51 protein-coding genes and 1 tRNA gene (2 of these 52 cut by a window edge) are annotated in these 57,671 nt (G+C 75.1%); 14 read left to right on the forward strand and 38 right to left on the reverse strand.

Going from position 1 to position 57,671, the window contains the following annotated elements; genetic code table 11:
- The 9 genes from JIG38_RS12085 to rpsD form a co-directional block, all read right to left on the reverse strand.
- A protein-coding gene (locus JIG38_RS12085) for a type IV pilus twitching motility protein PilT (RefSeq protein ID WP_307844860.1) crosses the window boundary here: on the reverse strand, window positions 1-1,136 show its 5' portion. It extends 550 nt beyond the left edge of the window; only the first 1,136 of its 1,686 coding nucleotides appear in the window; its start codon is at window positions 1,134-1,136; its stop codon lies beyond the left edge, outside the window.
- Window positions 1,137-1,267: 131 nt separating this feature from the next.
- Window positions 1,268-2,941: a GspE/PulE family protein gene (locus tag JIG38_RS12090; RefSeq protein ID WP_199424070.1), complete on the reverse strand. Its 1,674-nt coding sequence runs from the start codon at window positions 2,939-2,941 to the stop codon at window positions 1,268-1,270.
- A gap of 182 nt (window positions 2,942-3,123) precedes the next feature.
- On the reverse strand, window positions 3,124-3,984 hold the full coding sequence (locus JIG38_RS12095; protein ID WP_199424071.1) for a shikimate dehydrogenase: 861 nt from the start codon (window positions 3,982-3,984) through the stop codon (window positions 3,124-3,126).
- The gene (mltG, locus tag JIG38_RS12100) at window positions 3,981-5,147 is read right to left on the reverse strand and encodes an endolytic transglycosylase MltG (protein WP_307844861.1); all 1,167 of its coding nucleotides are present in this window, start codon (window positions 5,145-5,147) and stop codon (window positions 3,981-3,983) included. The genes JIG38_RS12095 and mltG overlap by 4 nt, the downstream gene beginning before the upstream one ends.
- 115 nt (window positions 5,148-5,262) lie before the next feature.
- On the reverse strand, window positions 5,263-5,826 hold the full coding sequence (gene ruvX / locus JIG38_RS12105) for a Holliday junction resolvase RuvX (protein WP_233404909.1): 564 nt from the start codon (window positions 5,824-5,826) through the stop codon (window positions 5,263-5,265).
- Window positions 5,816-8,485 carry an alanine--tRNA ligase gene (gene alaS / locus JIG38_RS12110; RefSeq protein ID WP_199424072.1) on the reverse strand — a complete coding sequence of 890 codons (2,670 nt, stop codon included), beginning with the start codon at window positions 8,483-8,485 and terminating at the stop codon, window positions 5,816-5,818. Before alaS ends, ruvX begins: the two co-directional genes overlap by 11 nt.
- 98 nt (window positions 8,486-8,583) lie before the next feature.
- Window positions 8,584-8,976, reverse strand: coding sequence for a hypothetical protein (locus tag JIG38_RS12115; RefSeq protein ID WP_199424073.1), 393 nt, complete (start codon window positions 8,974-8,976; stop codon window positions 8,584-8,586).
- Window positions 8,976-9,335 carry a DUF948 domain-containing protein gene (locus tag JIG38_RS12120; protein ID WP_199424074.1) on the reverse strand — a complete coding sequence of 120 codons (360 nt, stop codon included), beginning with the start codon at window positions 9,333-9,335 and terminating at the stop codon, window positions 8,976-8,978. The genes JIG38_RS12115 and JIG38_RS12120 overlap by 1 nt, the downstream gene beginning before the upstream one ends.
- 159 nt (window positions 9,336-9,494) lie before the next feature.
- The gene (gene rpsD, locus JIG38_RS12125) at window positions 9,495-10,121 is read right to left on the reverse strand and encodes a 30S ribosomal protein S4 (protein WP_199424075.1); all 627 of its coding nucleotides are present in this window, start codon (window positions 10,119-10,121) and stop codon (window positions 9,495-9,497) included.
- A gap of 296 nt (window positions 10,122-10,417) precedes the next feature.
- Between rpsD and JIG38_RS12130 the strand changes: the two genes are divergently transcribed.
- Window positions 10,418-11,320 carry an endonuclease domain-containing protein gene (locus JIG38_RS12130; protein ID WP_199424076.1) on the forward strand — a complete coding sequence of 301 codons (903 nt, stop codon included), beginning with the start codon at window positions 10,418-10,420 and terminating at the stop codon, window positions 11,318-11,320.
- Between the two features lie 70 nt (window positions 11,321-11,390).
- On the opposite strand, the gene JIG38_RS12135 is transcribed toward JIG38_RS12130, so the two are convergent.
- Entirely contained in the window at window positions 11,391-12,812 is a 1,422-nt protein-coding gene (locus tag JIG38_RS12135; RefSeq protein ID WP_199424077.1) for a replication-associated recombination protein A, read from the reverse strand.
- A gap of 115 nt (window positions 12,813-12,927) precedes the next feature.
- On the opposite strand from JIG38_RS12135, the gene JIG38_RS12140 reads away from it, so the two are divergent.
- Entirely contained in the window at window positions 12,928-15,162 is a 2,235-nt protein-coding gene (locus tag JIG38_RS12140) for an MMPL family transporter (RefSeq protein ID WP_307844864.1), read from the forward strand.
- A gap of 28 nt (window positions 15,163-15,190) precedes the next feature.
- On the opposite strand, the gene JIG38_RS12145 is transcribed toward JIG38_RS12140, so the two are convergent.
- On the reverse strand, window positions 15,191-15,967 hold the full coding sequence (locus tag JIG38_RS12145) for a GNAT family N-acetyltransferase (RefSeq protein WP_199424079.1): 777 nt from the start codon (window positions 15,965-15,967) through the stop codon (window positions 15,191-15,193).
- Between the two features lie 47 nt (window positions 15,968-16,014).
- A complete protein-coding gene (gene aspS, locus JIG38_RS12150; protein ID WP_199424080.1) occupies window positions 16,015-17,853 on the reverse strand; it encodes an aspartate--tRNA ligase in 1,839 nt (612 codons plus the stop codon).
- 111 nt (window positions 17,854-17,964) lie between these two features.
- On the opposite strand from aspS, the gene JIG38_RS12155 reads away from it, so the two are divergent.
- Window positions 17,965-18,426, forward strand: coding sequence for a PPOX class F420-dependent oxidoreductase (locus JIG38_RS12155; protein WP_199424081.1), 462 nt, complete (start codon window positions 17,965-17,967; stop codon window positions 18,424-18,426).
- Here the strand turns inward: JIG38_RS12155 and JIG38_RS12160 are convergent.
- Window positions 18,365-20,122 carry a GMC oxidoreductase gene (locus JIG38_RS12160; RefSeq protein WP_307844865.1) on the reverse strand — a complete coding sequence of 586 codons (1,758 nt, stop codon included), beginning with the start codon at window positions 20,120-20,122 and terminating at the stop codon, window positions 18,365-18,367. The genes JIG38_RS12155 and JIG38_RS12160 overlap by 62 nt on opposite strands.
- 85 nt (window positions 20,123-20,207) lie before the next feature.
- Here JIG38_RS12160 and JIG38_RS12165 point away from each other — a divergent pair, with 85 nt between their 5' ends.
- Entirely contained in the window at window positions 20,208-20,423 is a 216-nt protein-coding gene (locus JIG38_RS12165) for a hypothetical protein (protein WP_199424083.1), read from the forward strand.
- A gap of 27 nt (window positions 20,424-20,450) precedes the next feature.
- Here the strand turns inward: JIG38_RS12165 and JIG38_RS12170 are convergent, their stop codons facing one another.
- The 3 genes from JIG38_RS12170 to JIG38_RS12180 all read right to left on the reverse strand — a co-directional run bounded on the left by JIG38_RS12170 (window position 20,451) and on the right by JIG38_RS12180 (window position 23,748).
- A complete protein-coding gene (locus JIG38_RS12170) occupies window positions 20,451-21,545 on the reverse strand; it encodes an Rv2578c family radical SAM protein (RefSeq protein ID WP_199424084.1) in 1,095 nt (364 codons plus the stop codon).
- Between the two features lie 45 nt (window positions 21,546-21,590).
- Complete coding sequence (hisS, locus tag JIG38_RS12175; protein ID WP_199424085.1) at window positions 21,591-22,982, reverse strand: histidine--tRNA ligase; 1,392 nt, start codon at window positions 22,980-22,982, stop codon at window positions 21,591-21,593.
- Between the two features lie 79 nt (window positions 22,983-23,061).
- Complete coding sequence (locus JIG38_RS12180; RefSeq protein ID WP_199424086.1) at window positions 23,062-23,748, reverse strand: MBL fold metallo-hydrolase; 687 nt, start codon at window positions 23,746-23,748, stop codon at window positions 23,062-23,064.
- 137 nt (window positions 23,749-23,885) lie between these two features.
- On the opposite strand from JIG38_RS12180, the gene JIG38_RS12185 reads away from it, so the two are divergent.
- Both JIG38_RS12185 and JIG38_RS12190 read left to right on the forward strand, forming a co-directional pair.
- A complete protein-coding gene (locus JIG38_RS12185) occupies window positions 23,886-24,698 on the forward strand; it encodes a peptidylprolyl isomerase (protein ID WP_307844867.1) in 813 nt (270 codons plus the stop codon).
- Window positions 24,695-26,596 carry a DUF349 domain-containing protein gene (locus tag JIG38_RS12190; protein WP_307844869.1) on the forward strand — a complete coding sequence of 634 codons (1,902 nt, stop codon included), beginning with the start codon at window positions 24,695-24,697 and terminating at the stop codon, window positions 26,594-26,596. The genes JIG38_RS12185 and JIG38_RS12190 overlap by 4 nt, the downstream gene beginning before the upstream one ends.
- A gap of 36 nt (window positions 26,597-26,632) precedes the next feature.
- On the opposite strand, the gene JIG38_RS12195 is transcribed toward JIG38_RS12190, so the two are convergent.
- From JIG38_RS12195 to pdxT, 10 genes are all read right to left on the reverse strand, one after another.
- On the reverse strand, window positions 26,633-28,999 hold the full coding sequence (locus JIG38_RS12195) for a RelA/SpoT family protein (protein WP_199424087.1): 2,367 nt from the start codon (window positions 28,997-28,999) through the stop codon (window positions 26,633-26,635).
- An 81-nt stretch (window positions 29,000-29,080) separates the two neighbouring features.
- Complete coding sequence (locus JIG38_RS12200) at window positions 29,081-29,626, reverse strand: adenine phosphoribosyltransferase (protein ID WP_199424088.1); 546 nt, start codon at window positions 29,624-29,626, stop codon at window positions 29,081-29,083.
- Window positions 29,623-30,735 carry a protein translocase subunit SecF gene (gene secF, locus JIG38_RS12205; RefSeq protein ID WP_199424089.1) on the reverse strand — a complete coding sequence of 371 codons (1,113 nt, stop codon included), beginning with the start codon at window positions 30,733-30,735 and terminating at the stop codon, window positions 29,623-29,625. The genes JIG38_RS12200 and secF overlap by 4 nt, the downstream gene beginning before the upstream one ends.
- Window positions 30,735-32,522 (reverse strand): protein translocase subunit SecD, encoded by a 1,788-nt coding sequence (gene secD / locus JIG38_RS12210; protein WP_233404891.1) that lies wholly within the window; start codon window positions 32,520-32,522, stop codon window positions 30,735-30,737. The genes secF and secD overlap by 1 nt, the downstream gene beginning before the upstream one ends.
- A 58-nt stretch (window positions 32,523-32,580) precedes the next feature.
- A complete protein-coding gene (gene yajC, locus JIG38_RS12215) occupies window positions 32,581-33,027 on the reverse strand; it encodes a preprotein translocase subunit YajC (protein WP_199424090.1) in 447 nt (148 codons plus the stop codon).
- Between the two features lie 115 nt (window positions 33,028-33,142).
- Entirely contained in the window at window positions 33,143-34,183 is a 1,041-nt protein-coding gene (ruvB, locus tag JIG38_RS12220; protein WP_307844870.1) for a Holliday junction branch migration DNA helicase RuvB, read from the reverse strand.
- A complete protein-coding gene (ruvA, locus tag JIG38_RS12225; protein ID WP_199424092.1) occupies window positions 34,176-34,790 on the reverse strand; it encodes a Holliday junction branch migration protein RuvA in 615 nt (204 codons plus the stop codon). The genes ruvB and ruvA overlap by 8 nt, the downstream gene beginning before the upstream one ends.
- A 175-nt stretch (window positions 34,791-34,965) precedes the next feature.
- On the reverse strand, window positions 34,966-35,577 hold the full coding sequence (gene ruvC, locus JIG38_RS12230; RefSeq protein ID WP_199424093.1) for a crossover junction endodeoxyribonuclease RuvC: 612 nt from the start codon (window positions 35,575-35,577) through the stop codon (window positions 34,966-34,968).
- A 55-nt stretch (window positions 35,578-35,632) separates the two neighbouring features.
- Entirely contained in the window at window positions 35,633-36,391 is a 759-nt protein-coding gene (locus JIG38_RS12235; protein ID WP_199424094.1) for a YebC/PmpR family DNA-binding transcriptional regulator, read from the reverse strand.
- Between the two features lie 16 nt (window positions 36,392-36,407).
- Window positions 36,408-37,019, reverse strand: a complete 612-nt coding sequence (pdxT, locus tag JIG38_RS12240) for a pyridoxal 5'-phosphate synthase glutaminase subunit PdxT (protein WP_199424095.1) — start codon at window positions 37,017-37,019, stop codon at window positions 36,408-36,410.
- 34 nt (window positions 37,020-37,053) lie between these two features.
- Between pdxT and JIG38_RS12245 the strand changes: the two genes are divergently transcribed.
- The 7 genes from JIG38_RS12245 to JIG38_RS12275 all read left to right on the forward strand — a co-directional run bounded on the left by JIG38_RS12245 (window position 37,054) and on the right by JIG38_RS12275 (window position 46,510).
- Window positions 37,054-37,764 (forward strand): hypothetical protein, encoded by a 711-nt coding sequence (locus JIG38_RS12245; RefSeq protein ID WP_199424096.1) that lies wholly within the window; start codon window positions 37,054-37,056, stop codon window positions 37,762-37,764.
- Window positions 37,761-39,026, forward strand: coding sequence for a kynureninase (gene kynU / locus JIG38_RS12250; RefSeq protein WP_199424097.1), 1,266 nt, complete (start codon window positions 37,761-37,763; stop codon window positions 39,024-39,026). Before JIG38_RS12245 ends, kynU begins: the two co-directional genes overlap by 4 nt.
- A 64-nt stretch (window positions 39,027-39,090) precedes the next feature.
- Window positions 39,091-40,701, forward strand: coding sequence for a phenylacetate--CoA ligase family protein (locus JIG38_RS12255; protein WP_307844871.1), 1,611 nt, complete (start codon window positions 39,091-39,093; stop codon window positions 40,699-40,701).
- Window positions 40,701-41,495: a hypothetical protein gene (locus tag JIG38_RS12260; RefSeq protein WP_199424099.1), complete on the forward strand. Its 795-nt coding sequence runs from the start codon at window positions 40,701-40,703 to the stop codon at window positions 41,493-41,495. The genes JIG38_RS12255 and JIG38_RS12260 overlap by 1 nt, the downstream gene beginning before the upstream one ends.
- Window positions 41,492-42,634 (forward strand): GNAT family N-acetyltransferase, encoded by a 1,143-nt coding sequence (locus tag JIG38_RS12265; RefSeq protein ID WP_199424100.1) that lies wholly within the window; start codon window positions 41,492-41,494, stop codon window positions 42,632-42,634. The genes JIG38_RS12260 and JIG38_RS12265 overlap by 4 nt, the downstream gene beginning before the upstream one ends.
- Window positions 42,631-43,758 carry a hypothetical protein gene (locus JIG38_RS12270; RefSeq protein ID WP_199424101.1) on the forward strand — a complete coding sequence of 376 codons (1,128 nt, stop codon included), beginning with the start codon at window positions 42,631-42,633 and terminating at the stop codon, window positions 43,756-43,758. Before JIG38_RS12265 ends, JIG38_RS12270 begins: the two co-directional genes overlap by 4 nt.
- A gap of 124 nt (window positions 43,759-43,882) precedes the next feature.
- On the forward strand, window positions 43,883-46,510 hold the full coding sequence (locus JIG38_RS12275) for a carboxypeptidase-like regulatory domain-containing protein (RefSeq protein WP_199424102.1): 2,628 nt from the start codon (window positions 43,883-43,885) through the stop codon (window positions 46,508-46,510).
- A gap of 180 nt (window positions 46,511-46,690) precedes the next feature.
- Here the strand turns inward: JIG38_RS12275 and JIG38_RS12280 are convergent, their stop codons facing one another.
- The 10 genes from JIG38_RS12280 to JIG38_RS12325 all read right to left on the reverse strand — a co-directional run bounded on the left by JIG38_RS12280 (window position 46,691) and on the right by JIG38_RS12325 (window position 56,059).
- Window positions 46,691-47,254 carry an NUDIX hydrolase gene (locus JIG38_RS12280; RefSeq protein ID WP_307844873.1) on the reverse strand — a complete coding sequence of 188 codons (564 nt, stop codon included), beginning with the start codon at window positions 47,252-47,254 and terminating at the stop codon, window positions 46,691-46,693.
- Window positions 47,251-48,174, reverse strand: coding sequence for a pyridoxal 5'-phosphate synthase lyase subunit PdxS (gene pdxS, locus JIG38_RS12285; RefSeq protein WP_199424103.1), 924 nt, complete (start codon window positions 48,172-48,174; stop codon window positions 47,251-47,253). Before pdxS ends, JIG38_RS12280 begins: the two co-directional genes overlap by 4 nt.
- Window positions 48,175-48,347: 173 nt before the next feature.
- On the reverse strand, window positions 48,348-49,595 hold the full coding sequence (locus JIG38_RS12290) for a PrsW family intramembrane metalloprotease (protein WP_199424104.1): 1,248 nt from the start codon (window positions 49,593-49,595) through the stop codon (window positions 48,348-48,350).
- Window positions 49,592-50,227, reverse strand: a complete 636-nt coding sequence (locus tag JIG38_RS12295) for a hypothetical protein (RefSeq protein WP_199424105.1) — start codon at window positions 50,225-50,227, stop codon at window positions 49,592-49,594. The genes JIG38_RS12290 and JIG38_RS12295 overlap by 4 nt, the downstream gene beginning before the upstream one ends.
- Entirely contained in the window at window positions 50,224-51,405 is a 1,182-nt protein-coding gene (locus JIG38_RS12300) for a glycosyltransferase family 4 protein (protein WP_199424130.1), read from the reverse strand. The genes JIG38_RS12295 and JIG38_RS12300 overlap by 4 nt, the downstream gene beginning before the upstream one ends.
- A gap of 11 nt (window positions 51,406-51,416) precedes the next feature.
- Window positions 51,417-52,379, reverse strand: a complete 963-nt coding sequence (locus JIG38_RS12305) for a phosphatidylinositol mannoside acyltransferase (RefSeq protein WP_199424106.1) — start codon at window positions 52,377-52,379, stop codon at window positions 51,417-51,419.
- Complete coding sequence (gene pgsA / locus JIG38_RS12310) at window positions 52,376-53,032, reverse strand: phosphatidylinositol phosphate synthase (RefSeq protein ID WP_199424107.1); 657 nt, start codon at window positions 53,030-53,032, stop codon at window positions 52,376-52,378. Before pgsA ends, JIG38_RS12305 begins: the two co-directional genes overlap by 4 nt.
- 7 nt (window positions 53,033-53,039) lie before the next feature.
- A complete protein-coding gene (locus tag JIG38_RS12315) occupies window positions 53,040-53,621 on the reverse strand; it encodes an HIT family protein (protein WP_372419890.1) in 582 nt (193 codons plus the stop codon).
- 1 nt (window position 53,622) lies between these two features.
- Window positions 53,623-55,635, reverse strand: coding sequence for a threonine--tRNA ligase (gene thrS / locus JIG38_RS12320; protein ID WP_199424108.1), 2,013 nt, complete (start codon window positions 55,633-55,635; stop codon window positions 53,623-53,625).
- A 352-nt stretch (window positions 55,636-55,987) separates the two neighbouring features.
- Window positions 55,988-56,059: transfer RNA gene (locus JIG38_RS12325), tRNA-Val, on the reverse strand.
- Between the two features lie 144 nt (window positions 56,060-56,203).
- Here JIG38_RS12325 and JIG38_RS12330 point away from each other — a divergent pair.
- Window positions 56,204-56,632: an SsgA family sporulation/cell division regulator gene (locus JIG38_RS12330; RefSeq protein WP_199424109.1), complete on the forward strand. Its 429-nt coding sequence runs from the start codon at window positions 56,204-56,206 to the stop codon at window positions 56,630-56,632.
- Window positions 56,633-56,705: 73 nt separating this feature from the next.
- On the opposite strand, the gene JIG38_RS12335 is transcribed toward JIG38_RS12330, so the two are convergent.
- Together JIG38_RS12335 and JIG38_RS12340 are read right to left on the reverse strand one after the other, a co-directional pair.
- Entirely contained in the window at window positions 56,706-57,560 is an 855-nt protein-coding gene (locus tag JIG38_RS12335) for an aminotransferase class IV (RefSeq protein WP_199424110.1), read from the reverse strand.
- Window positions 57,557-57,671 carry the 3' end of a chorismate-binding protein gene (locus tag JIG38_RS12340; protein ID WP_307844875.1) on the reverse strand. It continues 1,007 nt past the right edge of the window, so only the last 115 of its 1,122 coding nucleotides appear in the window; its start codon lies beyond the right edge, outside the window — the gene reads right to left on this strand; its stop codon occupies window positions 57,557-57,559. Before JIG38_RS12340 ends, JIG38_RS12335 begins: the two co-directional genes overlap by 4 nt.

Here is a 57,671-nt window from a genome sequence, read left to right on the forward strand (position 1 = left end):
TCGCGCATCTCGCCGACGAGGATGATGTCCGGGTCCTGGCGCAGGACGTGCTTGAGCGCGTTCGCGAAGGAGTGCGTGTCGGCGCCGACCTCGCGCTGGTTGATGAGCGACTTCTTGTGCCGGTGGAGGAACTCGATCGGGTCCTCGACCGTCATGATGTGGTCGCTGCGGGTGCGGTTCGCCAGGTCGATGATCGACGCGAGCGTCGTCGACTTGCCCGAGCCCGTCGGGCCGGTCACCAGGACGAGCCCGCGCGGCAGGTTCGCGAAGTTCGCCACGACCGGGGGCACGCCGAGCGCCTCGAGGGGCTTGATCTCGTACGGGATGACACGGAAGGCCGCGCCGACCGAGTCGCGCTGCTGGTAGAGGTTGACGCGGAACCGCGCGACCCCCCGGACCGCGTACGCGAAGTCGAGCTCGAGGTTCTGCTCGAACGTCTCGCGCTGACGCTGGGTCAGGACGGCGTAGATGCTCCGCTGGATCGTCTCGCCGTCGAGCGGGGCGAAGCCGTCGAGCGGCTGGAGGTGCCCGTCCATGCGGACGGTCGGCTGGGCGCCTGACGTGACGTGGAGGTCCGAGGCACCCATCGCGATCATCGTCCGGAGCGCTGCCTCGAGGTCGAGGTCGTCGCTGCCCGGCCCCTGGGTCATGCCGAGCCGGCCCGACCGCTCGGCGGCGACCGAGGCACGGGGCGCGGGCGACGGCGCGGGCGCCTGCGCGGGGGCGGACGGTGCAGGCGGGGCGGACGTATACGCGCTCGCGGCAGCGGCAGGCTGCGCCGGCGAGGGAGCGCCCAGCGGGCGTGACGCCGCGTCGGGCGCGGGCGGGTAGCCGGTCTGGGGGTAGCCGGTCTGGGAGTAGCCCGCCGGCGGCGGCACCTGCCCGTACGGCGCGGTCTGGGGCTGCGGGTACGCCGGTCCGGCCGCGGGCCCTGCGACCGGGCGCGCTCCGGGCGCACCCGCGGGGCCGTAGCCCGCCGGGGGCGCCTGGTGGGCGGCGGCCTGCGGTGCGGGGGGCGTGCCGTGCACGTCGCGACGCGTCGCGCCGTACGGCAGGCCCGACGGGGCCGGGCCGCCGGTGGGCACGGCGGGACGCGGCCGCTGCTGCGGCGGCTGCTCGTGGTGGAACTCGTTCACGGTGACCCTTCCGTCGTGGGCGTCGCGCCCTCGCTCGTCTATCGACCGACGTGCTGGTGCCCTTGAGCGAAGAGGCACGACGGGTCTGCCCGGCACCACGGAGCGCGGAGCGCGGTGCGCGGCACCGTGCGTCACGCGACGACGCGGAGGATCTCCTCGATCGAGGTCTCGCCGAGCAGGACCTTCGTCCAGCCGTCGTCGCGGAGCGTGATCATGCCCTGCTCGCGCGCGGTCGCCCCGATGTCCGACGACGACGAGTGCGCGACGGCGTGGCGCTCGATGTCCTCGGTCACGCGCATGACCTCGTGCAGCGCCATCCGGCCCTTGTAGCCGGTGCGCGAGCACGACGAGCACCCCGCCGGACGGTAGAGCGTGGGCAGCTCCTCGCCGGGGCTCCAGGGGAAGCGGGCCGCGATGAGCTCCACCTCGCTCGGCTGGTACGCCTCCTTGCACTTCGCGCACAGCTTGCGCGCGAGGCGCTGGGCCACCACGCAGTCGAGCGCCGACCCGACGAGGAAGGGCTCGATGCCCATCTCGATGAGACGCGTCACCGCGCTCGGCGCGTCGTTGGTGTGCAGCGTGGAGAGCACGAGGTGACCGGTCAGCGCCGCCTCGATCGCGATCTGGGCCGTCTCGTGGTCGCGGATCTCGCCGAGCAGGACGACGTCGGGGTCCGACCGCAGGATCGAGCGGAGCGCGGCGGCGAAGCTCAGGCCGGCCTTGGGGTTGACCTGCACCTGGTTGATCCCGGGGAGGCGGTACTCGACCGGGTCCTCCACCGTGATGACGTTGATCTCCGGCCGGGAGACGGCGTTGAGCGTCGCGTACAGCGTCGTGGACTTCCCGGAGCCCGTGGGACCGGTGACGAGGATCATGCCGTACGGCTTGGTGTACGAGTCCTTGTAGGTCTCGTAGTTGTCCTCGAGGAACGACAGGTCCCGCAGGTCGAGGCTGGCGGTCGAGTTGTCGAGGATGCGCATGACGACCTTCTCGCCCCACACCGTCGGCAGCGTCGCCACGCGGAGGTCGATCTTGCGGCCGTTGTGCGTGACGGACATGCGCCCGTCCTGGGGCTTGCGGCGCTCGGCGATGTCGATGTCGCTCATGATCTTCAGACGCGAGATGACGCCACCCTGGATCTGCTTCGGGGACCGCTGCATCTCGTGGAGCACGCCGTCGATGCGGTAGCGCACGCGCATCTCGTGCTCGCCCGGCTCGATGTGGATGTCGGACGCCCGGTCCTGGATGGCCTGCGTGACGAGCAGGTTGACGAAGCGCACGATCGGGGCGTCGTCGTCGACGAAGTCCCCGATGCCCGAGAGGTCCTCCACGACCTCGGGCTGCTGGTCCTGGAACGCGTTCGCGAGGTCGTCGATCTCGTCGTCGGCGCGGCAGAAGCGGTCGATCGCGACCGTGAGGTCGTCGTGGGTGGCGACCACGGTCCGCACGGGCAGGCCGGACAGCGTCCGCGCGTCGTCGACCGCGAGCACGTTGCCCGGGTCGGCCATCGCGAGCACCATCGCGCCCTCGAGGAGCGCGATCGGCAGCACCGTGTAGCGGCGGCACAGCGACGCCGGGATGAGCGCGACGGCGTTGCGGTCGACGGGGTACTCGCCGAGCTCGACGAAGTCCATGCCCACCTGGGCTGCGAGGGCGCGGACCAGCTGCGCCTCGCTGAGCATCCCGATCTCGACCAGGACGCGGCCGAGCGACTCGCCGCGCGCCGCCTGCTCGTCGAGGGCCGCCATGAGCTGGCCCTCGGTCACGAGTCCTTCGTCGAGGAGGATGTCTCCGAGCTGCTTCACGGGTGTCCTTCCAGGTGACCGACCGTCGGGAGGGCCCGCTGCCGCGACGGGGGTCACGTGCAGGGCTGGCCCTAGGTCCCTATCGGCAGGCCCGGGGCGGTGCTGTAGGCGTTTCGCCCGGTCACCGTCGGGCGAGCGCGCCCGTCCCGCACCGTCCGGGCGCCGGTCCCGCGCCGTCCGCGTCAGACGAGCGCGGCCTCGAGCGCCCGCTCCATCGCCTCGACGGGCGCCGGGCGTCCGGTCATGAGGCGCACCTGCTCGGTCGCCTGGTGCAGCAGCATCCGCTCCCCCGTCACGGCGACGCCGCCGCCGGCGGCCCACGCCGCGGTGAGGGCCGTGGGCCGCGGGTCGTACGCGCAGTCGAGCAGCACGCCGGCGCGACCGGCGGCGCCGGTCGCGGCCAGGCGCTCGGCGAGCGGGTCCGCCGCGCGCGGCGGCAGCGTGGACACGACGACGTCGGCCGCGTCGACCGCCGCGAGCAGCCGGTCCACCGGGTCCATCGTGAGGAAGCGCGGCTCGACGCCCATGCGGTGCGCCGCGCGCATCGTCGAGCCCGCGCGCGCCATCGACCGGACGTGCACGTCCGCCGTCGGGCACCCCAGCTGGGCGAGCGCGGCGAGGGTCGAGGCGGCCGTCGCGCCCGCGCCGAGGACCACGGCGCGCTCCACGCGCCGCTCCCCCAGGCCCTCACGCAGGGCCGCGACGACGCCGTGGACGTCCGTGTTGGCACCGACGAGCACCGGCCGACCGACGCCACCGCCCTGCACGAGCACGGTGTTCACGGCACCGACGACCTCGGCGAGCGGCTCGACGTGGTCGAGCAGGCCGAGCACCGTCTGCTTGAGCGGCATGGTGAGGCTGAGCCCCGCCCACGACGCGTCGAGGTCGCCGACGAAGGCCGGCAGCTGCTCCTCGGTCACGTCGACCGGGTCGTAGCGCCACCCGTCCAGGCCGAGCGCCGCGTACGCGGCACGGTGCAGGACGGGCGACAACGAGTGCGCGATGGGGTGACCGAGGACGGCCGCGCGCCGGGCGGTGCTCACCCCTGGTTCTCGTCCTCCCACTGCCGCAGCAGCTGCACGTTCTCCTGGTGCTCCGGGAACGTCTCGGCGAACCGGGTCTCGCCCGTGTCGAGGTTGATGGTCACCCAGAAGAGCCAGGGGCCGTCGGCGGGCGTGAGCACGGCGTCGACCGACGTGAGGCTCGGCGCCGCGATCGGCGTCGGGGGCAGGCCTGTGCGCAGGTAGAGGTTGTACGGGGTGTCCGTCTCCTTGTGCGTGTTCGTCAGCTCCGTGCCGGGCACGCCCGCGCCGTAGGCGACGGCCGCGTCGATGTCGAGCTTCATGTTGATGTCGAGGCGGTTCTGGATCGCCCGGGCGACCTTGGCACGGTCCTCGGGCGTCCGGGCCTCGCGCTCGACGAGCGACGCGATGGTGAGGACGCGCTGGCGGTCCGCGGGCGCGACGCCGCGGGCGTCGAGGTTCGCCACCGTCTGCGCGACCATCTGGGCGATCATCTGGCCCGGCGTGGTCCCCGGCTGGAACGTGTACGTGGCGGGGAAGAGCCAGCCCTCGTAGCTTCCGCCGGCCTCGGCGGGCAGACCCGTCGCCGCCGGGTCGGCCATGGCCGCCTGGAAGTCGGCCACCGGGACGGTCGTGACCGACGAGAGCCGGTCGAGGACCTGGTCGACGCGCAGGCCCTCCGGGATCGTCACCTTGGTCTGGACCCGGTTCTCCGAGTCGAGCAGCGCGAGCACCGCGTCGGACGCCTTCATCTCGAGCAGCAGCCGGTACGTACCCGGCTGGATGCCGGCAGCGTCGGGGTTCGCGGTGAACGCCTGCGCGAAGGCGCCGGTCGACGCGACGACGCCGGCGTCGAAGAGGACCTGGGCCATCTGGGCGCCGGTCGCGGCCTCGGGGATGACGACCTCGGCGCTGCCGTGGCCCGGGCCCGGGAAGTCGTCCGTCTCCTGGCTCTGCGTCGCGCCGCGCAGGTCGTCGATCATGGGCAGCACGAACTGGACCACGGCCCAGGCGGCGCCGCCGACCACGAGCAGGCTGAGGACGAGCGCGACGAGGTTGCGCCGACGACGGCGCTTGCGACGACGGTCGCGCTCGGCGCGCTCGGCGCGTCGCGCCGACCGGTCGGAGTGCGTGGGTGCGGGCTCGTCCGGCTGGACGATCTCGTCGAGGAACAGGTCGTTCACCGCCGTGCCTCCTCGCGCGCCGTCTCCGCGTGCCTCATCAGGTCAGTCCTTCCGTCCCGGCCCGCACCCAGGGGGTGGTGGGGACCGCCGGTCCCGGCGCGGACGCCGGTCGTCGTCATGCCTCGCCCGGGGCCGCCTGGGCGGCCCCCACCAGCTCGCCCGCGCGCCGCCCGGACGCCTTCTCCGTGTCGAGCGCCGTCTGCAGGATGACCACCGCGGCCGCCTGGTCGACGACGGCCCGGTGGCGCCGGCCCGCACGGCCCGACGCGTGCAGCGCCTGGTGGGCGGTCACCGTGCTGAGCCGCTCGTCGACGAGCCGCACCGGCACGGGGGCCACCGCGTGCGCCAGCGCAACAGAATAGGCGCGAACGAGCGCGGACGCCGCACCCTCGGCGCCCGAGAGGCTGCGCGGCAGTCCCACGTAGACGACCGCGGCGGAGCGCTCGACGACCTCGGCGGCGATCCGGGCGACGTCGGCGGGCGCGGGCGCGCCCTGCGGGTCGGCGCCACCGGCGGGCGCCGGGGCCCGCGGGACGGTCTCGACCGGCGTCGCGACGAGCCCGTCGGGGTCGCTCGCGGCGAGCCCCACCCGGACCGAGCCGACGTCGACCGCGAGCCGGGCGCCGCGCGGCAGCGCGGCCGACCCGTCGCCCACCGGACCGCCGGCCTCAGCGCTCAGCGCCACGCGCGACCTCGTCCCGGACGGCGACGAGGGCGTCGGCCAGGCGGGCGACGTCGCTCCCGCCGCCCTGCGCGACGTCGTCCTTGCCGCCGCCTCCACCGCCGAGGGTCCCCGCCGCGACCTTGGCGAGCGCGCCGGCCCTGAGGCCGCGCTCGCGCGCGGCGGCGTTCGTGGCGACGAGGACGATCGGGCGCCCCTTGGCCGCGCCGCCGACGGCGACCACCGCGGGCTCCTCGCCCAGGCGTCCCCGCACGTCGAGCGCGAGGGTCCGCAGGTCGTCGGCCGACGCGACCTCACCCGCGTCGTGCGTCACCACCCGGACGCCGCCGACAGCCGCCGCGGCGTCCGCGAGGCTCCCCGCGGCCGCGAGCAGGCGGCCCTGGCGCAGCGCCGCGAGCTCCTTCTCGGCCTCGCGCAGCCGCGCGACGACGCCCGCGACGCGCTCGGGCAGCTCCTCCGGGCGCACCTTGAGCGCGTCGGTGAGCGTGGCGACGAGCGCGCGCTCGCGGGCCAGCGCCTGGAACGCCTCCATGCCGACGAGCGCCTCGACGCGACGCGAGCCCGAGCCGACCGAGGACTCCCCCGTGAGCGCGATGAGGCCGATCTGGCTCGAGTGGTCGACGTGCGTGCCGCCGCAGAGCTCGCGCGACCACGGGCCGCCGATCTCGACGACGCGGACCTGCTCGTCGTAGGTCTCGCCGAAGAGCGCGATCGCGCCCCACGCCTTGGCCTCCGGGAGCGTCATGTACTGCCACGACACCCCGAGGTCCTTGCGGATGGCGCGGTTGGCGACCTCCTCGACCTCGCTGCGCGCCGACGCCGACAGCGCCTGGTTCCACGAGAAGTCGAGCCGCAGGTAGCCGGGCTTGTTGTACGAGCCGGACTGGAGCGCGTCCGGCCCGAGCACCTCGCGCAGCGCGGCGTGCACGACGTGCGTGCCCGAGTGCGCCTGGCGCGCACCGAGCCGCCACTCGGGGTCGACCTGCGCGAGCACCTCGGTGCCCGGGCCGACCTCGCCCTCCGCGACCCGCACCGTGTGGACCACGAGCCCCTTGATGGGCCGCTGCACGTCGAGCACCTCGAGCCGGGCGCCGTCGGCCGTGATGACGCCCGCGTCGGACTCCTGACCGCCCGACTCCGCGTAGAACGGGGTGCGCTCGAGCACGACCTCGACCGTCTCGCCCTGCTCGGCGCGCGGCACGACGGCGCCGTCGCGCAGCAGGCCGCGCACGGTCGACGGCGTCGTGAGCTGGCTGTAGCCCGTGAACTCGGTCGGGCCGACGTCGCGGAGCTCGCGGTACGCGGTCGACGTCGCCGCGCCGCCCTTCTTCGCCTTCGCGTCCGCCCGGGCGCGGTCGCGCTGCGCGGTCATGAGGTCGCGGAAGCCCTGCTCGTCGACCGTGAGCCCCTGCTCCTGCGCCATCTCGAGCGTGAGGTCGATCGGGAAGCCGTAGGTGTCGTGCAGCGCGAACGCCTGCGCGCCGGCGAGCCGGGTGCCGCCGGACGTCTTCACCTGCTGGACCGCGGTGTCGAGGATCGTCGTGCCCGCGACGAGCGTGCGCCGGAACGCCTCCTCCTCCGCGTACGCGATGCGCGAGATCCGCGCGAAGTCCGTCTCGAGCTCGGGGTAGGACAGGCTCATCGCCTTCATCGAGGTCGGCAGCAGCGCGGGCATGGCCGGCTCGTCGACGCCGAGCAGCTTCATCGCGCGCACGGAGCGGCGCAGCAGGCGGCGCAGCACGTACCCGCGACCCTCGTTGGACGGCGTGATGCCGTCGCCGATGAGCATGAGCGCGGACCGGACGTGGTCCGCGACGACGCGCATGCGGACGTCGTCGTCGCGCTCGGCGCCGTACCGACGGCCGGAGAGCTCCGAGGCCACGTCGATGACGGGGCGGACCTCGTCGATCTCGTAGAGGTTGTCGACGCCCTGGAGCAGGTACGCGACGCGCTCGAGCCCCATGCCGGTGTCGATGTTCTTCTGCTTGAGGTCGCCGACGATGTCGAAGTCGTCCTTGGAGCGGACGCCGTCGATCGCGTACTGCATGAAGACGAGGTTCCAGATCTCGAGGAAGCGGTCCTCGTCGACCACCGGGCCGCCGTCGGCGCCGTACTGCGGGCCGCGGTCGATGTAGATCTCCGAGCACGGCCCGGCCGGGCCCGGCTGGCCGGTGTGCCAGTAGTTGTCCTTCTTGCCGCGCCGCTGGATCCGCTCGTCGGGCAGGCCGGCGACCTTGCGCCAGAGCTGCGCCGCCTCGTCGTCGTCGTGGTAGACGGTGACCCAGACCTTGTCGGGGTCGAACCCGAGGAAGCCGTCCGCCTGCGACCCGGTGACGAGCTCCCACGCGTAGGAGATCGCCCCCTCCTTGAAGTAGTCGCCGAAGGAGAAGTTGCCGTTCATCTGGAAGAACGTGCCGTGACGCGTGGTCTTGCCGACCTCGTCGATGTCGAGCGTGCGCACGCACTTCTGCACGCTCGTCGCGCGCTGCCACGGCGGCGTCTGCTGGCCGAGCATGTAGGGGATGAACGGGACCATGCCGGCGATGACGAAGAGCGTCGACGGGTCGGGCGAGATGAGGGACGAGCTGGGCACGACGGCGTGGTCGCGCTGCTCGAAGTAGTCGAGCCAACGGCGTCGGATCTCGGCGGTCCGCATGGTGTCCTCACGTCAGGTGGCCGGGCGGTCCCGGCCGCTGGTCGGCCGACGGCGTCGGCACTGCGGTCGTGGGCGCCTCGCACGAGGCGCCGGTCGGGTCAGAAGTCGTAGAGCGGCTCGTCGTCGTCGACGCGGCCGCGCGGGCGGCCGCGCGGCACGTCGCGAGGGCCGGCGAGGTAGCCGTCGTCGGCGGCGTCAGCGGTGCTGCCGGCCCCGTCGGCCGAGTGGCGACCAGGGCGGCGGAGCGCCGCGCGCGCGTCCCCGCCCTCCGGCTGCACGAGCAGGGTGGAGACGAGGTCGCGCTCGCGCGAGGCGAAGGCGGACCGGAACGTGGCGGCGGCGTCGTGCAGGGCGGTGCCGGCGCGCTGGCCGGCGGCCTCGACCTGCTCGGTCACCCCCGCGGGCGTGTAGCGGTGCGCGAGCCGGCGGCCGCGCTCCGCGAGCACGACGGCGGCCGCGGCGCCGAGTCCCATCCAGACGAGGCGGCGCATCACTTGAACCGGGCCGTGAGGTCGGACAGCGCCTGGCGCACGCCGTAGGAGAAGGCGGCGACCTTGATGAGCGGGCCGCCGACGGTGGCCGCGACGAGCGCGGTGAGCGCGGACACGTTCTGGCTGATCTCCGCCGCCGACGTCGTCATGGTGTCGACCTTGACGAGCTGCGCGTTCGCGGACGCGACCGTCGTGGCGGTCTCGTCGAGCACGGGCACCGTGTGGTCGGTGAGGTCCTTGACCGACTGCGTGGCCGCGTCGAACGTCCGGCCGAGCTTCCAGAGGGGCACGGCGAGGAAGCCCACGAGCAGCACGAACGCGATCGCGGCGATGAGGCCTGCGACGTCACCGAGGGACATGCTGAGGTCCTTCCTGCTGCTGGGCGGCCGACGGGGGCGACCGGCGGAGGTCGGGACGACCCTACCGGCCGCACGGGCCCGGACGACGACGCCCCGCACCCGGCAGCTGCCGGGGTACGGGGCGTCGTGCGTACGGCTGAGGCCGTGGTCGGCGTGCGGTCAGCGCGAGTAGTACTCGACGACCAGCTGGACCTCGCAGGTCACGGGGACCTCGGCGCGCTTCGGACGGCGCGTGAGCTGGGCCGACAGCTTCTCGAGCTGCACGTCCAGGTAGCCCGGGACGGCCGGCAGGACGTCGCGGTGGGCACCGGCGGCGGCGACGCGGAACTGGTCGCTCGTCTGGCTGCGCGGCTTGATCTGGAGCGTCTGACCCGGCTTCACCTGGAAGGACGGGCGGTCGACGATCTTGCCGTCGACGAGGATGTGGCGGTGCACGACGACCTGGCGGGCCTGGAGGATCGTGCGCGCGAAGCCCGAGCGCAGGACGAGCGCGTCGAGACGCGTCTCGAGGTTCTCGACCAGGGCCTCACCGGTCAGGCCCGGGGTCTTCTTGGCCTCGTCGAAGGCACGCGCCATCTGCTTCTCGCGCAGGCCGTACTGGGCGCGCAGGCGCTGCTTCTCGCGCAGACGGACGGCGTAGTCCGACTCGGTGCGGCGGCGGGCGCGGCCGTGCTCGCCGGGCGGGTAGGGCCGCTTCTCGAAGTGCTTGACGGCCTTCGGCGTGAGCGCGAGGCCGAGGGCCCGGGAGAGGCGCACCTGGCGGCGCGCGCGGGTCACAGAGGACACGTGGTACTTCCTGTCGTTGTCGTGGCACATCCCGCAGCGGACGGTCTCCGGCGGGTGTGGGACCAACCTTCGTGGTGCGGCTGAGGTCCCCAGGGTGGCTGCCCGCGACGGGCAACCGGTCAAGACTACCCCACCCCCGCGGCTCCCCCGGTCCCGCCCTCCTGGAACGGGGACGACGCGCGAACGTCGTCACCGTTCCAGGACGCGGCCGCGCGCGGCGGTGCCCAGGCGCGCGTCGTCCCCAGGCGCGGCGGTCCCGGCCGGACGGGACACGGGCCGTCGTCGAGCCTGTGCCGATGACACGACTGCCCCGCGGCTGGGTGCCGCCCGCGGCGACGCACCAGCAGGGCCTCTTCACCGCCGCCCAGGCGTGGGCCGCCGGAGCGACGCGACGCCAGGTCCAGCTGCGGCTGGCGCGCGGCGACTGGGTGCACCTGCGCGGGGACGCCATCGCCCCGGCGACGCTGGCCGTCACCCCGCTGCGGCGTGCCACCGCGATCACCCTCACCTGGCCCACCGCTGTCGCCTGCCTCACGACCGCCGCCGCCGTGCACGGGCTGCCAGTGCCGGACGACGGTGTGGACCATGCGCTCGTCGACCGCCGGACGCGCAGCCGCGGCGGTGTCCGGACGCACCTGCGCCCGCTCGGGGACCGCGACGTCGTCGTCGTCGGGGCAGCTCTCGTGACGAGCCGCCGCCGGACCGCGGTCGACTGCGTCGGGCACCTGCCCGACGCCGACTCCGAGCGCCTGCTGGCGTGGTGCGTCACGCGCGAGGTGCTCCGCCCCGCCGACATCCGGGCGGCCCTGGACACGCGCGCCGCGACGTGGGGCGCTGCACGCCTCCGACGGGCGCTCCAGGACGCGGAGCGGGGCACCCTGAGCGCCGCCGAGCGTCGGCTGCGCGACATCGCGCGGGGCGCAGGGCTCGTCGGCTGCCGGTTCGACCAGCAGATCCGCGACGAGCACGGGATCGTCGGCCGTGCCGACGCGCTCTTCCGCGCCGAGCACCTCGTGATCGAGGTCGACGGGTTCGCCTACCACGCGGTCGCCCAGTTCCAGGCGGACCGCGACAAGCAGAACCGGCTCATGCTCGCGGGCTACACCGTGCTGCGCTTCACGTGGTCCGACCTGACGGACCGGCCGCACCACGTGGTCGAGCAGATCCGCGCCACCCTGGCCGCGCTGCGTGCGGAATGAGGGAGTTCTGGAACGCCGACGACGTCCCGGCGTCGCCTTCGTTCCAGAAGTCGACCGCCCGAGCGGCCGGTCAGCGGTCGTGGAGGATCTGGCGGATGCGGGCCAGGCGCGCGGAGACGTCGCGCTCGTAGCCCCGGTCGCTCGGCTCGTAGTAGCGCGCGTCGACGAGGTCGTCCGGGGCGTACTGCTGGCTCGCGACGGCGTGCGGCTCGTCGTGCGCGTAGCGGTAGCCCGCGCCGTGGCCCAGCTTCTGGGCGCCGGCGTAGTGGGCGTCGCGCAGGTGCGGCGGCACCGTCCCGACCTTGCCCGCGCGGACGTCGGCGATCGCCGCGTCGATCGCCCTGTAGGACGCGTTGGACTTGGGCGCCGTCGTGACGTGCACCACGGCCTCGGCGAGGATGATCCGCGCCTCCGGCATGCCGATGAGCGCGACCGCCTGCGCCGCGGCGACCGCGGTCTGGAGCGCCGACGGGTCCGCCATGCCCACCTCCTCCGCCGCGGCGATGACGACGCGCCGCGCGATGAACCGCGGGTCCTCCCCCGCGACGACCATGCGCGCGAGGTAGTGCAGCGCGGCGTCGACGTCCGAGCCGCGCATCGACTTGATGAACGCGCTGATGACGTCGTAGTGCTGGTCCCCCGCCCGGTCGTACCGCACGGCCGCCACGTCGATCGCGCGCTCGACGGTCGGCAGGTCGACGACCGGCACGCCGGCGGCACCGTCGCCCGCCCCGGCCTCGCCCGCCCCGGCCTCGCCCGGCCCGGCGTCCGCGCCGCTGCGGTCCAGGGCGGCACCCGCGGCCGCCTCGAGGATCGTCAGGGCCTTGCGCGCGTCGCCGCCCGAGAGCCGCAGCAGGTGCTCCTCGGCGTCCTCGGCGAGCTCGATGGTGCCGCCCAGCCCGCGCTCGTCGGCCACCGCACGCCGCACGAGCGCGCGGACGTCGTCGGTGTCGAGCGGGCGCAGCGTGAGCAGCAGCGAGCGGGACAGCAGCGGCGAGTTCACCGAGAAGCTCGGGTTCTCGGTGGTCGCGGCCACGAGCGTGACCCAGCGGTTCTCCACGCTCGGCAGCAGCGCGTCCTGCTGCGTCGTCGAGAACCGGTGGACCTCGTCGATGAAGAGGACCGTCTCCGCCCCGCCCGTCGCGAGCCGGCGCCGCGCCTCCTCGACCACGGCGCGCACGTCCTTGACGCCGGACGTCACGCCCGAGAGCTCGACGAACCGCCGGCCCGACGTCGCCGCGATGAGGTAGGCGAGCGTCGTCTTGCCGGTGCCCGGCGGTCCCCAGAGCACGACCGACGACGGCGCCGCGCGCCGCGAGCCGTCGTCGGCCGGCTCCACGAGCCGGCGCAGCGGCGAGCCGGGCGCGAGCAGGTGCTGCTGACCGGCGACCTCCGCGAGCGTGCGGGGTCGCATGCGCACCGCGAGCGGGGTGCTGCTGCCGACGCCGGGCAGCCCCTGGCCCGTCGAGGTGACGGCGTCGAACAGGTCCATGGGCGGAGCCTACGCACGCACGGAGGGTCCGCAGGACGGCCGCCTGTCCCCCGCGTGACGCACTCCACGTGGTCCGTCGTGCGGATCGCTCGGGCCGCCTGGGATGCTGACCCTCGTGTTCGACTCCCTGGGCCGCACCGTGGCGCGCCACCCCCGCCGCACCATCGTCGTCTGGGCCGTGGTGACGGCGGCGTGCTTCGCCCTCGCGCTGCTCGGCGTCGGCGGGGAGACGCTCTTCGAGCGCCTCTCCACGGGTGCGCCCCAGGTCCCGGGATCGGAGAGCGCCGAGGCGGACGCCATCCTCGAGGAGCAGAGCTCGTCCGGCTCGAGCCTGTCCCTCGCCGTCCAGGGGGTCGACCCGCTCGACGCGGACCTCCTCGAGCCCGTGGCCGACGCGCGCGAGCGGCTGCTCGCCGTCGACGGCGTCACCTCGGTCATCGACCCCTACATGCTCCCCGAGGGCCCGCAGAGCCCCGCCGCGGCCCCGCTGCTCGCGGGCGACGGCGCAGGGTTCCTCGTCGTCGTGGAGCTCGACCCGGTGCTGGACGAGGCCGCGCAGGACGACGCGCTCGGCGCGGTCGAGGACGAGCTCGACGCCCTCGCCGCGACGCTCGGCGACGTCGTCCCCGGTGCCTCCGGCCAGGTCGGCGGCACCTCGCTCATCGTCGAGGAGATCACGAGCCAGGTCGAGAAGGACCTGGCGACGGGCGAGGCGGTGGCGCTGCCCATCGCGCTCGTCGTCATGGTGCTGGTGTTCGGCGGCTTCCTCTCGGCCGCGATGCCCATGGCGGGCGCGCTCGCGTCGATCGCGGGCGGGCTCGGCGCCGTCTACGTGCTGTCGCACTGGCTCGACATGGACTCGTCCGTCGTCAACGTCGTGACGCTCCTGGGGCTCGGCCTGTCCATCGACTACGGCCTGCTCATCGTGTCGCGGTTCCGCGAGGAGCTGCACCAGGTCCCTCCGTCCGAGGGCGCACGCGGCGGGCGACGGCGGCGCCGCGACCCGGGCGTCGAGGCCGCGCTGCGCCGCACGATGCAGACCGCGGGCCGGACGGTCGCGTTCTCGGCCCTCACGGTCGCCATCGCGATCCTCGGGCTCGTCGTCTTCGAGCCCGCGATCCTGCGCGCGTTCGGCTCGGCCGGCGTGGCAGTCATCCTCGTCGCCGTCGCGACGGCGCTGAGCCTGGTCCCCGCGCTGCTCGCGCTCGCCGGACGCCGCCTGGCGCGGCCGGGCCTGGTCAGCCGCGTCCCCGGCCTGCGCGCGGTCCTCGCCCGGACGGGCGACGTCGTCTCCGAGGAGGGCGTGTTCTCCCGGCTCGCCGAGCGCGTGCAGCGGCGTCCCTGGTGGGTGCTGCTCGGCAGCCTCGTCGTGCTCGGCGTGCTCGCCGCGCCGGCCGCGCACATGGAGCTGCGGAACTCGACCGTCGAGCTCCTGCCGCGCGGCTCGGACCAGCGCGCCTACGTCGAGACCATCGCCGAGCAGTACCCGGCGTCGGCCGCCCCGGCAGTGCGCGTGCTCGCCGAGGGCTCCCTGGACGACGTCGGCGCGTGGGCGCAGGAGCTCGCCGACCTGCCCGACGTCGCCTCGGTCGACCCGCCCGCCCCGGTCGGGCCCTACGTCGTCGTGGGCGTCCGCCCGGACAGCGACGACGCCGGCGGCGCGGTCGCCCGCAGCGTCGTCCGGGAGGTCCGCGCGCTCGACGCCCCGTTCCCGGTGCGGGTCACGGGCCCGGCCGCGAACAACATCGACTTCACGGACGCCCTCCTCGAGCGGGCGCCCTGGGCGGTGGGCATCGTCGTGCTCGCGACGTTCGTGCTGCTCTTCCTCATGACCGGGTCGGTCGTCATCCCGCTCAAGGCGCTGCTCACCAACGCGCTCTCGCTCACGGCCTCGCTCGGCGTGCTCGTGTGGGTGTTCCAGGACGGCAACCTCGCGGGCCTGCTCCAGTTCACCTCGACGGGCGGCATCGAGACCTATGTCGTCGCGCTCATCATCGCGTTCGGCTTCGGCCTCGCGATGGACTACGAGGTCTTCCTGCTCTCGCGCATCAAGGAGCTGTGGGACGGCGGGGCGACGAACGACGACGCGGTGCGGCTCGGGCTGCAGCGCTCGGGTCGGATCATCACGTCGGCGGCGCTCATCATCATCGTGGTCTTCGCGGGCTTCGTCGTCGGGAAGCTGCTCGTCATCAAGGAGGTCGGCTTCTCCCTGGCGGTGGCCGTGCTCATCGACGCGACGCTCGTCCGGATGCTCCTCGTGCCGGCGACCATGACGCTGCTCGGCCGCTACAACTGGTGGGCCCCGGGCCCGCTGCGGCGCCTGCAGCAGCGCGTGGACCTCAGCCACTGAGCGACCGCGGGTCCGCCCCGGGCCCGCGTCAGGTGGGGGGCCGGCGCGCCCCGGCCGGTCCGAACGAGACGAACTCGCCCTCGGTCGCGTACCCGAGCCGGCGGTAGATGCCGCGCGCGCGCTCGTTGTCGGCGTAGAGGCCGAGCGAGACCCACTCCGCACCCGCGCTCAGGCCGGCCCGGGTGACGGCGGCCGTGAGCGCCGCCCCGAGGTCCCGCCCGCGCGCCCGCGGCCGGACCCCGAGGCCGTGCAGGTGCCACGACAGCCCGCCCTCGTCCGAGCCGCCGCGCAGGGACGCGCCCATGACCCCGACCAGGACGTCGCCGTCGCGCACCCCGCACCACGCGGCCTCCTGGGGCCCGGTCGGGTCGGCGGTGGTGCCGGGGTTCGCCTCCGCGAGGCACGCGCGGATCGCGTCGGCATCGACGACGGGGTCGAGGCGCACGACGGCGTCCTCCGCCTCGACCGCGGGCGGCTCGTCCGCGGTGACCATCCAGTCCCACGTCGAGAACCGCTCGAGGCCGAGCCGGCCCAGCAGCGCGTCGACCGGTCCGGGCACGTCGTCGCCCCCGCCGACCGTCGACGCGCCGCGCGGCAGGCTCATCCAGCCCGCCGTGGTCGGCCGACCGTCCCGCTCACGGCCCTCGAGGCGCTCGCGGACGAGGTGCAGCGCGGCGTCCGGGTCGCCCCGACCGAGCAGCGTCGTCCGCGCCTCCCGGAGGACGGCGACGAGGATCGCGGGCGCGAGGCCCTCGGTGCTCGCCACCTCGACCCGCGACCACCGCACCCGGTCGCCCAGGAGCATGCGGTCGCCGCGCCACGGCCCCGGTAAGGTCGCGGCGTCGACCCCGCTCAGGCGCCCGCGCCCGCGTCCGCCGCGGGACCGCCGCCCGCGGGCGACGGCCGACCGCCGACGGGCGCGAGCCCGGCGGCACGGCCCTCCGGCCTGGCGTCGACCCCGGCCTCCTTGCGCTGCTCGGCCGTGATCGGCGCGGGCGCACCCGTGAGCGGGTCGAAGCCGCCACCGGACTTCGGGAACGCGATGACGTCCCGGATCGAGTCCGAGCCCGTGAGCAGCGTGAGGATGCGGTCCCAGCCGAACGCGATGCCGCCGTGCGGGGGCGCACCGAACTGGAACGCGTCGAGCAGGAAGCCGAACTTCTCCTGCGCCTCGGCCTCGCCGATGCCCATGACCTCGAACACCCGCTGCTGGACGTCGCGGCGGTGGATACGGATCGAGCCGCCGCCGATCTCGTTGCCGTTGCACACGATGTCGTAGGCGTAGGCGAGCGCGTTGCCGGGGTCCTCCTCGAAGCGGTCGACCCACTCCGGGGTGGGCGACGTGAACGCGTGGTGCACGGCCGTCCACGAGCCGCCGCCGACGGCGACGTCGTCGTCCTCGCCCGTGGGCTTGAACAGGGGCGCGTCGACGACCCAGACGAACGACCACTGCGACTCGTCGATGAGGCCGACGCGACGGCCGACCTCGAGGCGGGCCGCGCCGAGGAGCGCGCGCGCCTCGGAGACCTTGCCCGCCGCGAAGAACACGCAGTCGCCCGGGCTCGCGCCGACGGCCGCGACGAGCCCCGCGCGCTCGGCGTCGGACAGGTTCTTGGCGACCGGGCCGCCCAGCTCGCCGTCCTCGCCCACGGTGACGTACGCGAGGCCCTTGGCGCCGCGCTGCTTGGCCCACTCCTGCCACGCGTCGAACGTGCGGCGCGGCTGCGACCCGCCGCCGGGCATGACGACGGCGCCGACGTACGGCGCCTGGAAGACGCGGAAGGGCGTCTCGCGGAAGTAGTCGGTGAGCTCGACGAGCTCGAGGCCGAAGCGCAGGTCGGGCTTGTCGCTGCCGTAGCGGGCCATGGCGTCGGCGAACGTCATGCGCGGGATCGGCGTCGGGACGGTGTAGCCGATGAGCTCCCAGAGCGCGACCAGCACCTCCTCGGCGACGGCGATGACGTCGTCCTGCTCGACGAAGCTCATCTCGACGTCGAGCTGGGTGAACTCGGGCTGGCGGTCGGCGCGGAAGTCCTCGTCCCGGTAGCAGCGCGCGATCTGGTAGTACCGCTCCATCCCCGCGACCATGAGCAGCTGCTTGAACAGCTGCGGGGACTGGGGCAGCGCGTACCAGGACCCGGGCGAGAGCCGCGCCGGCACGACGAAGTCGCGCGCGCCCTCGGGCGTCGAGCGCGTGAGGGTCGGCGTCTCGACCTCGACGAAGTCCTGCGCGTCGAGGACGCGGCGTGCCGCGGCGTTGGCCTTGGCCCGCAGCCGCAGGGCGCGCGCGGGCGCCGGGCGCCGCAGGTCGAGGTAGCGGTGCTTGAGGCGCGCCTCCTCGCCGATCGTCTCGTCGAGAGCGGAGGAGACCTGGAAGGGCAGGGGCGCCGACTCGTTGAGCACGACGACGTCGGCCGCGGTCACCTCGATCTCGCCGGTCGCGAGGTTCGCGTTCTCGTTGCCCTCGGGTCGCCGGCCGACCTCGCCGGTCACCTGGAGGACGAACTCGTTGCGCAGGCCGTGCGCGACCGCCTCGTCGCGGACGACGACCTGGGCGATGCCCGACGCGTCCCGCAGGTCGATGAACGCCACGCCACCGTGATCGCGCCGCCGGTCGACCCAGCCCGTGAGGGTGACGGTCTGACCGATGTGCTCGGCTCGCAGGGAGCCGGCGGTGTGGGTGCGGAGCACGAGCGTCCTTCCAGACAGGGGGCTGGCCGTCCCGGCGTCGTGCCGGGGCCCGGCCGAGTCTAGTGGGGGCGCGCACGGCAGACTGGGCGGGCCGACCCCGAGGAGGAGCCCATGGCCCGCCGCATCGCCACCGCGGACCGCGTCGACCGCGAGCAGCTGCTCGCGTTCCTGCGGCCGCGCCACCATGCCGTGCTGCTCACGCACCGCCGCGACGGCAGCCCGCAGATGTCGCCCGTGACCTGCGGGGTCGACGACGCCGGTCGCGTCGTCGTCTCGACGTACCCCGACCGCGCCAAGGCGGTGAACGCGCGCCGCGACCCGCGCGTGAGCCTGTGCGTGGTGTCCGACGACTGGGACCCGTGGGTCCAGGTCGACGGCACCGCGGAGGTGCTGGACCTCCCCGACTCGGTCGAGCCGCTCGTCGAGTACTACCGGAACATCGCGGGCGAGCACCCCGACTGGGACGAGTACCGCGCCGCGATGGTCGCGCAGGGCAAGTCGATCCTGCGGGTCACGATCGACCGGTGGGGCCCGGTCGCGACGGGCGGCTTCCCGGCCCGCCTCGCGGACTGACCTCGCGAGCCGTCCGCGGCCGGAGCGCTGCGGGTGCGTCGGACGGCACGGCGGGTGCCCGCGGGGGGACGGGGTCCAGGCGCACGTAGCGGGTCTGGTCGGCGGGACGCGCGTCGTCGTCGCCGCGGTTCGGCCACAGGGCGACCGCCCGCTCGGCCATCGCCGTGATCGTCAGGGACGGGTTCACGCCCAGGTTCGCGCTCACGGCGGCGCCGTCGAGCACGTGCAGCGTCGGGTGGCCGTGGACCCGCTGGTAGGGGTCCAGCACCCCGGAGCGCGCGTCCGCGCCGATCGGGCAGCCACCGATGAAGTGCGCCGTCAGGGGCATGTTGGCGACGTCGCCCCAGGAGCTGCCGGGGACCCCGCCGAGCTCCTCGGCGAGCAGGCGTGCGGCGCGGTCCGCCGCGGGGATCCACGTCGGGCTCGGCTCCCCCGGCCCCTGCCGGCTGACCAGCCGCCACCCCCCGAGCCCGCGGCGCGCGCTCGTGACGAGCGAGTTGTCGAGCGCCTGCATGACGAGCGCGATGGCCGTCCGCTCGCTCCAGCGGTACGGCACACGGGACCGGACCGACGTCACCGGGCGGCGCGCGAGCTCACCCAGCCAGGTCCCGAGGATGCGCAGCCACCGCGTGCGCCGCGGCCCCCCGGTCGTGAGGACCGTCTGCAGGAGCGCCATCGCGTTGCTGCCGGCGGCGTACCGCACCGGCTCGACGTGCGTGCGCGCGTCCGGGTAGAAGGACGACGTGATCGCGACCCCGCGCGACAGCGGGCGCGCCAGGTCCGGGCGCGGGGCGCTCGCGCCGACCAGGGCCTCGGAGTTCGTCCGCGTCGCCGTCCCGAGGCGGTCGGAGACCCGCAGGTCGCCCCGGTGGCGCGCCCGGTGCAGCAGGAGCTGGGTGTGGTAGGTCCCCGCCGCCAGGACGACCTGGTCGGCGTACCAGAGCGTGCGCCGGCGGTCGGCGGTGCCGCGCGCTTCGACGCGCCAGCCGTCACCGGTCGGGACGAGGCGCGTGACCGTCGTGAGCGGGACGACGTCGGCGCCCGCGCGCTCGGCGAGGTGGAGGTAGTTCTTCACGAGGGTGTTCTTGGCGCCCACACGGCACCCGGTCATGCACGCCCCGCACTCGGTGCACGCGGTGCGCTCGGGCCCGACGCCGCCGAAGAACGGGTCGGCGACCCGCTCCCCGGGGCGGCCGAAGACGACGCCGACCGGCGCGGGCCGGACCGTCCCGCCCACACCCATCCGTTCGGCGACGGTCCGGAAGAGCACGTCCGACGCCGTCGTCGTCGGGTTCGGCCGGACGCCGAGCATGCGGGACGCCTGGTCGTACCAGGGCGCGAGCTCGGCGGCCCAGTCGGTGATGCCGGCCCACTGCGGGTCGGCGAAGAACGCGGGCAGGGGCTCGTAGAGCGTGTTGGCGTAGACGAGCGAGCCGCCGCCGACGCCCGCGCCCGCGAGCACGAGGGAGTCCGAGACCCGGTGGATGCGCTGGATGCCGTAGCACCCCAGGCGCGGCGACCACAGGAACCGCCGCAGGTCCCACGACGTGCGCGCGAACTCGTGGTCCGCGAACCGGCGGCCGGCCTCGAGGACGGCGACCCGGTAGCCCTTCTCGGTGAGCCGCAGCGCCGCGACGCTGCCGCCGAAGCCCGAGCCCACGACGACGACGTCGTACCGGTCGCCGCGTCGCTCCACGGCGCGATCCTCGCAGACCGGTCGACGTGCGCCCGTCACGCCACGGCACCGTGCGCTCGGGGCGCCGACGTCGCAGGATGGGCGCATGACCGACCACGAGAGCAGCCACAAGCACGGGGACGTCTCGAGCGAGCCGGGGGGCGCCGACGAGATCGCCGCGGCGCCCCACGCGTCGCGCGAGGGCGTCGGGGCGGGTTCCGGCCAGGGTGTCGGCGTCGGCGCGGGCGAGCCGTCGACGTTCGAGCCCGAGGAGGACCCGTCGACGCTGCCGGACGACCCCGAGGCCTCCGGCACCGCCTGAGCGAGCCGCCAGGGCACCGGCCGGCCGTCAGAACAGCACGGGCTGGCTCCCGAGATCCGCCGCGGCGGGCGGCGCCGCGCCGCCCCAGTCCCACCGCGCGATGCTCCCGCGCGGGAACGAGCCCTCGTCGGCCCGGACGGCCCCGTCGGGCTGCCGCGACGCCTCGCTCCCGAACCCGTGGGCGGCGAGGAGCGGCCGGAGCCGCGCGTGCAGCCAGTCGCGGTACTCGGTCGGCACGTACGCCCCGCTGCCGTACAGCCGCCGGTAGCGACCCACGAGGTCGGGGCGCTCGGAGGCGAGCCACCGCAGGAACCACGGCTTGACCGAGCCGCGCAGGTGCAGCGGCAGCGCCGTCACACCCGTCGCGCCGGCGGCGGCGAGCTCGCCGAGGAGCGCATCGAGGTGCTCGACGGAGTCGGTGAGCCACGGCATCACGGGCGCGACGAGCACCCCGCACGGCAGGCCGGCCTCCCGCAGCGCCCGGACGAGGTCGAGCCGAGCACGGGCCGTCGGGGTGCCCGGCTCGACCGACTGCTGGAGGTCGTGGTCGAGCACCGCGAGCGAGATCGCCAGCCCGACGGGGACGCGCTGCGACGCCTCGACCAGCGCGGGGACGTCGCGGCGCAGGAGCGTCCCCTTGGTGAGCACCGAGAACGGCGTGCCGGACGACGCGAGCGCGTCGATGATCCCGGGCATGAGCCGGTAGCGGCCCTCCGCGCGCTGGTACGGGTCGGTGTTGGTCCCGAGCGCCACGTGCTCGCGCCGCCACGAGGGGCGCGCGAGCTCGACGCGCAGGACCTCCACCACGTTCGTCTTGACGACGATCTGCGTCTCGAAGTCCCGGCCGGCGTCGAGCTCGAGGTACTCGTGCGTCGGCCGGGCGAAGCAGTAGGAGCACGCATGGAGGCAGCCCCGCATGGGGTTGACCGTCCACCGGAACGGCATCGCCGACGCCGCCGGCACCTTGTTGAGGGCGCTCTTCGCGGCGACCTCGTGGAACGTGACGCCCGCGAAGTCGGGCGTCCGCACGCTGCGCACGAGGCCCGCGAGCGCGAGGTCGGGGCGCGTGAGCTCCGGGAGCGCGCCGTCGTCGGCTTCGAGCCGCTGACCGTCCCACCGCATGCACCCAGTCGAACACGTGTTCGACGACGGGTCAACCTCCGGGCGTCACTCCCCCGGCACGACCCGCGGCAGGAGGTCCTCGGCGGGCGGCGCCCACGACGACGGGTCGGCGTCGACCTGGTCGCCGCTGCGGATGTCCTTGACCTGGTCGCGGGTCGGCGGCTCGGCGGCCGGGTCCCCGGGGAACCAGACGAACGGGATGCCGCGGCGGTCGGCGTGCCGGATCTGCTTGCCGAACTTCGCCGCGGCCGGCGCCACCTCGACGGGGATGCCCCGCGCGCGCAGGGCCAGAGCGACGGCGTCGCTCGCCCCGCGGGTCTCGTCGGACGTGACCGCCACGAGCACGGCGCTGGGCACCGCGCGCGTCGCGCGCACGAGCCCCGCGGACAGCAGACGCGAGACGAGGCGCGAGACGCCGACCGACAGACCCACGCCCGGGTAGGTCGTCGTGCCGTCCGACGCGAGCGCGTCGTACCGCCCGCCCGAGCAGATCGAGCCCAGGTCCTCGTGCCCGACGAGGACCGTCTCGTAGACGGAGCCCGTGTAGTAGTCGAGGCCGCGGGCGATCTTGAGGTCGGCGACGATGACGCCGCGCGCGCGGGCGGCGGCCGAGCGCATGAGGGCCGCGAGCTCCCCGAGCCCCTGGTCGAGCAGGGGCGAGGTGACGCCGTGGCGCGCCGCGAGGTCGCGGACGACGTCGGCCACCGCCTCGTCCTCGCCGCGCACCGACGCGAGCTCCAGGAGCGCCCGTGCCTGCTCCTCGGTCGCGCCGGCCTGCTCGCGGAGCATCGCGGCGACGGCGTCGGGCCCGGCCTTGTCGAGCTTGTCGAGCGCCCGCAGCACCGCCTCGACGGCGTCGACGCCCAGGCCCTGCGCGAAGCCCTCCATGACGCGCCGGTTGTTGACGAGGATCCGCACGGGCGGCACGCCGACCTCGCGCAGCGCGGCGAACGCCTCGGCGATGACGAGCGGCAGCTCGACCTCGAGGTGGTAGGGCAGCTCGCCCTGGCCCACGACGTCGATGTCCGCCTGGGCGAACTCGCGGAAGCGACCCTCCTGGGGCCGCTCGCCGCGCCACACCTTCTGGATCTGGTACCGCCGGAACGGGAACGCGAGCTTGCCGGCGTTCTCGAGCACGTACCGCGCGAACGGCACCGTGAGGTCGAAGTGCAGGCCCAGCCCGCCGCCCTCGGTCTCGCGGTGGCCGCGGCCCGCCCTCTCCTCCTCGGTCTCCTGTAGCCGGTGCAGCGTGTAGACCTCCTTGGAGGTCTCGCCCTTCCGGAGCAGCTGGTCGAGCGGCTCGACCGCACGCGTCTCGATGCCCGCGAAGCCGTGGAGCTCGAACGTGCGGCGCAGCACGTCGAGCACGTGCTGCTCGACGAGGCGCTCGGCGGGGAGCCACTCGGGGAAGCCGGACAGGGGGGTGGGGCGGGCCATGGTGCCCGATCCTAGGTCGCCCGACGCCGCCCGACGTGCGCGTCCGGCGCAGGTCCGGCCCGCGTGCGGGGACGGCCGCTCAGCGCGCGGCGCGCAGGAAGGGGTTGGTCGCGAGCTCGGCGGCCACGGTCGACGTCGGGCCGTGGCCGGGCAGCACGCGCGTCGCGGGGTCCAGCCGCGCGAGGCGCGCCAGGGTCCGCGCCATCGCGGCGTCGTCCCCGCCCGGCAGGTCGGTCCGGCCGATGCTGCCCGCGAAGAGCACGTCGCCCGTGAGCGCGGCCGGGCCGCCGTCGTCGTCGCGCACGAGGTAGACGGTCGAGCCCTGCGTGTGACCCGGGCTGTGCAGGGCCCCGACGACGACGCCGCCCGGCCCGCCCAGCTCGAGCGCCGTCACCTCGCCCGTGGGCGGGTCGAACGTGCGCGTGTCCTCGGGCGCCGGCGGGGGCGTCCCGCCCGTCAGCGCGACGAGCTGCTGCCCGAGCGGGCCGAGGCTGCCGACCGGGTCGGCGAGGCGGTAGCCGTCGGCGCTGTGGACGTGGACGGGCACACCGAGCTGCGCGCACAGGGCGGCCGCGTCCCAGGTGTGGTCGACGTGGCCGTGCGTGAGCAGGACGGCGACCGCGGTCCACGACTCGCGCGCGAGCAGGGCCACGACCTCGTCGGCCACCCCCGCGCCCGGGTCCACCACGACGCACCGGCCGGCGTCGTCCGCGACGACGTGGCACAGGGCCCCGAGCAGGGGGGCGACGAGGGTCCGGATCCGCACCGGGTCAGCCTAGCCACGGCGCGCTCGGCCGCCCGGCCGCGCGCCTCGGCCCGTCCCGTGCGGTCGGGACCGCACGACTTGCCTAGACTGTGCGGGGCCCGGGATGCGTCACGCGCGCGGGCGGCCAGAGCGGGCCCGTGCCCGCGCCGATCGAGACGGGAGTGCGGGTGTCGTCGAGCAAGCGTGAGCGGGAGTATGCCCGCCGTCGTCACGAGAAGTGGCTCGCCCGGCAGGCCCAGCTCCAGGCCCAGCGCCGACGCCGCCGCGTCGTGGTCGGGTCCGTCCTCGGCGCGCTCGCGCTGGTTGGGGCCGTCGTGGTCGTGGTCCAGCAGACGAGCGACGACGCGCCGGCGTCCGCGGCCACCGCGAGCCCGTCGGCCGCCACGACGGAGCCCGCCGCCTCGACGCCGCCGACGGCGCCCGCACCGGACCCGGCGATCGCCGAGAGCCGCACGTGGACGGGGACGCTCGCGACGACGGCCGGCGCGCTGGCGTTCGAGCTCGACGGCGCCGCGGCACCCCAGGCCGTCGCCTCGTTCGTCACGCTCGCCCGCGAGGGCTTCTTCGACGGCACCACGTGCCACCGCCTGACCACCACGGAGCAGGACGGCCTCGCGGTCCTCCAGTGCGGGGACCCGACGGGGACCGGCACGGGCGGGCCGGACTGGCGGTTCGGCCCGATCGAGAACGCCCCGGCCGACGACGTGTACCCGGCCGGTACCGTGGCCATGGCACGACAGGGCGGGGACGCGTCGAGCATGGGGAGCCAGTTCTTCCTCGTGTACGAGGACTCGACCATCCCCGCCGACCAGGCGGGCGGGTACACCGTGCTCGGCCGCATCACCGAAGGGTTGGACGTGCTGCAGTCCGTCGCCGACGCCGGCATCGCCGAGGGGACCGCGCAGACGCCGGCCACCGAGGTCACCATCGAGGGAGTTGAGGTCCAGTGACCGAGCAGGAGCGCACGGACGACACCACGGAGAGCACCCCGGTGTCCGACGCCGCCCAGGTCCCGGCGGACGTCGCTGCCGAGCAGGTGGTGGTCGAGACGTCCGCCGAGGAGCAGGCGGACGAGGCCGAGCAGGCCGAGCCCGCGGCGGACGAGCCGGTCGAGCAGACCGAGGCCCCCGCGGCCGACGAGCCCGCCGAGCAGACCGAGGCCCCCGCGGCCGACGAGCCCGCCGAGCAGACCGAGGCCCCCACGGCCGACGAGCCCGCCGAGCAGACCGAGGCCCCGGCGACGGACGAGCAGGCCGAGCGGACCGAGCCCACGGAGCCCGCACCGGACGCTCCGGTCGAGGACGCACCGGAGCAGGACGCGCCGGCCGAGGCCCCGGCGTCCGCAGAGGCCACGCCGTCCGAGGAGCCCACGCCGAGCGCGGACGACGAGCCCGCGCCCGAGGCGGCCTCCGCCGAGGCGCCCGGCGCGACGACGGCTGAGGCGCCCTCGGCGTCGCCGACCGGCGCGGCGCCGCGCCCGACCCCGCGCCCCACGCCCCGCCCGCCGACACCGGCCGCCGTCCGCCCCGCGGCGCCGGCCGCCGCCGCGGCACCCTTGCCGACGCCGCACCCGCCCGCGCTGACGCCCGCGGAGAGCGCCGAGGCGGCCCGTTGGGGCCGGGTCGACGACGACGGCACGGTGTGGGTCCGGGAGGCGACCGGCGAGCGCGCGGTCGGGCAGTACCCGGGCGCGGACACCGCCGACGCCCTCGCGTTCTACGTGCGCCGCTTCGCCGACCTGCACGCCAAGGTCCTGCTGCTCGAGACGCGCCTCGCGACGACCGACCTGCCGGTCAAGGAGATCGACTCCACGCTCGAGCACCTCACGGCCGAGCTCGCCGAGCCCGCGGCCGTCGGGGACCTCGACAGCCTCCGCTCGCGGCTCGACGCGCTCCGCGCGGTCGCCGACGAGCGGCGTGCCGAGGCCGACGCCCAGCGCGCAGCCGCCAAGCAGGCCGCGATCGAGGCCCGGACGGCGATCGTCGAGGCCGCCGAGAAGATCGCCGGCACCGAGCCCGACCGCATCCAGTGGCGGCCCGCCGGCGAGCAGCTGCGCACGCTGCTCGACCAGTGGAAGGACGCGCAGCGTCACGGGCCGCGGATCGACCGCACCACCGAGGACGCGCTCTGGAAGCGGTTCAGCCACGCCCGCTCGACGTTCGACCGGGAGCGTCGCCGGTTCTTCGCCGAGCTCGAGAAGCACAACACCTCGGCGAAGGCCGAGAAGACGGCCCTCGTCGCCGAGGCCGAGCGGCTCGCTACGAGCACCGAGTGGGGCCCGACGTCGGCCGCGTACCGCGACCTCATGGCGCGCTGGAAGGCCGCGGGACGCGCGAGCCGCAAGGACGACGACGCCCTCTGGGCCCGCTTCCGGGCCGCGCAGGACCAGTTCTTCGCCGCGCGCGACGCGAGCCAGAAGCAGACGGACGAGGAGTTCGGCGCCAACCTGCAGGTCAAGCTCGCCCTGCTCGAGGAGGCCGAGCGCCTGGTGCCCGTGAGGGACCTCGCGGCGGCCCGAGCCTCGCTCCGCGAGATCCAGGAGCGGTGGGAGAAGGCGGGCAAGGTGCCCCGCAACGACGTCCAGCGCGTCGAGGGGCGCCTGCGTGCGGTCGAGCAGGCCGTGCGCGACGCCGAGCAGGCGCAGTGGCAGCGCAGCAACCCCGAGACCCGCGCACGGGCCGAGGGCGCGCTCGCCCAGCTCACCGCCGCGATCGCCGGGCTCGAGGCGGACCTCGAGAAGGCCCGGGCCGCGGGCGACCAGCGGAAGATCGCCGACGCCCAGGCCGCGCTCGACGCGCGCCGGGCCTGGCTCGAGCAGGTCGAGCGGGCGGCCGCCGAGTCCCGCTGACGGACCCGGCGAGGGCTGGGCGCTCCCTGCGGGCGCTCAGCCCTGGCGCGTGGGCAGCTCGGTCGCGCGCGAGCCGGTGAGGCGGTAGACGTCGAAGACGCCGTCGACCTTGCGCACCGCCGAGAGCACCGAGCTGAGGTGGGCGGGCTCGGCCATCTCGAACACGAACCGGGAGAGCGCGACGCGGTCGCGCGACGTGGAGACCGTCGCCGACAGGATGTTGACGTGGTGGTCCGACAGGACGCGCGTGACGTCCGACAGCAGACGTGACCGGTCGAGGGCCTCGACCTGGATCTGGACGAGGAACAGCGTCCCGGTGCCGGTGTCCCACTCCACCTCGACGATGCGCTCCGGCTGCTCGAGCAGGCCCTCGACGTTGATGCAGTCGGTCCGGTGGACGCTCACGCCCGCGCCCCGCGTGACGAAGCCCATGATCTCGTCGCCCGGCACCGGGGTGCAGCACTTGGCGAGCTTGACCCAGATGTCGCTCACGCCCTTGACGACGACGCCCGCGTCGCCGCCGCGCGGCCGGCGCGCCTGGTTGCCCGGGCGCGTCGCCTCGGCGATGTCCTCCTCGGCACCCGACTCGCCGCCCATCGACTGGACGAGGCGGTGCACGACCGTCGCCGCCGACGCCTGCCCCTCGCCGATCGCGGCGTAGAGCGCCGACACGTCGGCGAAGCGCATCTCGTTGGCGAGCGTGACGAGCGCCTCGTGCGTGAGCAGGCGCTGGATCGGCAGGTTCTGCTTGCGCATCGCCTTGGCGATGGCGTCCTTGCCGTGCTCGATCGCCTCCTCGCGGCGCTCCTTGGAGAACCACTGGCGGATCTTGTTGCGCGCGCGCGGGCTCTTGACGAACGTCATCCAGTCCCGGCTGGGACCGGCCGTCTCCGACTTCGAGGTGAGCACGTCGACGACGTCGCCGTTCTCGAGGGTCGAGTCGAGCGGCACGAGGCGCCCGTTGACGCGCGCGCCCATCGTCCGGTGCCCCACCTCGGTGTGCACCGCGTACGCGAAGTCGACCGGGGTGGACCCCGCGGGCAGCGCCATGACGTCGCCCTTGGGCGTGAAGACGAAGACCTCGGCGCCGCGGATCTCGAAGCGGAGCGAGTCGAGGAACTCGCTCGGGTCCGCGGTCTCGCGCTGCCAGTCGACGAGCTGGCGCAGCCAGGCCATGTCGCTCGCGGCGTCGACCGCTCCCCCGCTCTGCTTCGCGATCTCCTTGTACTTCCAGTGCGCGGCGACGCCGTACTCCGCCCGGCGGTGCATCTCGTGCGTCCGGATCTGGATCTCGACGGGCTTGCCCCCGGGCCCGATCACCGTCGTGTGCAGCGACTGGTACATGTTGAACTTGGGCATCGCGATGTAGTCCTTGAACCGGCCCGGGACCGGGTTCCACCGCGCGTGCAGGGCGCCGAGCGCGGCGTAGCAGTCGCGGACCGAGTCCACGAGCACGCGCACACCCACGAGGTCGTAGATGTCGGCGAAGTCGCGACCCCGCACGATCATCTTCTGGTAGATCGAGTAGTAGTGCTTCGGCCGCCCCGTCACCGTCGACTTGATCTTGACGGCGCGCAGGTCCGCCATGACCTGCTCGCGGACCACCGAGAGGTACTCGTCGCGCGCCGGGGCGCGCTCGGCGACGAGGTGGACGATCTCCTCGTAGACCTTGGGGTAGAGGGTCGCGAACGACAGGTCCTCGAGCTCCCACTTGATCGTGTTCATGCCGAGCCGGTGCGCCAGCGGCGCGTAGATCTCGAGCGTCTCGCGCGCCTTGCGCTCGGCCGACGCGGCGGGGACGAAGCGCCACGTGCGCGCGTTGTGCAGGCGGTCGGCGAGCTTGATGACCAGGACGCGGATGTCCCGCGACATCGCCACGACCATCTTGCGCACGGTCTCGGCCTGGGCCGCGTCCCCGTAGACGACCTTGTCGAGCTTCGTGACCCCGTCGACGAGCATCGCGATCTCGGGGCCGTACTCGGCCCGCAGCGTGTCGAGCGAGTACTCCGTGTCCTCCACCGTGTCGTGCAGCAGCGCCGCCGCGAGGGTGGGTGGGGTCATGCCGAGGTCCGCGAGGATCGTCGCGACGGCGACGGGATGCGTGATGTAGGGGTCGCCGCTGCGGCGGACCTGGCCGCGGTGCGCCCTCTCGGCGGTCACGTAGGCGCGCTCGAGGACGCTGAGGTCCGCCTTCGGGTGGTTCGCGCGCACCGCCAGCATGAGCGGCTCGAGCGCCGGCGACCCCGACGGCGTCCGGCTGCCGAAGCGCACCAGGCGCGAACGGACCTTGGCGGCCGTGGCGCCCGGCTCCTGCGGCCGCGGTGCCTCGAGGGGAGCGTCCGTGGGCGGCGTCACCGTGCCCACCCGGGCGCGGGGCGGGACCGAGGTCGACTCGTCGGCCATCACGTCCTCCTCTCGCCCGGGATCGTCCGAGTCTAGTTCCGCGCGGCGGGCGTGCGCGCACGGCGAACCCGCACGGACCGCTCAGTAGGTCAGCAGCACCTCGACGTCGTGGTCCCCCAGACGGTCGCGGCCGTGCAGGAACGTCAGCTCCATGAGGAACGCGAGCCCGACGACCTCGGCACCGGCCTCCTCGAGGAGGCGCACCGTCGCGGCCGCCGTCCCGCCCGTCGCCAGCACGTCGTCGACCACGAGGACGCGCGAGCCGGCCGGGACGGTGTCAGGGTGTAGCTCGATGACGGCACTGCCGTACTCGAGGTCGTACGAGCCCGAGAGCGTGCGTCGCGGCAGCTTGCCCTCCTTGCGCACCGGGACGAAGCCCGCGCCCAGCGCCACGGCCACGGGCGCGCCGACGACGAACCCGCGCGCCTCCATGCCCGCCACGAGGTCGACGCCCGCCGGGGCGTGGTCGACCAGGTGCCGGACGACGGCGGCGAAGGTCGGGCCGTCCGCGAGCAGCGGCGTGATGTCCTTGAACGTCACACCAGGCGCAGGGTGGTCGGGGACGTCGACGACGAGGGCCGCCGCCCGCTCGGCGAGCGACGCCGACGCCGTGGTCGGCCCCGTCACGGCTTGCGGCCGGCGGGCCGGTTCGGCTTGCGCCGGCGCGGCTGGGCACTGGCGCCCAGGTGGGTGCCGGGCACCGGGGCGCCGACGTGCACGCGCGGCGCCGCCGGCGTCGGCGTGCCGGGCTCGGCGCCCGCCTCCTGACGGCTGCGCAGCACGCGCTCGGTGTGCTCGCGGACGGCGGGCTCGCGCTCGCGCAGCGAGACCAGCACGGGGGTCGCGATGAACACCGACGAGAGCGTGCCGACGGCCATGCCGATGAACAGCGCGAGCGCGATGTCCCGCAGCGTCCCCGCCCCGAGGAGGAAGGCGCCGATGAAGAGGATCGCCGCGACGGGCAGGAGGGCGACCACCGACGTGTTGATCGACCGGACGAGCGTCTGGTTGACCGCCAGGTTGGCGAGCTCGGCGTACGTGTACCGGCGCTGGTCGAGCGTCTTCTCGGTGTTCTCCCGGACCTTGTCGAACACCACGACGGTGTCGTACAGCGAGTACCCGAGGATCGTGAGGAAGCCGATGACCGTGGCCGGGCTGACCTCCCACCCGACGCCCGCGTAGAGCCCGACGGTGATGATCAGGTCGTGCGCGAGGGCGACGAGGGCGGCGGCCGCCATGCGCCACGCGCGGAAGTACACGGTCATGACGAGCGCGACGAGCACGAGGAAGATCACGAGGCCGCGCAGGGCCTTGCCCGTGACGTCCGCACCCCAGCTGGGTCCGACGAACGACGAGCTGACGTCGTTCGCCGGCACGCCGTAGGCCTCGGCGAGGGCGTCCGCCAGGCGGTCGGTCTCGTCGTCGGTCAGGTCGCCGGTCTGCACGCGCACCGACGAGCTGCCGACGGCGGAGACGCGCGGGACGTCGTCGGGAAGGAGCTCCTCGACCGCGTCGAGGGCGGGCTGCTGCGCCGTGTCGGACACGCCGGTCACCATGAACTCGGCGCCACCGCGGAAGTCGATGCTCGGGTTGAGCCCGCGCACCGCGAGCAGGAGCACCGAGACGAGCAGGACCGCGGCGGAGATCGCGTACCAGCGACGCCGGTGACCGACGATGTCGTACGAGCGGCGACCCGTGTAGAGGTCGTTGCCCCACTGGGACAGTCGCGAGGCCATCAGCCGTCCTTCCGCTCGGAGCCGGCGTCGTCGACCGGGGTGACGTCGTCCGTGGGTGGTGCCCCCTGGCCCGCCTGGCTCGCACGACGCTCCGCGGCGCGACGCTCGGCGATCGTCAGGCGGCGCTCGGGAGCGGCGACCCCGGCCGGGACCGGGGCGAGCTCGTCCGCGACCGCGGCGCCGGCGGGCCCCGCGTCCGCCGGGCGACCACCGGCCACGACGCGGCCACGACCGGCGTACCGGGCCCGCGCGCCCAGCGCGACCGGGTCGAGCCCGGACCACCGGTGGCCCCCGCCGAAGAAGCGGGTCCGGGCGAGCAGCACCATCACGGGGTGCGTGAAGAGGAGCACGACGACGAGGTCGACGAGCGTCGTCAGGCCGAGCGTGAACGCGAAGCCGCGCACGCCGCCGACGGCGAGGAAGTAGAGCACGACCGCGGCGAGGAAGTTCACCGCGTCGGAGATGAGGATCGTGCGGCGCGCGCGGCGCCACCCCTCCTCGACGGCCGCCGGCAGCGTGCGGCCGTCCCGCAGCTCGTCGCGGATGCGCTCGAAGTAGACGATGAACGAGTCCGCCGTGACGCCGATGGCGACGATGACGCCGGCCACGCCCGGGAGGCTGAGGCGATAGCCCTGCGTCCACGAGAGCACGGCGATGAGCGCGTACGTCAGCAGCGCCGCCACGGCGAGCGAGCCGATCGTCACGAGGCCGAGCGCGCGGTACTGGACGAGCGAGTAGACGCCGACGAGGAGCAGACCGATGAGGCCCGCGAGCAGGCCGCGCTGGAGCTGCTCGGAGCCGAGCGTCGCGGAGATCTGCTGCTCGCTCTGGACCTCGAACGTGAGCGGGAGCGCGCCGAAGTTGAGCTGGCGCGCGAGCGTCGCGGCCGACTCGCGCGTGAAGCTGCCCGAGATCTCGGCGTTGCCGTCCGCGATGACGGAGTTCACCGACGGCGCCGAGATGACGAGGCCGTCGAGGACCATCGCGAACTGGTTGCGCGGCGGCTCGAGCGAGAGCAGGCGGGTCGTGACGTCGCGGAAGGCCGCGGTGCCCTCGCCGTTGAACGAGATGTTGGTGACCCACTCGTTGGTCACCGCGCCGGTCTGCGTCGTGCGCAGGCCCGAGCTCGCGCTGTCGACGTCCTGCCCGCGCACCTCGACGGGGCCGAGCACGAACTTGGCGGTCCCGGCGGCGTCGCACGCGACGACCGGCTCCGCGGGGTCGCCCACCAGGGCCGCGCCGCCGCGCAGGTTCTCCGGGTCCGTGCAGTCGTAGGCCTCGAACTCGGCGAGCAGCTCGGGCGTGAGCCACGCGGGGTCGCTCGCGTCGGCGGGCTCGACGGGGTCGGTCGGCGTCTCGGGCGCGGGGGTGCGCTGCTCCTCGGGGACCGGCGTGGGTGCCGCCTGCACGATGACCGGGCGGAACAGCATCTGCGCCGACTCGCGGACGAGGTCGAGCGTCGCCGGGTCGGGCTCGCCCGGGATCGCGACGACGATGTTCGACCCGCCCTGGCTGGTGATCTCCGCCTCCGCGACGCCCGAGGCGTCGATGCGCTGGCGGATGATGTCGATCGCCTGCTGGATCGTCTCCTCCGTGACGGCCTCGCCGCTGTCCGCGGTGGGCCGGAGGATGACCTGCGTGCCGCCCTCGAGGTCGAGCGCGAGCTTCGGCATGAGCGAGGCGTCGGACCAGCGGCTGCCCGCGAGGAGCGCTCCGACGAGGGCGAGCACCAGCAGCCCGAGCGTCACCAGGGGGCGCGCGGGGCGGCTGCGGTTCGATGTGGCCAACGGTCCGTCTTCTCTCGGTCGTACCCGTCCGCGGCGGCGCCGCCCGGGGAGGGGGCGCTCAGGCGCGCGGGGTGCCCTCGTCGTCGCGACGCTCGGTCGTGCGCTCGCGCGGCTCGGTGAGGCTCGACGCGTCGTCGGGGACCTCCACCGACGGCTCGTCGGCGGCCGGCTCGTCGTCGAGCAGGGTGTCGTCGTCGAGGAGCTCGTCCTCGTCCTCGAGCTCGTCGTCCTCGTCGTCCTCGACGGCGACGGGCGGGTCGACCAGCTTGGCGATCGCCGGGCGGAGCCAGCGGCTCGTCACGCCCGGGGAGGTCTCGAGCGTGACGACGTCGTCCTCGACGTCGACGACGGTCGCGAACAGGCCGGACCCGGTCATGACCTCCTGGCCGGGGGTCAGGTTCGCCCGGAAGTTGGCGGCTTCCTTCTGCTGCTTGCGGGTGCGGCTCGTCATGAGCCACATGGCGCCGAAGGCCAGGGCAAGGATGATGAGGAAGCTGTAGTCCATGGTGTCGTTCTCACGTCCTGTTGGGTTGCGACCGCGCGCAGTCTAGGTGACCGGCGCTCCCCCGCCCTAACGCGCACGCCGGGTCACCGGTTCCCGCGACGGGGCACCCGTGCCGTCAGCCGAAGAGCGTGTCGGCCCCGCCCGTGGGCGGCCGCAGCCCGAGGTGCGCCCAGGCGCGTGGCGTCGCCACGCGTCCGCGCGGCGTGCGGCCCATGAGGCCCTCGCGCACGAGGTAGGGCTCGGCCACGGTCTCGACCGTCTCGGGCTCCTCGCCCACCGCGACCGCCAGGGTCGTCAGCCCGACGGGGCCGCCGCCGAACCGCTCGCACAGCGCGAGCAGGACGCTGCGGTCGAGCCGGTCCAGGCCGATCTCGTCGACCTCGTACACGGCCAGGGCGGCCCGGGCCGCGGCGAGGTCGAGCGTCCCGTCGCCGCGCACCTGCGCCCAGTCGCGCACCCGGCGCAGGAGGCGGTTCGCGATGCGGGGCGTCCCCCGGGACCGACGCGCGATCTCGGCGCCGGCGTCGGCGTGCAGCTCGACGCCGAGCAGGCCGGCCGAGCGGCCGAGCACCTGCTGGAGCTCGGCGTCGTCGTAGAAGTCGAGGTGGCCCGTGAAGCCGAAGCGGTCGCGCAGCGGCGCGGGCAGGAGCCCGGCACGCGTCGTCGCGCCCACGACCGTGAACGGCGGGAGCGCGAGGCCGATGGCGTTGGCGCCGGCGCCCTTGCCCACGACGACGTCGACCCGGAAGTCCTCCATCGCGACGTAGAGGAGCTCCTCCGCCGGGCGCGCGAGCCGGTGGATCTCGTCGAGGAAGAGGACCTCGCCCTCCTCGAGCGAGGACAGCACGGCCGCGAGGTCCCCCGCGTGCTGGATCGCGGGGCCCGACGTCACCCGCACCGACGTCCCCAGCTCGGCGGCGATGATCATGGCGAGCGTCGTCTTGCCGAGCCCCGGCGGCCCGGACAGGAGCACGTGGTCGGGCGCCCTCCCCCGGCCGAGCGCGGCGTGCAGGACGAGCTCGAGCTGGTCGCGCACGACCCGCTGGCCGACGAACTCCGCGAGCCGGCGCGGGCGCAGCGCAGCCTCGGCCGCGCGCTCGAGGTCCTCGGCCCCGGGCGCGACCACGCGCTCGGTGACGATCTCGTCCTCAGCCACGACCGCCGCCCAGCACGCGCAGCGCGCCCCGCAGCACCGCGGCGACGTCCGCGGCCTCGACGGCGCCGGCATCCGCCGGCACCACCGTGGCGACGGCGTCCTCGGCGGCGCGCGCCGTCCACCCGAGCCCGACGAGCGCCTCGACGACCTCGCCACGACGGTCCGCGGCGGGCGCGGGAGCCCCGCCCGCCGTGACCACCGACACCGCCGGACCGAGCCGGTCGGCCAGCTCGAGCACGATCCGCTGCGCACCCTTGCGGCCGATGCCGGGCACGCGCTGGAGCGCTGCGAGGTCCTCGCCGGCGACGGCGCGCCGCAGGCCGTCGGGCGTGTGCACCGCGAGCATCGCGAGCGCGAGCCGCGGCCCGACCCCGCTCACGGTCTGGACGGCCTCGAAGGTGTCGCGCTCGTCCGCGTCGGCGAACCCGTAGAGCGTGAGCGAGTCCTCGCGCACCACGAGCGACGTCGCGAGCTCGGCCTGCTCCCCCACCCGGAGGGCGGCGAGCGTCGCCGGCGTCGCGTAGGCGAGCAGGCCCACCCCGCCCATCTCGACGACGACGGCGTCCAGCCGCAGGCCCACGACGCGTCCACGCAGCGAGGCGATCACCCTCGGTCCTCCCGTCCCGCGGCCGCCGCGCCCCTCGCGCGGGCGGCGCGGGGAGTCGTCACGGCGGACCGAACATCTGTACGAGCGCCCACGCTAACAACCCGCACCGACGCCGGTGGGTCCCGACGCGCCGGGACCCGCCCCGTCGAGGGCGGGCCGCTCGTCGGCGCGGCCCTCAGCGCGCGCGGCGCGCGGCGGCCTCGGCGCGCGCCCAGGCCTGCTGCGCGGGCGTGGCCGCCGTGCGACCCGCCGCCCCCGACGCGGCCGGGGCGGTCGCGGGTCGCTCCGTCGACGGCGCCCGGACGACGGCGAGGCTCGTGGGCCGCCACAGGTGGCAGATGCCGAGCGCCAGCGCGTCCGCGGCGTCGGCGGGCGTCGGGAGCTCGGCGAGCCCGAGGATGCGCGCGACCATCTGCTGCACCTGGGCCTTGGGGGCCCGGCCGTTGCCCGTCACCGACGCCTTGACCTCGCTCGGGGTGTGCAGCGCGACCGGGATCCCCCGCCGCGCGGCCGCGGCCATGACGACGCCCGAGACCTGCGCGGTGCCCATGACGGTGCGCACGTTGTGCTGGGCGAACACGCGCTCGACGGCGACCGCGTCGGGCGCGTGCTCGTCCAGCCACGTCTCGACCTGGGCGCCGATGACCGCGAGGCGCGACGCGACGTCGTCGTCGACGGGCGAGCGCGCGACGCCCACCCGGACGAGCGCGACGCGGCGGCCCGGGCGCGAGTCCACGACCCCGAGCCCGCAGCGGGTCAGGCCCGGGTCCACTCCCAGCACGCGCACGGCGGCAGTCTCGCAGGCGCCGGCGACGTCGCCGCGGCGCCCCGCCGAGGAGGGGTCAGTCCTCCTCGAGCTCCGCCATGACCTCGTCGGAGGCGTCGAAGTTCGCGAAGACCTCCTGGACGTCGTCGCTGTCCTCGAGCGCGTCGATGAGGCGCAGGATCTTGCGGGCGCCCTCGGCGTCGACCTCGACCTGCGTCGCGGGCACGAACTGCGCCTCGGCCGAGTCGTAGTCGATGCCCGCCTCCTGGAGCGCGGTGCGCACGGCGACGACGTCGGACGCCTCGCTCTGGACCTCGAACGCGTCCCCGAGGTCGTTGACCTCCTCCGCGCCCGCGTCGAGCACGGCGGCGAGGACGTCGTCCTCGGTGAGGCCGTCGGCCTTGGGCACGACGACGACGCCGCGCCGCGAGAAGAGGTAGGACACCGAGCCCGGGTCCGCCATCGTCCCGCCGTTGCGCGTGAAGGCCACGCGCACGTCCGCCGCGGCCCGGTTGCGGTTGTCGGTGAGGCACTCGACGAGGACCGCGACGCCGCCGGGCCCGTAGCCCTCGTACATCACGGTCTGGTAGTCGGCGCCGCCGGCCTCCTGGCCGGAGCCGCGCTTGAGCGCGCGGTCGATGTTGTCGTTCGGCACGGACGACTTCTTGGCCTTCTGGATGGCGTCGAAGAGCGTCGGGTTGCCCGCGGGGTCACCGCCGCCCACGCGGGCGGCCACCTCGATGTTCTTGATGAGCTTCGCGAAGAGCTTGCCGCGCTTGGCGTCGACGACGGCCTTCTTGTGCTTGGTGGTGGCCCACTTGGAGTGACCGGACATCGCTTCGACGAACCCCTCAACCGCGGTCGGTGACGATCTGGACGAACATGCGGTGCAGACGCAGGTCCCCGGTGATCTCGGGGTGGAAGGACGTCGCGACGACGTCACGCTCGCGCACCGCGACGATCCTACCGGCGGCCGGCCCCGAGCCCACGGTCGCGAGCACCTGCGTGCCCGGGCCGGTCTCCTCGACCCAGGGCGCGCGGATGAAGACGGCGTGCACCGGGTCGGTCGCGCTGTCCGGCACCCCCTCGACGACGAGGTCGGTCTCGAACGAGTCGACCTGCCGCCCGAAGGCGTTGCGCCGCACCGTGACGTCGAGACCCCCGAGCGTCTGCTGGCCGACGACGCCGCCCTCCAACCGGTTCGCGAGCAGGATCATCCCGGCGCACGAGCCGTAGGCGGGCAGGCCGCCCGCGATCGCGTCGCGCAGCGGCTCGAAGAGCTCGAAGACGTGGAGCAGCTTGTCCATCGTGGTCGACTCCCCGCCGGGGATGACGATCCCGTCGACCGCGGCCAGCTCGCGCGGGCGCCGGACGGGCACCGCGTGCGCGCCGCTCGCCTCGAGCGCGGCCACGTGCTCGCGCACGTCGCCCTGCAGCGCGAGCACACCGATCGTCGAAGCCACGACCGGCGATCCTACGCCGCCCTATCCTCGGGCCATGACCACCGCTCATCCCGTCCCGACGTCCGGCGCGCCCGGCCGCACCGCCCCGCCGGAGACGTCGCTGCGGGGCCCCGTCCGGCTCACCGTGTCGGGCGCCGTGCTGTGCCTCGTGGCGGCGGCCGCCGCGGTGCTCGTCGTGCGCTCGTTCGTCGGGCTGCTGCCGACCGACCTGCTCGACGGCGAGGGTGGGCCGGGCCCGGGCGTCGTCGCGACGGTCGACGCCCCCGGCACGGCGACCGTCGACCTCGAGGCGGACACGCGCTACGTCGTGCTCGTGGCGGAGCCGTGGACGGGCGGCTCGGAGGAGGACGACCACACCGGGCTCGTCTCCGACCTCGTGGTCCGCGCCCCCGACGACCGCACGCTCGAGGCGTCGCTGAGCCCGGGCGTGAACCTCACGTCGAGCCGCGGCGGCACCACGGTCCACTCGGTCGGCGCGTTCCGCACGGGCGCCGGCGGCGAGCACGTCCTCCAGGCGCCCGCGGCCGAGGGCGGCGCCGACGTGCAGGTGCTCGTCGCGCTCGACGAGCCGTTCCTGCCCTTCTTCGCGGGCATCTTCGGCACGGTCTTCGGGGTCTTCGTCGCCATCGGCGCGGCCCTCCTCGGCGTACCGATGCTCGTCATCGGCATCGTCTGGTGGCGGCGGCGCGCCGCGGCGCGGCGGACGGCCACGACCACAGTCACGGGCACGGGCACGGCCGCGTGACCGACGGAGGGCACGGCGGGCACGGCGGGCACGGCGCGCTCGCCTCGCGCGCCGCCGGGCTCGACGCGCAGCACGCCGCCACGGACCTGCGTCACCTGTACGACCTGCCGACGGGCGTCGTCTACCTCGACGGCAACTCGCTCGGGGCGCCGCCGCGGGCGGTGGCGCCGGCGGTCGCCGCGACCCTCGCCCACTGGCGGCAGGACCTCGTCTCCTCGTGGAACCGGCACGCGTGGTGGGACCTGCCCACGGCGCTCGGCGACCGCGTCGCGCCCCTCGTCGGCGCCGCGCCCGGCCAGGTCGTCGTCGGCGACTCGGTGACGGTCGTCCTGTTCCAGCTGCTCCGCGCGGCCGCCGCGATGCGGCCCGGCCGTCGCGTCGTCGTCACCGACGCGGGGTCCTTCCCCACCGACCTGTACGTGCTCACGGGGGTCGCGCTCGACGTCGGCTGGGAGGTCGTCGCCGTGCGCCCGGGCGAGGTGCCGCAGGCCCTGGCGGCGCACGCCCCCGACGTCGCCGCCGTCCTCCTCTCGCACGCCGACTTCCGCACGGGCGAGCTGTGGGACCTGCCCGCCCTCACGGCCGCGGCGCACGGGGCGGGCGCCCTGGCCGTGTGGGACCTGTCGCACACGGTCGGCGCGGTCCCCGTCGACCTCGACGCGCACGACGTCGACCTCGCCGTGGGCTGCGGCTACAAGTACCTGGGCGGCGGCCCCGGTGCGCCGGCGTTCACCTACGTCGCGCGCCGCCACCAGGGTGCGTACGAGCCCGCGGTGCGCGGGTGGCACGGCCACGCGCGCCCGTTCGCCATGGAGCCGGGGCACGCGTTCGCGGACGGCATCGCGCGTGCCCGCACCGGGACGCCGCCGATCCTCGCGCTCGCCGCGCTGGGCGCGGCCCTGGACGTCTTCGACCGCGTCACGGTGGAGCAGGTGCGCGAGCGCTCGCTGTCGCTCACCGGGTTCCTGCTCGAGTGCCTGGACGTCCTCGTCCCCGAGGTCGACGTCGTGACGCCCCGGGACCCGGGGCGGCGCGGGTCGCACGCCTCGGTCGCGCACCCGGAGGCCCACGCGGTCGTGCAGGCGCTCGCCGCACGCGGCGTCGTCGGGGACCACCGGACGCCCGACCTCGTGCGCCTCGGGGTCGCCGCGCCCTACCTCACCCACGGCGACGTCCTCCACGCGGCCCTGCAGCTGCGCGCGGTCCTCGACGCGGGCGAGCACCGCGCGCCCGAGCACCAGGTGCGCGCCACCGTCACCTGAGCGGGTCGTCGCGACGGCGGCACGCCGCCCGGTTCCCGGGGGGACCGTTGCTAGGGTGCGCCGGGTGACCAGCGCCGCCCCCGACCGACGCCGGACGAGCGTCCTGCGCCAGGCGGCCCTGCGGGTCGCGACCGAGCTCGTGACGCTCGTGTACCGGGCCTACCGCGTGCACCCCGCCCTGTGGCGGCTCACGGCGCGGCACTACCACCCGGCCATGGAGCGCTTCGCCCGGCTCAACGCGTGGATGATCTGCCAGCACGCCTACCTCGACGTCCCCGCCTACCGCCGCCACGTCGAGGAGTCGGGCTTCCGGTTCCGCTGGTGGGACCTCACGGCTTACCCGCCGACGTCGAAGCACGGCTACGTCGACCGCTACCCCGAGGACGAGCGGTGCTGGGACGGCGAGGTGCGGACCGTCGGCACGGTCGTCGACGAGTCGTCGGGCTCGTCCGGCACGCCCTACAACTGGATGCGTTCGAAGCGCGAGCTGGTCACCGTCCACAAGAACGTCGCGGGCTACGTGAGCCTGCTGTTCGGGACGCGCCGGCTGTTCGCGATCAACGCGTTCTCCATGGGGGCGTGGGCCACGGGCACCAACACCGGCATCGCGATGTCGCGCATCGCCATGGTGAAGAACACCGGGCCGGACATCGACAAGATCGTCGACACGGTCCGGCACTTCGGCCCGGGCTACGTCTACCTGGTGTGCGCGTACCCGCCCTTCCTCAAGCACCTGCGCGACCGCCTCGACGCCGACGGCTTCGACTGGGACGCGCACGAGATCCACGGCTTCGTCGGCGGCGAGGCGCTCACCGAGGGCCTGCGGGACTACCTCGAGGACCGCTTCGGCCGCGTCTACTCCGGCTACGGGGCGTCCGACCTCACGATCGGCATGGCGGGCGAGAGCGACCTCTCGGTCTGGCTGCGGCGGGCGCTCGCGACGCACGCGCCGCTGCGCGCCGCCCTGCTCGGAGCCGACGAGACGCGCACGCCCATGGTCTTCCAGTACAACCCGCTCGAGACGTACCTGGAGACCACGCCCGAGGGGACGCTGCTCGCGACGCTCAACTCGGCCGACATCATGAGCCCCAAGCTCCGGTACGACATCGGCGACGAGGCCGTCATCCTCTCCTTCGACGCGATGCGAGCCGCGGTCGACGGGCTGCCCGAGCCGCTCCGGTCGCGCCTCGCCTTCGGCGTCGAGCGCGCGTACGCGACCCAGCGCATGCGGCTGCCGTTCCTCCTGCTCTTCGGCCGCAAGGACTCGACCGTGTCCTACATGGGCGCCAACCTCTACCCGCTCGACGTCGAGAACGGGCTCTACCTCGACAACCCCCACGCGGCGGCGATCGAGTCGTTCAAGCTGTCCCTCGTCGACATCGGCGGGCACGAGCAGCGGCCCGGCATCCACCTGCAGCTGCGCCCGCACGCCGGCCTCGACGACGCCGCACGCGCGGACCTCGCCGCGCGCGCCGCCGCGGGGGTCCTGCGTCACCTCGCGTCGGTCTCGCGCGACGTGGCGCAGTCGCTCGAGGAGGACCCGACGGCGGCCGACCTGCGCGTCGAGGTCCACGACCACGGCACCGGGCCGTTCGCCGGAGGTTCTACCAAGATCAAGAACGTCTACCTCGTCGACGCGGGCGACCGCGGCGCGCCGACGACGCCCGCGCGCTGATGCGGACGTCCGACTTCTCGCTCGCGCCGCGCCAGGCCCGCGCCGACGTCGTCGTGGTGCTCGAGCGCGCCGGCGCGGCCCGCGCGTGGCAGCGCGGCGCGCGGCGCGCGGCCCGCGGTGCCTCCGGTCACCGCTGGGACACGGCGTACCGCCTGCGCGACGGCGCCCGGGGCGTCATCGCGTGGTTCACGACGGCCGACGACGCCGCCGCGTTCCTCGCCACGCGACCCACCGACGGCGAGCGGCACCGCGCACTGCACGCCGAGCCGGAGGGCTACACCAACGGGGTCTGGCGCGCCGAGGGGGACGTCATGGCCCACGTCGAGCGCTTCACGCCGGTGACGCGGGAGGTCGAGCGCGGGACGGTGCCGCCGCTCGTCGCGGCGCCCGGTCCCGCACGCCGCGCCGGCGCCCGGCCCGCCCGCCCGCGCGGGGCCGGCGTGCCGGAGGTGCGCTCGCCGGCGGACGCGCAGGCGCTGTTCGTGGGCGCCACGCGCTACCGCGGCCCGCACTCGTGGGCGCTGCTCTCGCGCGAGTGGTACCCCATGGTCGCGGCGATGCGCCGCCTGCCCGGCTACGTGTGGCACGGCGTCTACTGGGAGCCGCCGTTCACGCTCGGGACCATCGCGTTCTTCGCGACGCGGGACGACCTGCTCGTCTTCGCCCGCGTGCCCGCCCACCGGCGCCTCATGCGCTGGGTGACGCAGGGCCGGCGGCACGGTACGGGCGGCTGGATCCGCCTGCACCAGGCGGCCCCCGAGGTGCCCGCGGCCCGCGAGGACGGCGGACGGTGAGGGTCGAGGAGGTCACGACCCGCGCGGACCTGCGCGCGTTCCTCGACCTGCCGCTCCGCCTGCACCCGCGTGGGCTCGCCGTGCCGCTGCTCGCGAGCACGGTGACGGACTGGTGGCGCGGACGCAGCCCGCACCCGGCACCCGTGACGCTGCTGCTCGCGCGCGACGGCACGGGAGCCGTCGTCGGGCGCACCACGGTCCACACGGACGCGCGGCTGGACGCGCGCCTCGGCGCCCGGTCCCTGCTGTTCGGTGCCACGGAGTTCGCCGACGACGACGCCGCGCGCGCCCTGGTGGCCGCGCTCGACCGTCGCGCGCACGGCCACGAGCAGCTCTTCGGCCCCGTCTCCCTGCTGCCCAACCAGACCGGCGGCGTCATCACGTCCGGCTTCGCGGCGCGCGGCTTCGTCGACTCGCCCTGGAACCCGGCGCGCGTGCCCGCCACGTACGAGGCCCTCGGGTTCGAGCGCTGGGGCGAGGCGGACACGTGGGTGGTCGACGTGCCACGCGCGCGCGACGCCGCCGCCTCGCCGGGCAGGCCAGGGCAGGACGAGTGGGACGCCGCCGGCCTCACGCTCGAGCGCGGTCGCCGGTCCGCGGTGCCGCGCCTGGTGCCGGAGGTGCTCGAGGTGCTCAACCGGTCGTTCGCGGCGCTGCCGTACTACACGCCCATCACGCCGGCCGAGATGGCGGCGGCGACCGACGGGCTGGGCTTCCTGGTCGACGAGGACCTGCTGCTCCTCGCGCGCGACTCCGTGTCGGGTGCGCTCGTCGCCTTCCTGCTCGTCGTCCCCGACCTCACCGCGTTCGTCCAGCGCGCGCGCGGCCGGCTCGGTCCCCTGCGGCAGCTCGAGCTGCTCGCCACCCGCGGCCGGTACCGGGAGGAGGCGGTCCTCGTCATCCAGGGCACCGCGCCCGAGCGCCAGGGCCGGGGCGTCCTCACCCTCCTCAGCCGCGAGCTCCACGCGGCGCTCGCCCGGAACGGGTACTCACGGCTGCGCTGCACCATGATCGGCCGGGACAACCCGGGCTCCGCGCGGCAGCTCGAGCGCTTCGGCGGCCGACCGCTCCACGGCACGACCTTCTACCGCAGGCCCGTCGCGCACGCGGCCGCCACCACGAGGACGGGGACCCCGTGACGTCGTCGCAGCACCAGCCCGCCACCGCCGGACGGGGGCCCGACGGCTGGGTGCGGGTCGCGGCCCGCGCACCGTCGGCCCACAACACCCAGCCGTGGGCGCCACGCGTCGTGGACGGGACCATCGAGCTCGGCGTCGTGCCCGGCCGCCTGCTCACGGCGGGCGACCCGACGTCGCGCGACCTGCTCCTCGCGCTCGGCGCCTGGGTCGAGAGCGCCGAGGTCGCCGCCGCGGCCGAGGGCCGGTCGCTGCGGGTCGAGCCGACGCCGCACCTCGAGCGGCTCGACGAGCTGCCCGTGCGCGGGCCCGCCGACCCGGCCCGCCCGCTTCTCGTCCTGCACCCGCAGGACGAGGCGTACCCCACGCCCTTCACGCCCGACGACGTCCGCGATCGCCGCGTCCACCGCGGGCCGCTCGCGGCGGCGCCCGACGTGTTCGCCGACGTCCCCGACGTCCCCGCGTGGCTGCGGTTCGCCGAGGTCGACGCACCCGCGATGGCCCAGCTGGTCCGGCTCGGCACCGCCTACACGGTCGCGCGCCCGGGGATCGCCGCCGAGCTCGTCCGCTGGCTGCGCCTGAGCGACCAGCACCCGCGCTACCACCGCGACGGCATGACGGCCGAGATGCTCTTCGTCCCGGGAGCGGTCGCGCGCCTGGCCGCACCGTTCACCCGACGCGCACGACTGCGGGACCCGCTCCTGCGCGTGGCCGGCCGTGTCGCGCTCGCGCTCGAGGGCCTCGGCCAGGCCGCGCCGCTCCCCGCGGCGCCGCACGGACGCCCGAGCCTCGCGCCCGCGGCGGGCCCGCAGCACCTCGTGCTCGTCGCCGACACGCGGGTGCTCGGGCACGACGGCGTCCACAGCAGGACCGAGGCGATGGACAGCCGCCTCCCGCTCCCACATGCCGACGTCGTCGAGGCGGGCCGGGTGCTCCAGCGCTCGTGGCTGCACGCCCACCGGGCCGGCGTGAGCGTCGCGCCGCACTCGGAGGTCGTGGACTCGCCCTACGCCGAGGCGGCGCTGCGCCGACGGCTCGGCCTGCGCCGCGCCGAGGTCGTCCTCGCCGTGTTCAGCGCCGGTCGTGCCGCGACGCCGGCGCCGCGGTCCCCGCGCCTGACGGACTGACGCGCGAGGAGGACCCCCCGTTCCGGGCCGAAGGGCCCTGCCCGGGGGGCGGCGCGGGTCCGTAATGTCCGGCTCGGACGGGCGACAGGCGACCGCCTGCCGGCGTCCGTGAGGGGACGACGCCATGAACGGCTGGCGCGGGACCAGGACGTGGATCGGCCGAGGCGCGCAGGGGCTCGCGGCGCTCGCAGTGGTCGCAGCACTCGGGCTGGTGACGCCGGGGGCGGCCGTGGGTGCGGCGGCCGGCGGGGTCGCGGGCGTGCCCACCGCAGCGGCGGACGACCCGGCCCCCGACCCGACGCTGGACGCCGCCCCCGGGCAGATCGCCGGTCGGGTCCTCGTCGGCCTCGAGCCCCTCGCAGGCGCGACGGTGACCGTGCTGGACGCCACGACCGGCGCACCGGTCGCCACCTCCACGACGGCGGTGTCCGGCGACTGGTCGCTCGCCGTCGCCCCGGGTTCGTACCAGGCCCGGGCGACGCCGCCCTACCCGTACGCCGAGACCTTCGCCCCCGGGCGCCCCACGCTGGCGACCGCCGACGTCTACACGGTCGCGTCCGGCGGGTACTCCGTCGTACCGGACATGGTGGTCGAGCGTCGCGGCGTGACGACCGCGGCGATCCAGGGCCAGGTGCTCGGGTACCTCGACCTGCTGCTCGGCGCGACCGTGACCGTGCTGGACGCGACCACCGGCGCAGAGCTGGCGTCGGTGACGCTCGACGAGTCGCAGTACGAGTACCGCATCGCCGGCCTCGCCCCGGGCGAGGTCAAGGTGCGCGCCTCGAAGCCCACGTGGTTCGACGGCTACGCCAACGAGCGGGCGACCTTCGAGACGGCCGACGTGCTGACCCTCGTCGCCGGTCAGACGCTCGTCGAGCAGTGGGATCCCCCCGTGCTGGTCCTCGACCTGACGCCGGGCGCGCACCTCCAGGGCCACGTGGTCGCGGACGGCGCGGGCGTGGCGGGCGCCACCGTGGAGGTCGTCTCGGCCGACCGGTCGACGGTCCTCGCGTCGACCGTGTCCGACGCCACCGGGAGCTTCGCGATCGACGGGCTCGCCGCGGGCCCGGCCCGGGTGCGCGCCACCGCGCCGGGTCGCCCGGAGGCGTGGGCACCGGGCGACGACCGGGCCGAGCCCGGCATCTACACGCTGCAGCACGGCATCGTCACCTCCGGGGTCGTGATCGACCTCTCGGCGGAGGCAGCACTGACCGGCGTGGTGCGTGGGTTCTCCCGCGCGCCCGGCGCCGAGCTCGACGGCCCGCTCGCGGGAGCGCGGGTGACCGCGTTCGACGCCACGTCCGGCTCCCCGTTGGGCTCGGTCCTGACGGACGCCGAGGGCGGGTACCGCTTCGAGTCCCTCCTCGCCGACGCGGTGACGTTGCGGGCGACGAAGGACGGCTTCCTCACGCGCTTCGCCTTGGACGCGCCGAGCGCGGCCACCGCCGACGCCGTCCCGCTGGGCCCGGGCCCTGTGGTGGCACCCACCCTCACGCTCCCCGCGGAGGCGGTGGTCGAGGGCAGCGTGCTCGCGGGGTTCGACCCGGTGGGCGGCGCCACCGTCGCCGTGCTGGACGCGACGACGGGCCGCGTACTGCGATCCGTGAGGCTCGGCTCCGACCAGGACACCTACCGCATCGGTGGACTGCCGGCGGGCGAGGTCACGGTGAGGGCGACCAAGGCCGGGTGGCTCCCGAGCTGGGCGAACGGCCGTCACACCGTCGCGGAGGCCGACGTCCTGACGCTCGTGCCGGGGCAGACCCTCAGGCAGTCGTGGGACCCGCTCGTGCTCTACCTCGACCTCGGCGCGGGCGCGACGCTCTCGGGCACGGTCCTCGGCGACGGCCGGGCGCTCGCGGGCGCCATGGTCGCGGTCCTCGACGCGACGACGCACCGCATCCTGACCTCGACGACCACGAGCGCGACCGGCGCGTACACGACACCCGTCCTCCGCATCACGACCGGGTCGGACCCGATGCCGGTCCACGTCCGGGTCAGCAAGGGCGGGTGGGCCACCGAGCTCGCGCCCGGACCGGACCCGGCTCGGCGGGACGTCGTCGACCTCACCTACGCCGACACCGTCGCGGTGCCCACGGTCGACCTCGCCCGCGAGGGCGTGGTGAGCGGGACCGTCCACGGCCTCGACGGCGACGGCGAGAACCCGCTGCCCGGCGCGCTCGTGACGGCGTTCTCGGCGACGTCGGGGCTCCGGGTGCGGTCGGCCGTCACGGGCGCGGACGGTGGCTACCGGCTCGAGCGGCTGCCGGCCGACGACTACGTCGTCCGGTTCACCGCGGCGGACTTCACCACGGTGTGGTCGGAGGGACGGACGAGCCGGGCGACCGCGGACGTCGTCGCCGTCGGCGCCGGCACGACGCACGTGCTCGCCACCCCGGTCCTCGAGAGGTGGGGCGTGCTCAGCGGGTTCGTCCGGGAGGCGGCCGAGGGGGTACCCCCGTGGGGCCGGCCCGTAGCAGGCGTGCAGGTCACCGTTCTCGACGCCGTCACGTGCCGTCGGGTCGCGACGGCCGTCACGGGTCCATCGTCCGACCCGCGGTCCTGGGGCCTGTTCAGCGTGCGCGTCCCGCCGGGGACCTACCTCCTGCGCGCGAGCGCACCGGGGTGGGTGACGCGGTGGGCCGTCGACGCACCCACGCCGGCGTCTGCCTCGCGGTTCCAGGTCGTCCCGGGCTCGAGCGTCGCGATCGCCGGCGCGTGGCCGCTGCACCGCTCCACGCCGAGCGTCTCCTGACGGACGACGCCGATCTCAGGCTCCGTCGGGCAGCGCCACGACGCGGCCGTCCTCGCCGGCGGCCAGGGCGCGCACGACGCCGACCAGCCCTGCGGGGCCTGCGCCTGACGACTGACGCGCGGGTGGGCAGGAGGGGCGGGCGGCAGTGGCGGGCGGCGGGACGCCCTGCGACGCGGTGCGTCAGCGCTCGTCCTCGAGCGTCCGGACGACGCCGTCCCAGCCGCCGAGCAGCCCGCGCACGAGCGGCACGAGCTCCACGGGGAACACCTCGATGTCCACGGCCGCGAGCGCGTCGAGGTCCCACCAGCGGATCTCGTCGACGAACGCGCGCTCGACGTCCGTCCAGCCCTCCGTCGTGATCTCCGCCGCGCCCCGGACGCGCGCGAGGAAGAACTCCTCGTCCTGGCGCACCGTCCGGCGCAGGAACGCGAACTCGGCGCGCCGCACGGCGACGGGCCCGACGAGCGCCTCGGGCGCGACGCGCAGCCCGGTCTCCTCGGCGAGCTCGCGGACCGCCGCGTCGTGCGGGCTCTCCCCGGCGTCGACGCCGCCGCCCACGGTGAACCACCACGAGCGGCCCGGGTCGTCGACGTCGTGCCCGCGCACGAGCAGCACGCGGTCGGCGTCGTCGAGCAGGAGGACGCGCGCACCGCGCCGGAAGGGCACGCCGTCGGGACCGGGGACCCAGTCGTCCCCGAGCTGCGCGACGGCCGCCTCGTGGTCCGGCGCGGCGCCGGACGTCACCAGCCGCGCTCGGCCAGGCGGTGGGGCTCCGGGACGTCCTCGACGTTGATGCCCACCATGGCCTCGCCGAGTCCGCGCGAGACCTTGGCGATGACGTCGGGGTCGTCGTAGAACGTCGTGGCCTTGACGATGGCGGCGGCACGCTCGGCGGGGTTGCCCGACTTGAAGATGCCGGAGCCGACGAAGACGCCCTCGGCGCCGAGCTGCATCATCATCGCGGCGTCCGCGGGGGTCGCGATGCCGCCCGCGGTGAAGAGCACGACCGGCAGCTTGCCCGTGCGCGCGACCTCGACGACGAGGTCGTAGGGCGCCTGGAGCTCCTTGGCGGCGACGAAGAGCTCGTCCTCGGGCAGCGAGGTGAGGCGGCGGATCTGGTCGCGCAGCGTGCGCATGTGCGTCGTCGCGTTCGAGACGTCGCCGGTGCCCGCCTCGCCCTTGGACCGGATCATCGCCGCGCCCTCGGTGATGCGCCGCAGCGCCTCGCCCAGGTTCGTCGCACCGCAGACGAACGGCACGGTGAACGCCCACTTGTCGATGTGGTGCGCGTAGTCGGCGGGCGTGAGCACCTCGGACTCGTCGACGTAGTCGACGCCGAGGGACTGGAGCACCTGCGCCTCGACGAAGTGCCCGATGCGCGCCTTGGCCATGACGGGGATCGAGACGGCCTCGATGATCCCGTCGATGAGGTCCGGGTCGCTCATCCGCGCGACGCCGCCCTGGGCGCGGATGTCGGCCGGCACGCGCTCGAGGGCCATGACGGCGACTGCGCCCGCGTCCTCGGCGATCTTGGCCTGCTCGGCCGTGACGACGTCCATGATCACGCCGCCCTTGAGCATCTCGGCCATGCCGCGCTTGACCTTGGCGGTGCCGATGACGTTCTGGGGGTTCGCGGGCGCGGTGGTCGCGGGCTCGGTGCTCACGTCGGGGTCCTCGGTGCTCGGTGACGGACCGCGGGCGGAGTGCCGCGGCTCGGGGTTCACGGGTGGGTGTCGGGCCGCGACGCGCTCGCCGCGACCCGACCCCATCCTAGACCGGGCCCGTCCGGGACCCGCCCGGCCGGGCGGACACGGGGCGGGAGCGGCCGGCGGCCGGCTCAGACCGCGAGGGCGCGCTGCAGCCGCTGCCGGGCGGTGAGCATGTCCTCGAGGGCCGCGTTCTCGTCGTGCGCCGCGCGCAGGTCGGCGCGGTGGGTCTGGGCGCGGTGCCGCAGGTACGCCAGGCGCGTGGCGACGCGCTGGAAGTGCGCCATCGCCGCCTTGCCCTCCGGCCCGCCACGGCCCGCGGCCCAGGCGCGGGCGCGCCGCCGCTCGCCGAGGGACGCGAGCATGACCACCTCGGCCGGCGCGAACCACCACGACGCCGCGTACTCCGAGAGCCGCTGACGCACGACGCGCGCCTCGCGACGGCGCAGCCAGAACGCGAGGCCGACGGTCGCGAGGAACAGCGGCACCTGGAAGACGACGTACATGACGATGAACCCGCTGCCGTCGCCCATCATCGCGCTGCCGTTCCACAGGCCGTGGAGCACCATCGCGACGAGCACCCCGAGCGGGAAGAGCCAGAGCCACGCCCACCGGTTCCGCTGCTCCGCGGCGATGCCGAGCGCCAGGCCCGTGCACGCGGTGAAGAGCAGGTGCGCGAACGGCGACATCACGCCGCGCATGAGGAAGATCGTCACGACGGCCTCGCCACCGCCGGGGATGCCCTGCGTGGCCGCCATCGTGGAGCCGAAGTAGAGGATGTTCTCGACGAACGCGAAGCCGGCCGCCACGGTGGCCGCGTACACGAGGCCGTCGACCGGGCCGTCGAACGAGCGGCGCCACACGAGGAAGACGAGGAGCACGCCGAGCGCCTTGATCGACTCTTCGGTCACCGGCGCCACGACCGCCGCGCCGAGGATGTCCGCGGTGAGCGCCGACTCGCCCGCGGCGACGAGCACCATCATCGCGCCCGTGTTGAGGACGAGGGCGACGAGCACCGACACCGACGCGCCCCAGCCGAAGGCGACGGCGAGCGCCTGCCACGGCTCGGGCTCCCACCGGTCGACCCAGCGGATGGCGAGCAGGACGAGCGCGAGCGGCACGAAGGCGAGGATCCCGGCGAGCGGGAGCGCCGCGAGCCCGATCTGCAGGCCGATGACGGCGATCGCGACGAGCACCAGCACGCCGAGCACGACGAGCGCGACGACCGTGCCCACGCCGTGCCCGCGCCGGGGCGGCGCGAGCATGCCGCCGGCGCCCGGGACGAGCCCGGGCGGCGTCATGCTCGGCGGCACCTGCGTCGGGTGGGCAGGGCCGCCCGCCGGCCAGGGGGCGGGGGCGTGGTGCGGGGGGTAGGTCATGTCACCTCTCCGGGTCGGGCGAGTGCCTCGGGCCACGTGTCGTCGATCTCGACCGTGTGAGGCGTACGGGCGTGGCCGTGCAGGCGCAGCAGCCGGACGAGCGCCTTGCGCCGCATGCGCTGCGTCTGCGCCACGGCCTCGTTGTGGAAGCGCCGCGCGAGCTGCACGCGGTACCAGGAATCGGCCAGCGCGCCGAGGAACGCCTCGCCGAGCGGGTCCTCGGCGAGCGCGACGACCTCGGCCGGGTCGGCGAGCGCCGTGCGCACGGTGCGCGACAGCTCGCTCTCGGCGAGGTCGCGCTCGATGCGCGTCGTCGTCGCGCGCGCGCGCTCCGCGCGGTCCAGGCGCAGGCCCGGCAGCGCGTCCACGAGCTCGGCGCGCCCGTTCTCGCCGGCCGACAGGGCGGCCCACGACGCCTCGCCGAGCAGCACCGAGCTCACCGGGTCGAGGAGGCCCGACGACGCCAGCTCGGCCGCGGCCGAGGCGCGGCGGACGAGCTGGGTGTCGAGCGCGGCGCGCGACGCCCCGACCTTGCGGTGCAGGCGGTCGAGCCGGCTGGCGGTGACCCACACCCACCACAGGAGCAGCAGGAGCGCCCCGACGACGACGACGGTGACCTCGGACCACGTCATCGCCGCACCTCCGGGTCCGGCGCGCGGACCGAGGCGGGGTCCTCGTGGACGCGCACCTGCGGGCTGGTGCCGGCGAGCACCATCTCGTACACCGTGAGCACCTGGTGGGTGACCGCCGACCAGTCGTAGCGACGCACGACGGCGCTCGCGCGCGCCGACGTCCGGCGCCGCAGCTCGGGGTCGGCGAGCACGCGTCCGAGCGTGGCCGCGAGGTCGGCGGCGTCGCCCGTGCGGAACAGCACGCCCGCCTCGCCGTCGTCCAGGACGCGGCGGAAGGCGCCGAGGTCGCTCGCGACCACGGTCGCGCCCGCGCTCATGGCCTCGACGAGCACGATGCCGAAGCTCTCGCCGCCCGTGTGCGGCGCGCAGTAGACGTCGACCGACGAGAGCAGGCGCGCCTTGTCCTCGTCCGACACGGAGCCGAGGAAGGTGACGGCACGCGCGTGCTCGCCGAGCGCCTCCGTCGCCTCCGCCGCCCCGGTCTCCCCGTGGCCCGCGACGAGGAAGCGCGTCCCCGGGTGCTGCGCGAGCACCGCCGGGATCGCCTCCGTGAGGACCGGCAGGCCCTTGCGCGGCTCGTCGAGGCGGCCGAGGAACGCGACGGTCGGCGCCTGCGGCGTGCCCGTCCAGCGCGGGTCGGGCTCGGCCGAGGCGAAGGTGTCGACGTACACGCCGTTGGGGATGACGACGGCGTCGCCGCCCATGTGCTCGACGAGCGTGCGCCGCGCGTCCTCGGACACGGCCACGCGTGCGGAGATCTTCTCGAGGCTCGAGCGGACCACGGGGTAGGCCATCTGCAGCGCGCGCGAGCGGATGAGCGCGGTGTGGAACGTCGCCACGATCGGGCCCGACGCGATCCACAGCGCCAGCATGCCGAGGCTCGGCGTGACCGGCTCGTGCAGGTGGAGGATGTCGAAGTCCCCCGCCTCGAGCCACCGGCGCACGCGCCGCGCGCTCACCGGCCCGAAGGTCATGCGCGCGACGGCGCCGTTGTAGCGCACCGGGATCGCCCGGCCCGCCGACGTGATGAAGTCGGGCAGCGGGGTGTCGTCGTCGGCCGGGGCCAGGACCGACACGGTGTGGCCCTGGCGCTGGAGCGCCTCGGCGAGGTCGCGGACGTGGAACTGGACGCCGCCCGGGACGTCGAACGAGTACGGGCAGACCAGCCCGATCCGCAGGGCCCCCCGGGTCATGCCCTGGCCCCGGTCGTGGCGGCGTACCGGCTGGCGTCGAGGTCCGCGACGAAGACCCGCTGGAGCATGTGCCAGTGCGTGGGGTGCGCCGCGATGTCGGCGCCGAGGACGTCGACCCAGCGCTGCGTGAGGAACGCGACCTGCTCCCCGCGCGGCATGCCCTCGGGCACCGCGATCGCGGGGTGGAAGGTGAGGACGATGCCCCAGCGCGAGCCCGCGGCGCGGCGGCGTGCCCCGCGCAGCCGCTCGTGGCGCAGCGTCGTCGGGACCAGCGGTGCGCCGGTCGCGACGGCGAGGGCGGCGGGGCCGGCGGCGACCCGCGCGCGCTCGCCCAGGAGGTCGACCTCGAGCCCGCGCGCGGTGAGGTCGCGGTCTGCGAGCAGCGGGACGAGGAGGCCGCCGCGACGCACCGCGGCGATGAGCGAGCGGAACACGTCGCTGCCGGCGTCGAGCGGGATGATCGTCATGCCTTGCGACTCGCGCAGCTGCACGAACTCGTCGAACACCTCGGGCGGCTCGAGCCGCTCCGCGACCGTCGTCACGGGCGCGAGGTGGCGCGACGCCCACGCGCCCGCGAGGTCCCAGTTCCCCTGGTGCCCGAGCGCGAGCAGCACGGAACGCCCCGCCGCGAGCTCGGCGCGGACGGCGTCCTCGCCGACCGGGCGCACGCGCGCGAGGACCTGCTCGTCCGTGACCTTGCCGAGCGTGAACGCCTCGGCGTAGTACCGGAAGTAGGTGCGCATGCCCGCCCGCACCAGGCGGCGCAGCGCCCGGGCGTCGGCCTGCGGCCGCGCGCGGCGCAGGTTCGCCTCTAGCCGCCGCACGCCCGCGCCGCGCGCGAGCACCGCGCCCTCGGCGGCCACGAGCAGCACGCCGCGGACGACGACCTCGGGCACGCGCCCCGCGAGCCGCCACGCGAGCAGGAAGGCGCGGCCCGGGTCGAGCCGGAGCGGGCTCATGCGCCGGCCCCGGCATCCGGGGCGCCGGGTGCCGCCGGGGGCACCGGCGGGACGCCCGCGAGGGCCTGGCGCCGCACGACCGCCATCCGCTGGACCACCGTGACCGCGCTCGCGACGGCGAGCAGCGCCAGCACGACGGTGAGCACGACGACGGGCGCGCCGACGCCGACCGCGAAGGTGGCCGCGAGCACGAGCGCGAGCCGGTCCGCGCGCTCGGCGATGCCCACGTCGGCGCGCATGCCGAGGCCCTCGGCGCGCGCGCGGGCGTACGGGACGATCGAGCCCAGCACGAGGCACGCGAGGGCGAACCCGGCCGTGGGCCGCTCGTCGACCGCGACGAGGTGCAGGAGCAGCCCCGTGAAGATCGCCGCGTCGCCGAAGCGGTCGAGCGTCGAGTCGAGGAACGCCCCCCACGGGCTCGTGCGCCCGGACGTGCGCGCCATGACGCCGTCGATCATGTCGGTGAGCGCGAAGAGCGCGATGACGAGGGTCCCGGCGAGCAGGCGGCCCGTGGGCAGCAGCCACAGCGCGGCGACCACGACGCCCACGGTCCCGGCGATCGTCACGGCGTCGGGCGAGACGCCACGGGCGAGGAGGGCACGCGCGACGGGGCCGACGACGCGCCCGGCCCCCGAGCGCAGACGGTTCAGCACGGGCCGATCATCCTCTCGCCGACGGCCAGGCGGCCGCGAGGCGCGCTCGGGTGTCACCCAGCAGCTCGGGCAGCGCCTTGGTCCGCGCGACGATGGGCAGGAAGTTCATGTCCCCGCCCCACCGCGGGACGACGTGCTGGTGCAGGTGCGCGGCGATGCCCGCGCCCGCGACGGCGCCCTGGTTCATGCCGAGGTTGAAGCCGTGCGGCGCCATGACCGTGCGCAGGACGGTCATCGCTGTCCGCGTCAGCGCGGCGACCTCGGCGGTCTCCGCGTCGTCGAGCTCCGTGTAGTCCGCGACGTGCCGCAGCGGCAGGACCATGAGGTGCCCGGAGTTGTAGGGGTAGAGGTTGAGCACGACGAAGGCGCGCTCGCCGCGGGCGACGACCAGGCCGTCCTCGTCGGTGCCCCGCTGCACGCGGCAGAAGGGGCACTCCTCGGACGCCGGGCCGCCCGGCTTGTCCTGACCGCCGACGTACGCCATGCGGTGCGGCGTCCACAGGCGCTCGAAGCCGTCGGGCACGCCCGGCAGCCCGGACGCCGCCTCGGGCGCGGGCGTCGGGTGGTCCTCGCGGGAGCCGTCGGTCACGTCAGACCTGGGACCGCTGCCGCACGGCGTCGACGATCCGCTGCACGGCCTCGTCGACGGGCACGCCGTTGTCCTGGCGCCCGTCGCGGTAGCGGAAGGAGACCGCGCCCGCGTCGACGTCCTCGCCGCCCGCGATGAGCACGAAGGGCACCTTCTGCGTGCTCGCCGTGCGGATCTTCTTGCCGAACCGGTCGTCGGACAGGTCCACCTCGGCCCGCACGCCCTCGGCGCGCAGCCGCGCGACGACGTCGCCCAGGTAGTCGTTGAACGGCTCGGCGACCGGCACCGCGACGACCTGCACCGGCGCGAGCCAGGCCGGGAACGCGCCCGCGTAGTGCTCGAGCAGCACGCCGAAGAAGCGCTCGATCGAGCCGAACAGCGCGCGGTGGATCATCACGGGCCGCTGCCGGCTGCCGTCCGGCGCCGTGTACTCGAGCTCGAACCGCTCGGGCAGGTTGAAGTCGAGCTGGATCGTCGACATCTGCCACGTGCGGCCGATGGCGTCCTTGGCCTGCACCGAGATCTTGGGGCCGTAGAAGGCCGCGCCGCCCGGGTCGTCGACGAGCTCGAGGTCCGAGGCCTTGGCGACCTCGCGCAGGGTCGCGGTCGCCTCCTCCCAGATCTCGTCCGAGCCCACCGACTTCTCGGGGTTGCGCGTCGAGAGCTCCAGGTAGAAGTCGTCCAGGCCGTAGTCCCCGAGCAGCTCGAGCACGAAGCGCAGGGTCCGGGTGAGCTCGTCGCGCATCTGGTCGCGCGTGCAGTAGATGTGCGCGTCGTCCTGCGTCATGCCGCGCACGCGCGTGAGGCCGTGCACGACGCCCGACTTCTCGTAGCGGTAGACGCTGCCGAACTCGAACAGCCGCAGCGGCAGCTCGCGGTAGGAGCGCCCGCGGGAGGCGAAGATCAGGTTGTGCATCGGGCAGTTCATGGGCTTGAGGTAGTAGTCCTGGCCCGGCTTGCGCACGACGCCGTCGTCGTCGAGCTCGGCGTCGACGTGCATGGGCGGGAACATCCCGTCCGCGTACCAGTCGAGGTGGCCCGAGACCTCGTAGAGCCGCGACTTGGTGATGTGCGGGGTGTTGACGAACGAGTACCCGGCGGCGAGGTGCTTGCGCCGCGAGTAGTCCTCCATCTCGAGCCGGACGATGCCGCCCTTCGGGTGGAACACCGACAGGCCCGACCCGAGCTCCTCGGGGAAGGAGAAGAGGTCGAGCTCGGCGCCGACGCGGCGGTGGTCGCGCCGCTCGGCCTCGGCGACGCGGTCGAGGTAGGCCCGCAGGTCGTCCTTGGAGGCCCACGCGGTGCCGTAGACCCGCTGGAGCTGCGGGTTCTTCTCCGAGCCGCGCCAGTAGGCCGCGGCCGAGCGCGTGAGCTGGAAGCCGTTGCCGAGGAGCCGGGTGCTGGGTACGTGCGGGCCGCGGCACAGGTCCTGCCACACGACCTGCTCGCTCTCGCGGCCGGCGCCGCGCACGTTCTGGTAGATGCTCAGCCCGCCGAGCCCGACCTCGACCGAGGCGCCCTCGCCCGCGGTGTCCGCCGTGCCCTTGAGGCCGATGAGCTCGAGCTTGTACGGCTCGTCGGCGAGCTCGGTGCGCGCCTCCTCCTCGCTCACCTCGCGGCGGCGGAAGGTCTGACCCTCCTTGACGATGCGCTGCATGACCTTCTCGAGGGCCTTGAGGTCCTCGGGCGTGAACGGCGTCTCGACGTCGAAGTCGTAGTAGAAGCCGTCGGTGACGGGCGGGCCGATGCCGAGGCGCGCCGCCGGGTTCACCTCCTGCACGGCCTGGGCCAGCACGTGCGCCGCCGAGTGGCGCAGCACGGACAGGCCGTCGGGCTCGGCGAGGGTGACCGCCTCGACCACCGAGCCGTCCGCCAGGGGTGCGTCCAGGTCGCGGAGCTCGCCGTCGACGCGCACGACGACGACGTCGCGACGACCCGTGAAGAGGTCCGCACCCGTCGTCGGCCCGTCCACGGTGGTGGGGACGCCGTCGACGGTCAGGGTGATCTGTGGCACGGGCTGCTGCTCCTCGGGGTGGTCGGCGCGTCGATGCTACCGATGAGGCCCCCGCGCGCGGGCACCGGACGGCCGGTCGGGACTCGAAACGGTACGGGTGCACGGCGTCGCGCGGTGCGCCGATCTACCCCGTCGGCGGGCGTCCCGCACGTCGGTCTCAACGGGCGGATCCGCGGCACTCGGGCACTGCTCCAACCGGGTGACCCGCAGGTGGTGCGGGATCCGTCGCGGGGCCGTCACGGTAACCGTCTACCACGGCCCTGACCTGGGCTGACCTGCGGTGTCACGATGCCCCACGCGTCCGGTTCGGCACGGATCCGCCCGTTCGGGGGATGACCTTGGGCCTATCAGGTGGGCGATACTGGGTTCGAACCAGTGACCTCCTCGGTGTGAACGAGGCGCTCTACCACTGAGCCAATCGCCCGTCATGCGGCGTGGTGCTCCAGGAGAGCACCGCACGACGACGCGATGATGCTAGCGAATCCATCGCCGAAAGCCGAAACCCGGCTCGGCGGGGCCGCCGGCAGCAGGGCTGCTGGTCCGACACGACGCAGGGAGAGGGGTGGCCATGGCAGGACCGGTCAGGGACGTCCGCGAGGTCGTCCCGATGCACCTGGTGCTCTCGGACGCCAGCGTCCTCCCGATCAGGGCGGAGCTGAGCTTCGAGGCCGGGGACCCCTACACGGTGCGCGTGGCCTTCGCGGGCGCCCACTCGACGTCCACGTGGCTCATCGGCCGCGAGCTCATCGCCCACGGCGTGCTGGCGGACGCCTCGGCCCCCGCCGGGACCGGCGACGTCCGCATCTGGCGCGACGAGGACCCGGCCTACCTGCTCATCTCCCTGAGCGGGGTCGAGGGCGACGCGCTGCTCGCCGGCCCGGCCGAGCCGTTCGTGGCGTTCGTCGCGGCGACGGTCGCGCTCGTGCCGTTCGGCTCCGAGAGCCCGCGCATGGAGGACGAGATCTCGCGCCTCATCGTCACGCTGCTGGACGCCTGACGCCCGCACGGACGAGCGCTCGAGGCGCCCGACCGAGGAGCCCTGACCCAGCCGGGGTCAGGGCTCTCGTGCGTCACGGGTCGACGTCGGCCGCCTCGCGCTCGCGGTAGAGCGCCGCGACCTGCGCCGTGAGCGGTCCGACGGCGAGGTCGGCGCCGTCGAGCGCGACGGCCGGGACGAACGTGCGGACGGAGCCGCTGATCGCGAGGTGCGCGTCACCGGTGAGCGCCTCGTCGAGCACGGCGTAGGGCAGCTCGCCGTCCGCCGCCTCGCGCACGGGCAGTCCCGCCGCGGCCGACCACTCGAGCACGAGCTCGCGCGTGATGCCCGCGAGGCAGCCGCTGCTCAGCGGCGGCGTGACCAGCTCTCCGCCGCGCTCGACGAAGACGTTGCTGCCGGTGCCCTCGCACAGGGCGTCGCGCGTGTTGGCGAGCACCGCCTCGTCGGCGCCCTGCCGCGTCGCCGCCGCGAGCGCCACGACGTTCTCCGCGTACGACGTCGTCTTGAGGCCCGCGACCGCCGAGCGCTCGTTCCGCGTCCACGGGACGCGCGCGAGGCGCACGGGCGCGGGCGGCGCCGCCGGGCCGGCCACGACGAGCACGGTCTGCGCGCCGGGCGTCCGGCCCGAGCCCAGCGGGCCGAGACCCGCGGTGACCGTGATCCGCACCCTGCCCGCGCCGCTGCTCTCCGCGAGGACCGCCGCGACCCCCGCGCGGATCGCGTCGAGGTCCGGGGCCTCCAGCCCGAGGCCCAGCGCGGACCGCACGAGCCGCGCGAGGTGGCGCGTCAGCGCGAAGGCCTCGCCGCGCACGACGCCGCACGTCTCGAAGACGCCGTCGCCCACGGTGACGCCGTGGTCGACCGCGCTCAGCAGCGGGGTGGTCGCGTCGCGCAGCCGTCCGTCGGCCCACACGGCCAGGTCGCTCATCGGTGCTCCTCCTCGCGCCGGGGCGGCGCGTCGTCCGGGGTGGCCCCATCCTCGGTGCGGACCGCCGCCTCGTCGCGACGGCGCGCGGGCGCGCTCGCGAGCGCGACGAGC

This window comes from Actinotalea solisilvae (assembly GCF_016464425.1).
Classification (GTDB): domain Bacteria; phylum Actinomycetota; class Actinomycetes; order Actinomycetales; family Cellulomonadaceae; genus Actinotalea; species Actinotalea solisilvae.

Coding starts and splice junctions, on each gene's coding strand:
- JIG38_RS12295 (WP_199424105.1), bottom strand. CDS start 50,227: ATGACGTGGTCCGAGGTCACCGTCGTCGTCGTCGGGGCGCTCCTGCTG.
- JIG38_RS12155 (WP_199424081.1), top strand. CDS start 17,965: ATGGCCCGCCGCATCGCCACCGCGGACCGCGTCGACCGCGAGCAGCTG.
- yajC (WP_199424090.1), bottom strand. CDS start 33,027: ATGGACTACAGCTTCCTCATCATCCTTGCCCTGGCCTTCGGCGCCATG.
- hisS (WP_199424085.1), bottom strand. CDS start 22,982: ATGGCCCGCCCCACCCCCCTGTCCGGCTTCCCCGAGTGGCTCCCCGCC.
- JIG38_RS12335 (WP_199424110.1), bottom strand. CDS start 57,560: ATGAGCGACCTGGCCGTGTGGGCCGACGGACGGCTGCGCGACGCGACC.
- JIG38_RS12290 (WP_199424104.1), bottom strand. CDS start 49,595: ATGACCTACCCCCCGCACCACGCCCCCGCCCCCTGGCCGGCGGGCGGC.
- JIG38_RS12165 (WP_199424083.1), top strand. CDS start 20,208: ATGACCGACCACGAGAGCAGCCACAAGCACGGGGACGTCTCGAGCGAG.
- JIG38_RS12195 (WP_199424087.1), bottom strand. CDS start 28,999: ATGGCCGACGAGTCGACCTCGGTCCCGCCCCGCGCCCGGGTGGGCACG.
- JIG38_RS12170 (WP_199424084.1), bottom strand. CDS start 21,545: ATGCGGTGGGACGGTCAGCGGCTCGAAGCCGACGACGGCGCGCTCCCG.
- JIG38_RS12130 (WP_199424076.1), top strand. CDS start 10,418: ATGACACGACTGCCCCGCGGCTGGGTGCCGCCCGCGGCGACGCACCAG.
- JIG38_RS12145 (WP_199424079.1), bottom strand. CDS start 15,967: ATGCTCCTGGGCGACCGGGTGCGGTGGTCGCGGGTCGAGGTGGCGAGC.
- JIG38_RS12235 (WP_199424094.1), bottom strand. CDS start 36,391: ATGTCCGGTCACTCCAAGTGGGCCACCACCAAGCACAAGAAGGCCGTC.
- JIG38_RS12245 (WP_199424096.1), top strand. CDS start 37,054: ATGACCACCGCTCATCCCGTCCCGACGTCCGGCGCGCCCGGCCGCACC.
- JIG38_RS12305 (WP_199424106.1), bottom strand. CDS start 52,379: ATGAGCCCGCTCCGGCTCGACCCGGGCCGCGCCTTCCTGCTCGCGTGG.
- JIG38_RS12120 (WP_199424074.1), bottom strand. CDS start 9,335: ATGTCCCTCGGTGACGTCGCAGGCCTCATCGCCGCGATCGCGTTCGTG.
- JIG38_RS12275 (WP_199424102.1), top strand. CDS start 43,883: ATGAACGGCTGGCGCGGGACCAGGACGTGGATCGGCCGAGGCGCGCAG.
- JIG38_RS12330 (WP_199424109.1), top strand. CDS start 56,204: ATGGCAGGACCGGTCAGGGACGTCCGCGAGGTCGTCCCGATGCACCTG.
- secF (WP_199424089.1), bottom strand. CDS start 30,735: ATGGCCTCGCGACTGTCCCAGTGGGGCAACGACCTCTACACGGGTCGC.
- JIG38_RS12115 (WP_199424073.1), bottom strand. CDS start 8,976: ATGCGCCGCCTCGTCTGGATGGGACTCGGCGCCGCGGCCGCCGTCGTG.
- JIG38_RS12135 (WP_199424077.1), bottom strand. CDS start 12,812: ATGGACCTGTTCGACGCCGTCACCTCGACGGGCCAGGGGCTGCCCGGC.
- JIG38_RS12260 (WP_199424099.1), top strand. CDS start 40,701: ATGCGGACGTCCGACTTCTCGCTCGCGCCGCGCCAGGCCCGCGCCGAC.
- alaS (WP_199424072.1), bottom strand. CDS start 8,485: ATGCGGACCGCCGAGATCCGACGCCGTTGGCTCGACTACTTCGAGCAG.